The sequence below is a fragment of the Kribbella sp. NPDC043289 genome, assembly GCF_056436705.1.
Genome location: NZ_JBWKCB010000003.1, coordinates 398079 through 452779, shown reverse-complemented (window position 1 = coordinate 452779; position 54701 = coordinate 398079). Strand labels below are relative to the sequence as shown.

Genomic DNA, 54701 nt, shown 5'->3' with positions numbered 1-54701 from the left:
ACAAACCGTTCACCGGCAACGACGCGCTGAAGGCGCTGATGAACGCAGCCGTCGGAGCGACGCTGAAGTCGGTGGCCGGCGCGGCGCTCACCGAGACCAAGCTTGGCGGCTCGCTGCGGACGCTGAAACAGGACATGGGCAACCTGGACGGCGGCAAATTCATCACCAAGCGGCCGAACAACAACGACGCGACGTGGGGCGTGGAGTGGGCTGGCAACACCAGCCCGCTGCGCTGGCGTGGAGGCACCTTCGACTACAGCCTGAACATGTTGCTGCTGCCGCTCACCGGCTTCGTGAACGGCACCATGAACGCGGCGATCTTCGGCGTCCCGGACGCGAACGGGAAGACCGTCAAGCTGTCCGGCTGGGAGGCCGTCGGTGAGGGCGGGATCGCGGTGCTGAGCGGCTACGCGATCGCCAACAGCCTCGGCCTGGCGAAACTGGTCGGCGGGAACCTGGCTATCGGCCGGCTGTGGCAGAAGGGCGGCCTGGCCGAGATCGTGCTGACGATGCCGCTGCGGCTGTTCGAGAAGGGCATCGGCGGCGCGTTCCTGACCCCCGCGATCCGCGCGTCGATCAACCCGTCGTGGTATCAAGTTCCGCCGGTACTTCCTCCTGTCGAAGGAGCACAGTGACGAACCGCTACGTGGCGCCGAAGGGGCGCGGGACCTACCGCCGGATCACCGAGGCGCTGCGGGCCGCCGCGCCCGGTGACGTGATCGTCGTGAGCGCGGGCGAGTACGCCGAGCAGCTCCGGCTGGACCGCTCGGTGGCGATCGTCGCCGAGCCGGGCCAGGGCGGTGCCGTCGCGCTGGTCGGCGTACCGGGTGAGCCCGCGGTGGTGGCGGAAGGGCTGGAGTGCTCGCTGCGCGGGCTGGTGATCCGGGCCGCGGGTGACGACGGCAGTACGCCGGCCGTGGGCGTCGCGCCCGGGGCCGGGCTGATGCTGGACGACTGCACGGTCGTCGGCGGCCGGATCCATGCCCGCGGCAACGAAGGTGGCGGGCAGGGCACGGACCTGACCGGGTACGGCGTGACCACGCTGATACTGCGCGGGACGCGGATCGAGAAGGGCCGGCTGGCCGCGCTGCACCTGTCCGGGCGGGTCCGGGCGAAGGTCGAGGACTCCGTCATCGACACGATCGACGGGATCGGCGTGGTGCTCTCGGGCAACGCGTTCCTGGAGGCGTCGCGGCTGCGGCTGAACACCACGTCCGGGTACGGCTTCCGGTTGCGCGGCTCCAGCCGGCTCGAGGCGACGGACGGCGTGATCCGCCAGACGGGAATGGCCGGCGTACTCCTGGAGGACTCGTCGAGCGCGACGCTGACCGACGTACGGATCGACCGGCCCGGCGGGCCCGGGATCCACGCGGCCGGTACGGCGAAGGCGACGCTGACCGACTGCCGCGTGCGGAACTCGCGGGCCAGCGGGCTCGTGGTGCAGGACCAGGCCGACCTGACAGCGTCCGACTGCATCGTCGCCGACGCGGGCGCGAATGCCTTGCTGGCTTCGGATTCCGCCACGGCGACGTTGACCGACAGCCGCTTCGACCGCTCGGTCTACAGCGCCGTCCACCTCACCGGTACGTCGGTGGTGCGGTTGACGGACTGTCTGGTTCGCGAGGGCGCGGAGCACGGCGTCCACGCGACCGCGGCGTCACGGGTTGAGCTCACCAGATGCGGGATCGCCGACGTTGGGTTGACGGGAGTTTCGATCGTCGACGGCGCGGCGGCCGAAGCGGTGGACTGCCGGGTCAGCGGCGGCGGGACCGGCGTACACCTGGAGTCTTCGGTGGCGACCGGGTTCCGCGGTACGTCGGTCAGCGGGACGGTCGGGACCGGGATCGAGCTGGCGGGCGCCGGGCTGGCCACGCTGGACGCCGTACGCGTCAGTGCGTCCAAGGCCGCCGGGATCGTGGTCGGGACCGGCGCCGCGGCCGAGGTGACGAGCAGCACGATCGAGGAGTGCGGCGGGTCCGGGCTCGTCGTGTGGTCGGGGGCGAGGCCCGCCGTACGGGCGTTGCGGGTCGCGAGTGTGGCGAAGAACGGGATCTACCTCGCGGAGAAGGCGGCAGGGACGTACTTGGACTGCGATGTGACGGGGACGAAGTACCCGGCGCTGCATTTGAGCAAGACGTCCGCGCCGGTGTTCCAGCATCTCCGGATCCGCGACTGCGTCGAGGCGGTCGGGCAGGAGGACGGGGCGAACCCGAAATTCGAGGACTGCACCGTGGACGGCGTACCGATGAACGCGCCGACACCGGCGCTCGCGGCGGCCGCGAACGTGCCGGGGGTTGCGCCGACGCCGACGGCCGGGCTGGACGAGAGCATGCCGCCGGACGACGAGACGCTCGAGGACGTGCTCGCCGAGCTCGACGAGCAGGTTGGGTTGGACCGCGTCAAGCGTGACGTCCAGTCGATGGTGAAGCTCATGCAGACGGTGCGGATGCGGCAGGAGGCGGGTCTGCCCGCGCCGCCGCTCTCGCGGCACTTGGTGTTCGCGGGCAATCCCGGTACCGGTAAGACGACGGTGGCGCGGCTGTACGGGCGGGTGCTGAAGGCGCTCGGTCTGCTCCGCAAGGGGCACTTGGTCGAGGTTGATCGGACGGGGCTCGTCGGCGAGTACGTCGGGCACACCGGTCCGAAGACGACTGCGGCGGTGAATCAGGCGCTCGGTGGCGTGCTGTTCATCGACGAGGCGTACTCCCTGGCACCCGTTGGCATCGGCAACGACTTCGGCGCCGAAGCCATTGCCACGTTGGTGAAACTGATGGAGGACCACCGGGACGACCTCGTGGTGATCGTTGCCGGGTATGTGAACGACATGTCGCGCTTCATCGGGTCCAACCCCGGTCTGTCGTCACGCTTCACCCGGACGTTGATGTTCGAGGACTACACGGCCGCCGAGCTCGTGGCGATCGTCGAACACCAGGCCGGCGGTCACCAGTACGAGGTCACCACAGACGCCCGTACGGCGCTCTCCCACCTCTTCGAACGCATGCCCCGCGGCGAAGGCTTCGGCAACGGCCGCTCCGCCCGCCAGATCTTCCAGGCCATGACCGAACGCCAGGCCCACCGCCTCTCCGAACTCACCGCCCCCACCCCCGAACAACTCGTAGCCCTCGAATCAGCCGACCTCCCCGAAACCGCCTGAACCCACCCGCAACCCCCACATATCGCTCCGAAGCCACCGAGTCGTGCCGTTTGGTCGCTGACGCGTTTGCCCAGTCGTGGAGTGTGGTCCCGGATCACCAGCCAGTCCTCACGAGTCGGCGGATCGCGGGTGTGGTTGTCGGGTGGGTGCGCGGGCGAGCGGATCAGGCGGCGAGCACTTCGAGTGACGAGCACGCCGTACGGGCGTCCCTCGCGCGCGTGCCCGATGCGTCCCTCGGCCGGTCGAGTCGTGGCGGTTGGTCGGTGGTGCGTTTGCCGAGTCGTGGGTTGTGGTTCCGGATCGGCAGCCATTTCTCACGACTCGGCGGATCGTGAGCGGGTGCTGTCGAGCGGCACTCCAGGGCGGTTGTAACAGTAGAAGGTGGGATTTTCTCAAGGAGAGTTGTTTTGAGTAGTGACAGTTCGCGGTAAGTCGCTTACGGTTTGGCCGCATGACGATGACGCGACGTGGGTTGCTGGTGGGCGCTGGGGCGGTTTTGGCCGGCGGGATGGTGGGGGTGCCGGCGTGGGCGGCGCCGGGTGGGTTGCCGCCGACGCGGCGGTTCGCGCTCGATGGGTCGGGTGGTGAGCTGTTTCGGAGCAAGCCGTTGGCGGATGTGACCGTGATGCAGTCGATCGCCTTCGACAACGCGAACCAGCGGCTGTTCGCCGGCCAGTTGCGCGCGGGGTCGCCGGCCAACAGCGGTGATCTCACGCTGACGCAGCTCACCACGGCCGGCGACGTCGTCGGGCACATGTACCTGAGCGGTTTCGGCCATGCGGTCTCGATCGGTGCGGAGGCAGTCGGGCGTACGACGTACCTCTGGACCGAGACCGACGTGGATACGGTGAATGGGCGTGGTCGTCAGGTTGCTCGGTTCCGCTGGCGGGACGGTGCGACGTTGACGAAGGATTCGCCGGGGCTGCGGAGTTGGAAGCCGGTCGCGGACGGCGCACTGTTCACGCCGTCGGTCGATCAGCAGCACGGCCGGATCGCCATTCGGCATACCCAAGCGGACGGCTTTCACATCAACGTGTACTCGCTGTCCGCGGCGCGGGCCGGCAACTTCTCGAACGTGCTCGCGTCGTTCAAGCAGCCCGCGATGACTGCCGGCATCGACTTCCAGGGCTGGGCGCTGTACGGCTCGTACGTCTACCTCTGGGAGGGCGAGGCGTACTCCGGCACGCCTGACCCCGCACAGTTCACGTCGAAGCTGTGGACCTACGACATCACCACCGGCGAGATCGTCGAGTCGGTTCGCATCCTCGACGGCGGCGACCTCGTCTACCGCGAGGCCGAGGGCGTCGGCGTGCATCTCGACCGCTTCGGTTGTCCCCGGCTCTGCTTCGGCTTCGCGTCAGGTGTCGGCGGGGATCGCCGCGCCAACCTCTTCTACCGCGACTCGTTCGTCTAACACCCGTCGCCGAGAAGTTCTCAGAAGTTTTTGTTCGAACTAATGACACTTCTCGGTAAGAGACTTACCGTCGAACGGTATGGACAACCTCTCCCGCCGTGGGTTGCTGACCGGGGCCGGCGCGCTGATCGCCGCCGGCACGGTCGGTCTTCCCGCCGCCACCGCCCGGACCCTGTCCCTGCCCGCCTCCAAGCGCTTCAAGATGAGCGCGACCACCAACGAGTTCCTCCGCAGCCAGCCGCTGCACGACGCGACGGTGATGCAGTCGTTCGCGTTCGACACCCCGAACGACCGGCTGTTCGCCGCGCAGTTGCGGGGCGGCAGCGGGGCGAACAGCGGTGATCTCGCGCTGACCCAGCTCGACTTCGCCGGCAACGAACTCGGGTACATGTACCTCACCGGCTTCGGCCACGCGGTCTCGATCGGCGCCGAGGGTGCCGGGAGTACGACGTACCTCTGGACCGAGACCGACGTGGACACCGCGAACGGGCGCGGCCGGCAGATCTGCCGGTTCCCGTGGCAGAACGGGACGACGCTGACATCGGCATCGGTGACGAAGTGGAAGCCGGTGTCGAACGGGACCGTGTTCACACCAGCCGTCGATCAGCGCTTCAACCAGCTCGGTGTGCGGCACTCGTTGTCGGATGGCATGCACATCAACGTGTACTCACTTGCGGCCGCACGGACAGGCGATTTCTCGACGGTACTGGCGTCCTTCAAGCAGCCGGCGTTGACGTCCGGGATCGACTTCCAGGGGTGGACGTTGTACGGATCGTACGCGTACTTCTGGGAAGGCGAGGCGTATCCGGGTGCGCCCGACGAGACCAAGGCGACGTCGAAGCTGTGGTGCTACGACATCAACGCCGGTCAGCTCGTCGACTCGTTCCTGACGCTGGCCGGGAAGAGCCTGACCTACCGTGAGCCCGAAGGAATGGCGGTCTACGGCTCGACGGACGCGACGGCACGCCTGTACTTCGGCTTCGCGTCAGGCGTCACCGGCGACCGCCGAGCCAACCTCTTCTACCGCAACACCTTGGTCTAAAGGCGTTACTGGGCGACGCCGTACAGACGATCACCGGCGTCGCCCAGGCCCGGGACGATGTAGCCCTTCTCGTTCAGGTGCGAATCCATGCCGGCGATCACCAAGTTGCAGGGGACATCGAGGTCGGTGAGTTCGCGTTCGACGCGCTGCACGCCTTCAGGGGCCGCGAGCAAGCAGATCGCGGTGATGTGGTCGGCGCCGCGGTCCACCAGGAACTGGATCGCGGCCGCCAGCGTCCCGCCGGTGGCCAGCATCGGGTCGAGCACGTAGCACTGCCGCCCGGACAGGTCCTCCGGAAGCCGTTCGGCGTACGTCGACGCAGTCAGCGTCTCCTCGTTGCGCACCATGCCGAGGAACCCCACCTCGGCGGTCGGGAGCAGCCGGGACATGCCCTCGAGCATGCCGAGGCCGGCCCGCAGGATCGGGACGACCAGCGGCTTCGGCGAGGCGAGCTTCACGCCCTGCGCCTCCGCGACCGGTGTCTGCACCGTGACCGGACCGGTCCGCACGTCCCGCGTCGCCTCGTAGGCGAGCAACGTGACGAGCTCCTCGGTCAGCCGCCGGAACGTGGGTGAGTCCGTGCGCTCGTCCCGCAGCGCGGTGAGCTTGTGAGCGACGAGCGGGTGGTCCACGACGAGGATCTGCATAAGCCGGAACGGTACCGTCGGCGATTCGCGGCGCGAAAGCGTGCGCGCTGTCAGACTGGGAACCGCATTGGAATCTGCCCTGAATTCGCCCCCCAGGGAGTACGCCGATGACTGAGAAGACGCCCGAGCAGTTGGACCGCCTCCGTCGTCGCGCAGCCTTTCTGCGCGAGCGGGACGAGGCCCGCGCGCTGCGGGACCGGATCGCGCCGCGGCGGGCGCGGGTCCGGCAGTTGCGGGAACTGATGCGCAGAGCGACGTACCATCACTGACTGTTGACGGGTGTTGGTGGATCTGATACCGCTCCGAGATCGCGTGCGCCGCCGGAGTCTGGGACGATGACCCGGTGTCCGATGTCACAGCAGGGCAGATGACCACCGACCTCGATTTCGCGGTCGCCGCCTACACCGAGGACGGGAACTGGACGGTCACCCCGCTGGTACTGCGTGGTGAGCCGGACCTGTCCACGGTGGTGTCCGCGCTCCGCCGGTACCCCGGTGAGGCCGGCGTGCTCGGGATGGTCTCGGTGGACGAGGACTTCTTCGTGCTGGTCCGGGTGCTCGGTGGTCGCGCGCGGCTGCTGATCTCCGACGTCACCGCCGCCACCGAGTGGCCGCTGGCCCGGCAGGTCGTCGACGAACTCGACATCCCGCTGGCCGATGACGACGACGAGCAGGTCCCGGCCGGTGACCTGACGATCATCGCCGACCTGGGGATGACCGCGATGGACCTCGGTGCGCTGTGCGACGACGTCGACCTCTACCCGGAGGAGATGCTCGAGGAGATCGCCGAGGCGCTCGGGTTCGGCAACCAGTTCCACGACGCGATCGAAGCCCTTGGCTAGCCCGCTCCTGCGGCGGGAGTGGTCGAGGTTGATGGCGCTCGCCCTGGAGGAGGGCGAGCTCGCGCTGCCCGACGTACCGATCGGGGCCCTGGTCGTGGACGAGGGTGGCGAGATCATCGGGCGCGGTCACAACGAGCGGGAGACGACCGGTGATCCGACCGCGCATGCCGAGGTCGTGGCGATCCGGGAGGCGGCGCGGCATGTCGGCGAGTGGCGGCTGACCGGCTGCACGCTGGTGGTCACGCTGGAGCCGTGCACGATGTGCGCCGGGGCGATCGTGCTGTCCCGGCTGGACCGGCTGATCTTCGCGGCGTACGACGAGAAAGCCGGCGCCGTGGGCTCGCTGTGGGACGTCGTCCGGGACCGGCGGCTGAACCATCGGCCCGAGGTGGTGGGCGGTGTGATGGCCGATGTGGCCGGTGCTCGGCTGCGCGATTTCTTCATTCGTCACCGACCTTGATAGTGTCCTCGGCGGTGGCGTGTCCGAGCGGCCGAAGGAGCGCGCCTCGAAAGCGCGTGACGGGCAACCCCCGTCCGAGGGTTCAAATCCCTCCGCCACCGCCATGGAGTTGGATGGTTCCGCACGGAGTGTGGAACCATCCAACTGCATATCAAGTGCTGTGGGATTTGGGAGGAGCCTGCGACGGTTCCCTCCGCCACCGCCAAACCGCCCCTCGGGGTGGGACAGAGCCGGAGACCCTGATGCTGTGTGATGCGTCAGGGTTTTCGTCTCTCTGGACCTGACTCGGGACGCTCGACGAGAGGGCCCCTATGGATGTTGAGGAGCTCGACCGGATCCTGCTCGGCGGGGCCGCGGTCCTGCTCGTCGCGGTCGTGGCGGTCCGGTTGTCCGGCAAGATCGGGCTCCCGTCACTGCTCATCTATCTCGGGATGGGCCTGGCGCTCGGCGAGGCCGGACCGGGACACATCCACTTCGAGGACGCCAAGCTGGCGCACGCGCTCGGGTTCGCCGCGCTGGTGGTGATCCTCACCGAGGGCGGTCTGACGACCCGCTGGAACGAAGTACGACCGGTGATGCCGCTGGGGCTTGTGTTGGCGACCGTCGGGGTCGCGGTGAGTGTCGGCGTGGTCGCGGGTGTGGCGCACTTCGTGCTGGGGCTGAGTTGGCAGCTGTCCGTGCTCCTGGGGGCCGTGACGTCGCCGACGGACGCGGCGGCGGTGTTCTCAGTACTGAGACGGGTGCCGGTCCGTCCACGCCTGCGTGGAGCGCTGGAGGCGGAATCCGGTCTGAACGACGCCCCGACTGTGTTGCTCGTCACACTCGTGAGCACCGGCGAGGTCGGCGACAAGGGCCTGCTGGCATTCAGCGGGCTGGTGCTCTACGAGCTGATCGTCGGTGCCCTGTTCGGCCTGGTGATCGGGTGGGTGAGCGTCGGCCTGATCCGCCGGATGGCCCTCGGCTCGGCCGGTCTGTATCCGCTCGCGGTCCTCTCGGTCGCGTTCATCTCGTACGCCGGAGGCTCGGTCCTGCTCCACGTCTCGGGCTTCGCGTCGGTGTACGTGACGTCGCTGGTGCTCGGGCGGGCGGAGTTGCCGCACCGGATGGCGACCCGGTCGTTCGTGGACGGCATCGCCTGGTTGGCGCAGATCGGGTTGTTCGTGATGCTCGGGCTGCTGGCGTCGCCCGGCCGGTTCCGGTTGAACGACGTCGTGCTCGCGCTGGTGATCGGGTTCTCGGTCACGGTGGTCGGGCGGTTCGCGTCGGTGGCGATCTCGGCGGCGCCGTTCCGGTTGCCGTGGGCGGAGCGGACGTTCATCTCGTGGGCCGGGCTGCGCGGCGCCGTACCGATCGTGCTGGCGACCATCCCACTCTCCGAGGGAGTGCCGCACGCGGACCGGATCTTCGACGTGGTGTTCGTGCTCGTGCTGCTGTTCACGTTGCTGCAGGGGCCGTCACTGCCGTGGCTCGCGAAGCGGCTGAACGTGCTCGACGAGAACGCGGCGCACGAGGTGGACATCGACGTGGCGCCGCTGGAGTCGCTCGGCGCGGACATGATCCAGGTCCAGATCCCGAGCGAGTCCCGGCTGGCCGGTGTCGAGATCGGCGAGCTCCGGCTGCCGCCGGGCGTTTCGGTCTCCCTGGTCATCCGCGGCGAACGGGCGTTCGTCCCGGACCGCCGTACCGTGCTGCGGGCCGCCGACTCGATGCTCGTCGTCGCGCCCAGCCCGGTCCGCGAACAGACCGTCCGCCGCCTCCGGGCCGTGTCGCGGGCCGGCCGCTTGGCCGGCTGGTTCGGCGAACGCGGCCGCGAACAGCAGTAGCTGTCCGCGGCCGGTAGGGGTCAGTGCAGGGTCAGTTCGGGTTCTGGCCGGAGGGGATCGGCTGCGGGGTGCGGACGACCGGGAGGCAGACGGTGCTGCCGGCCGGGACCTGGACCGAGGGGATGCCCTTCAGCTTCACGGAGCCGAAGCCGGCGCCGATCACCAGGTCGACGGTGTGGTCGGTGCGGCCGTCGGCGATCAGCACGGCCTTCTGGTTCAACTGACCGGCGACCAGGAGCATCTCGGGGGCGGTCTCGGAGGCGCCGCGCAGCGACACGACGTCGGTCTTGTCGCCCTTGGGCTCGTTGGCGATCTTGCTGACGTTGAATCCGCGCTTCTTCAACACGTCCGCGACCCGGCCGGCCGAGCCCGCGCGGGCGCCACCGTTGTAGATGTTCAGGACGACCTGTTTCGGCACCAGGCGGTTGTTCGCGAGGTTCTGCTCGGTACAGGTCGGCTCGGCACTGCTGTTTACCAGCGACTTCCAGCCCCACCAGCCGCCGCCGGCGAGAATTCCGAGCAGGATCACCATCGTGATCGGTGTACGCCACCGGAGCCGCGAGTGCGGCCTCGGTTGCGGATGGATCGCTGTCATTTGCTCTACCCCCCGTGAGCGGCAGCCATGGTCAGTCCACGACCAGTACCCGTGCATGCAGAACTTGACGCTGCTGCAGCGCGGCCCGCAAGGCGCGATGCAGGCCGTCCTCGAGATACATGTCGCCCCGCCACTCGACGACATGCGCGAACAGGTCGCCGTAGAAGGTCGAATCCTCGTCGAGGAGAGCCGTCAGGTCCAGAGTGCCCTTCGTCGTGACGAGTTCGTCCAGCCGCACCTGCCGTGGCGGCAGTGAAGACCAGTCCTTGGGCCGCAGCCCGTGGTCCGGGTACGGCCGATCGTCCCCGACGCGCTTGAAGATCACCTCCCGGAGTCTAGCGGGATTCCAGGTCGTGCGAGGAGGTCATGAAGGTCACCGGAACAGTCCGCGACCGGATTTCAACCTTTTGGCGGAGTCCGGCGTCAGACCCGGACACAGAGCAGTGAGCGCGGTAGGGAGCTCACCCGCGAGGGGGTAAACACGATGCGAATTCTTCCGAAACTCGGCCTGGTGACCGTGGCACTCGCCGTCGTGGCACTCGGTACGACGCTGCCGGCGGACGCGGTCACGGTGTCTCAGGTGAAGGCCGCCCAGACCCGCCTGAACGGGCTCGGCTGTACGTCCGGCCCGGTCGACGGCCAGGCTGGCGCGATGACCCAGGCCGCCACCGTGCGGTTCCAGTCCGCCAACGCCCTGAGCCAGACCGGTTCGCTGAGCGGTACGACGTACACCCGGCTGATGGCTTCGACGGCGAAGCGGTGTGACGTCCGTGCGGTACCGCGGAGTTCGGGGAGCGGGCGCCGGATCGTCATCAGCCAGACGCAGAACTGGGTGTGGTTGATCGATGCCCGCGGCAAGGTCGTTCGGCAAGGCGGGATCGTTGACAACCCGACGTACCTGAAGGCTGGTACTTATACGAGTGGGGCGAAGTGCGGCCGGCCGGCGCGGGTACTGCGGAACACCGACGGCGCCCGGTTGTATCTGAACCATTTCGTCCGGTTCGCGCCGTGTGGAGTCGGGTTCCACCAGATCCCGACGTACAAGACGAACGGGCAACAGATTCACCCCGACTGGCTGCTCGGCACGAATGACAAGGTCTCGCACGGTTGTATCCGGGTCTCCGCCGCGATGTCGGCAACGATCTGGACCTTCGCCGCCACCCCGACGCGTGTAGTCGTCCTGCGCTGACCCGGGAGGACTAGCATTCCCGACGGGTAGTTCCGTCAACCGGGGAAAGGCACGCTGATGGCCGAGAAAGCCGACGTCGTCGAGACCGTCACGCAGGGGTACGCGTTCGAAGGGGCTGCCCTCGATCTGGGCGCGCTGCTGGTCGACGGCGAGCCGAAACCGGAGGCGGCGGTCCGGATCCCGCTCGGGATGATGAACCGGCACGGTCTGGTCGCGGGCGCCACGGGCACCGGTAAGACGAAGACCCTGCAGTTGATGGCCGAGCAGTTGTCCGCGGCCGGTGTCGCGGTGTTCGCCGCCGACATCAAGGGCGACCTGTCCGGCATCTCGCAGCCGGGCGCGAGCAGCGACAAGCTGCTGGCCCGGACCAAGGCGATCGGCCAGGACTGGACCGCGACCGGTTTCCCGACCGAGTTCTACGCGCTCGGCGGCCAGGGGACGGGCGTCCCGATCCGCGCCACGATCACCTCGTTCGGCCCGGTGCTGCTGTCCAAGGTGCTGGGGCTGAACGACGTCCAGGAGTCGTCGCTCGGGCTGATCTTCCACTACGCCGACAAGGCCGGGCTGACGCTGCTCGACCTGAAGGACCTGCGCTCGGTCATCCAGCACCTCACCTCGGACGAGGGCAAGGAAGACCTCAAGGAGCTCGGCGGCCTGTCCGCGGCGACGGCGGGCGTCATCCTGCGCGCGCTGATCGGGTTCGCCGACCAGGGCGCGGAGGAGTTCTTCGGTGAGCCCGAGTTCGAGACCGCCGACCTGCTGCAGCAGCGTGACGGGAAGGGTGTCATCTCGCTGCTCGAGCTGCCGAACCTGCAGGACCGGCCGGCGCTGTTCTCGACGTTCCTGATGTGGCTGCTGGCGGACCTGTTCCACGACCTGCCCGAGGTCGGCGACGTGGACAAGCCGAAGCTGGTGTTCTTCTTCGACGAGGCACACCTGCTCTTCAACGACGCATCGAAGGCGTTCCTGGACTCGATCGCGCAGACCGTGCGGCTGATTCGCTCGAAGGGCGTCGGCGTCTTCTTCGTGACCCAGACCCCGAAGGACGTCCCGGACGCCGTCCTCGCGCAGCTCGGTTCCCGCGTGCAGCACCAGCTGCGGGCGCACACGCCGAACGACGCGAAGGCGCTGAAGGCGACGGTGTCGACGTTCCCGAGCTCGTCGTACGACCTCGGTGAGGTGCTGACCCAGCTCGGGATCGGCGAGGCGATCGTGACCGTGATGAACGAGAAAGGCGCCCCGACCCCGGTCGCCTGGACCCGGTTGCGGGCGCCGCAGTCGCTGATGGCGCCGGCCACCGCGGAGCAGATGTCGGCCGCCGTGCAGGCCTCGGCGAACAACGCGAAGTACTCGCAGGCGGTCGACCGCGAGTCGGCGTACGAGATCCTGGCCGCGAAGGTGCAGGCCGGGGCGGCGCAGGCCGAGGCCGAGAAGCAGCAGCAGGAGCAGGCCAAGCAGGAACAGCACCAGGAGTCGCGGCCGCGGGCGCAGAAGCAGGAGAAGTCGATGGTCGAGCAGGTCATCGGGTCGACGGTGTTCAAGCAGTTCGCGCGCTCGGCCGGCAAGGAGATCGTCCGGGGGCTGTTCGGCGCGGCGCGGAAGCGCTGATTCCGGAACCGGCGAGGTCCGGTTTTCCTTCCCTGCCAGGGAAAATGCGCGTCGGATTGTTGATCAAACGACTGAAACAGAAGGCGTTGTCGATCGTTTCCAAGTCGTCATCCACAGCCGCGCCGTCGCGGATTGGGACCTGACGCGCACTCGTCGTACCGTGTGAGGTGATGGTTGCGCAGAGTAGGCGAGCGGTGCGTTCCTGGGCGCTCTGGACCCTGACGGTCCCGGCGTTCGCCCTCGTCGTGTTCGTCGACCTGGCCGCCATCGGGTACGCCGTGCACGCGGTCACCGACAGTCCGAGCTGGCGCGATCTGAACGTGGTGTTCGCCCTGACCGTGTCCGCGCTGATCTCGGTCGAAGGCGCCCGCCGGGTGGAGAGCCGGCGGCGGCGCGGCGGCGCGCTGCACAAGGACCTCGCCCCGGCCTGGATGATCGCCGCGGCCGTCATCCTGCACCCGGCGCTGGCGATCCTGGTCGCGGTCCTGCTGCGGATCTGGTGGCGGATCCGGGCCGGCAAATGCATTCCGTACCGCTGGGCCTTCTCGACCGCCGTGCACGTCCTCGCGGTCGGCGCGGCACACTCGGTCTTCGTCTCGGCCCGTCATCTGACCGGCGACGGCGGCCTCGGCCTGGTCGTCTCGATGGTCGGCGGCTCAGTGGCGTACGTCGTCACCGACACCCTGCTGTGCGGGCTCGCCATCTCGCTGATCATCCCGGGCAGCAGCCGGCGCGAGACCGTCGGCAGCCTTGACGACGTGTGCACGGACGTGACCGCCGCGACCCTGGGCTGTCTGCTGGCGGCCGCCTGCCTGGTCAGCCCGTGGTTCGCGTTCGTCGCGATCCCGATCACGCTCACCGCGCAGCGCGCCCTGCTGCTCGGCCAGCTCGAGACCGAGGCCCAGACCGATCCGAAGACCAGCCTGACCCGGGTCGACTGGTGGCGCCGGCGGACCGAGCAGATGCTGCGTACGTCGCGGAGCCAGCGCGAACCGATGGCGGTGCTGCTGATCGACATCGACCACTTCAAGCAGGTCAACGACCGGCACGGGCACCTGGTCGGCGACGAGGCGCTGCGCGCGGTCGCGACGATCCTGCGGAGCGCGATCCGGGCGAAGGACGTGATCGGCCGGTTCGGCGGCGAGGAGTTCGTGATCGCGCTCCCGGACACCGGGATCGACGACGCGACGGTGACCGCGGACCGGCTGCGCAACGCGGTCGCCAACAGTCCGCTGGCCGCGATGTGCGCCGGTGTCCTCGACGACCCGGATCTGGATCCGGACACCTTCCACCTGACCGTCAGCATCGGCGTCGCGGTCTACCCGAGCGACGGTGCGAGCGTGGACGACCTGCTGCTCCGCGCCGACCGCGCGATGTACGCCGCGAAGGCCGCCGGCCGCAACCGGGTCCGGCTGGCCGCCGACATGGTCACGCTGCCCCAAATCACCCAATTCTCGGAACCGACAGAACCTTTGGCGCAAGCTCAGCGTCCTGTGAGGTGAGGACGGCAGGACGGAGCACACATGGCGGCAACGGGGAGTCGTGACGACGACTTCACGGCGTTCGTGCTGGCCAGATCCGCGCGGTTGGTGCACTTCGCGCGGATGCTCTGCGGTGACAGCGGTCTGGCCGAGGACCTGGTGCAGACCGCGCTGGAGAAGGCGTACCTGCGCTGGGACCGGATCGAGATGGCCGACCCGTTCGCGTACGTCCGGCAGTCGGTGGTCAACCAGCACCTGTCGTGGGTACGGCGTCGTCCGTGGCGCGAACGCCCGAGCGGTGACGCGGCCGAGCTCGACCTGTTCCTCGAACCGGTGGAGTCGGACCACACCGGCGCGATCCATCGACGGGTCGCGATCGGAGCGGCGCTGGCCGCGCTGAGCCGACGGGAGCGCGCGGTCGTCGTACTGCGGTATGTCGAGGACCTGACCGAGCGGGAGACCGCGGCGGTCCTCGGAGTAGCGGTGGGCACGGTGAAGAGCGCGAACGCGCGGGCGCTGGACAAGTTGCGGACCGCGCCGGAGCTGAGCGGTGTGGGGGAGAGAGCATGAACGACGAGCGCGGAACCGTGGCGGAGGAGGAACTCCGCGCCGCCCTGGCGCCGGACGACTCGGTCGCGCCGCTGGACCCGGCCCGGGTGATCGCGGGGGCGCAGCGTCGTCGGGTGCGTGGCCGGCTCACAACCGCCGCGGCGGCTTCGATCGCGGTCGCGGCGGTGGTCGGGTTGGCGGCGGTGGTTGGGGGGAATCTGGTGAGTGACGGGCCTCAGCCTGCGGGGCCCGGGCCGACGGCGCCAGTGGTGACTTCGACCCAGCCATCTCGTATTCCGCCGAGCCCGACGAGCCGGCCGTCCGCGATACCGACTCCGCCGGCCGGCCCGGTGACGCCGACCGGTACCGCGCCGCAGCGGCCGCCGAGCTCCGCGCCCACGACACCGACAAACGAGACGCCGACGAATGTGCCGCCGACGAATGTGCCGCGGACGAATGTGACTCCTACGAACGTGCCGAGGACGATTCCGCCGCGGGCGACGCCGACGCCACAGGGCCGGCCGTCGCGGTTCGCTACTCCTTCGACGCCGCCGACGCGTTCGCCGAACTGACGCGCCGGCAGAACCTTTTCATTGCCTGCTTGCGTCCTTGAGCCCGACCGAACATCACAAAGGTGCGGAGGGCAACGAATGAATGAGGCAGGCCGGAAGCGACGCGTGACCCGCATGGTGCTGGGCGGACTCGCCGCCGCGGCAGTGGTCGGCGTCGCAGTCGCGGGCACGGCGATGGCACGCAGCAGCAACTCGTCGGCGGACACGGCAGCCCAAGGCGGCCCAGCCGTCGCGACCCCGACAGTCGACACCCCACGTCCCGTCGCGACCCCGACTCGGGCCCCACGTCCGGTCCCGGCGACCCAATCGCCGACTCGCGCGCAGACTCCGCGCCCGGTGCCGGCGACCGAAACGCCGACGCTGCCCGCTCGCCGGACGCCGACCGCGTCATCGTCGGTCCCGCCGACGCGCACGCCAGAACCGCGCGCGACCCCGACGCGCTGGACGAGCCCGACCGCTCCGCCGCGGGCGACCCCGTCGGCTTACCCGACCCGCTCGCCGCGAGCGACGCCGACCCGCTGGGCGACCCCCACCCCGCCGCCGCGGGCGACGCCGTCGGAGCCCCCGACGGTCGCGCCGCGCGGGAAGTAGCGGGCCGGCCCCGCACGCCTGCTGACCGAGTCATGCGGCCGTGTTCTTGCGGGAAGTAGCGGACGTCCAGCACTCACCAAACGCCGACCGCACGCCTGCTGACGAGGTCAGCAGGCGTGCGGCCGTGGTTGTGGGGGAGGTTGGTGAGTGCTGCAGGTTCAGCAGGCGCCGAAGGTGCCGGCCGAGATCCACGCCTTGGCGACGTACATCCCGGCGTTGACCCGCAGCCACACGTTGCTCGTCCCCTGCGAACCCGTGACGCTCTCACCGGTCGTCTGGCACTCGACGGTGACCTGCGCCGACTTCCCGGCCATCCCGACGACGGCGCCGGTGGAGTTCGGTGCGTTCCGCACGTTCAGGTACCCGGACGAGATCGACACCGTCCCGCGGCCGCCGTCGCCGGTCCACAGGTACGTGACGTCCACCCACGAGTTGTCGGCGAGTTTCAGCGCATCCCAGAACACGCCGTCCGCGAGGTCGATCCCGGCCGGGTTGGCGACGGTGCGGCCGAACTGGTCCTTCTTCCCGTTGTACCCGTCCTGGTACGCCGCCTGCGCCTCGGGCTTGCCCTGCGGCAGGTCCTTCCACATCTCGCGGGTCGCGCTCGGGTTCCAGTAGTCGTCCTTGGTGTTCCACGGACCGACGTCCCACACCGGCTCGAACGCGCATCGTGAGGCAGTGCAGACCTTCACCGAATACGTGCCCGAACCGTTGCCGGACAGTCCACGTCGGGAGGGCAAGGCAACGAAGTGGTCGCGGCTGACGATGACGTGCCCGTTGGCCGTCGTACCGCCGACCAGGCCCTCGCGGGTCGCGAACACGTGTGACTTGAGCGGCGCGGCCTGGATAGCCATCCGCGGCGCGGCCACCTTGTCGGTGGGTGCGACCGTGACATCACTGACCCACGGCTTCGCACCGGTCGGTGGCGCCAGCACGATGATCCGGAGCTGGACCTGGTCGCTGGCCGCCGGCAGCGCAGTCGGCGTACCGGATGAGGCGGCCGTCCACTCCGACCACCGGTTGCCGTTCCACGACCGTACGTCGACCTCGGTCGAGGAACCGTCCGGTGCAGCGGATTTGTAGCCGACGACAACGGCCGACGTGGATTCGGGGAACCGGACCGGCGCGAGCTCGGCCAGACCGGTTCGTTGCTTGATCTCGCTGGCGCCGAGCGCGGCCGCGGCGTCACCGAGGACGATCCGGCTGCCCTCGACGGTGACGTTGCTGGATCCGGCGACCGGCCGCGCGGCCACCGACGTCGGATCCGGTACGGCGGCATTGGTCGGCAAGGTTGCGGTAAAGATCGCCGCGGTCGCGGCCAGACAGGCGGCGAGCGCGACAGAACGAGTGATACGCATGGGCGGAACCTCCGGGGCGGTGAAGGTGTGTTCACCCAATGTGACTCATGAACATCTCCTCTGACTAGCCCGTCAATAAATTTCTTCGAAGGAGTTGGTGACGAAACAGAACCCGATCGGTCGCTCACCGGGTTTGGACCGGTGTGACAGAGGTTGAGGAGAATCGATGACCCGGACCGCGGACGCCGACTTCGAGCGCTTCGTCGTGGCGCAGTCGACCCCTTTGCTCCGCTTCGCGGAGATGTTGTGCGGCGATCGGCACACCGCCGAGGACCTGGTGCAGCAAGCGTTGATGCGGTCCTACCCGAAGTGGCACCGACTGGACGGCGACCCGTTGCGGTACGTCCGGCGGGTGCTGGTCAACCGATTCCTCTCCCAGGCCCGCCGGCGCTGGAACAACGAAGTACCCAGTGATCCGGTGCAGAACGATTGGGACCAGCGAGCGGTGGCGGACTTCGCCGGGGCGGTTCAGACCAGGGAGGCCGTGCTCTCGGCCCTCGGTGGTCTGACCGTCCGGGAGAGAGCCGTGGTCGCGCTGCGCTACTCGCAGGATCTCTCCGAGGCCGAGACCGCCGAGCTGCTCGGTATGGCGGCCGGGACCGTGAAGAGCACGGCTTCCCGGGCGCTGGCCAAGTTGCGTCTGGCACCCGACCTGATCGACAGCGGAGTTGGAGGAAACTGATGAGTGACGAGCAGCGGGTACGGAACGCGCTCACGTACGACATGGACCCGTGGCAGCCGAACGCCGGTGACCTGATGCGGCGCGGCAAGCGGCTGACCTGGCTGCGTCGCGGACTGGCGGCGGCAGGTGTCACGGCGCTGGCCGGAACCGTCGCGACGGTGTCCGCGGCGGTCGGCGGGCCGACCCTGCCGGTGAAGAACATGCTGGCCGGTGGCGGGAAGCCGCCGGTGCTGGCGGTCGTCCCGACCGACACCCCGAAGGTGCCGTCGGTGGACCCGACCTGCCTGCCGCAGAAGCCGCGGCTGCCGAAGGTCGTGGTCTCGGTCAACAAGACCATCGACCCGAACCAGCCGCCGGCGAAGCCGACCCTGCCGACGGTGCCGGCCGGCAAGCCGTCGCTGCCGGGCAAGCCGTCGTTGCCGACGACGAAGCCGACGCTCCCGGGGAAGCCGTCGATCCCGACGCCTTCGCTGCCGGGCAAGCCGACGGTCCCGACCACGAAGCCGACCTGGCCGTCCGGCAAGCCGTCGCTGCCGACCACCAAGCCGTCCCTTCCCGGTAAGCCGACCGTGCCGTCTGGCAAGCCCTCACTTCCGGGGAAGCCGTCGATCCCGACCACCAAGCCGAGCCTCCCGACGCTGCCGGCCAAGCCGACCATGCCGTCCAAGCCGACCCTGCCGACCGTGCCGACCAGCAAGCCGTCGCTCCCGACGCCTTCGGTGCCGGCCACGGTTCCGTCGGGCAAGCCGGTGCCGACCCTGTCGCTGCCGGACTGCGTGCACGGCGTACCGACGACGAAGCCGACGGCCCCGAAGCCGCCGACCCCGTCACTGCCGGGCAAGCCGTCGCTCCCGACCACGAAGCCGAACGTGCCGTCGCTGCCGACCGCATCGGTTTCCGCCGGCGCCGAGGTCACGGTGGACCCGGGCAAGAAGCCGACGCTGCCGAACAAGCCGCCGGTGCCGACCACCAAGCCCACCTTCCCGACCCCGTCCTCGAAGCCGAGCATCCCGACGCCGAGCCTCCCGACGACGTTCCCCACCGGCCACCCCTCCTCCGGCCGGTAGGGATTCCCGCCACCGGCGAGTAGGTCACGCAGCCCTACTCGCCGGTGGCACCATCCGCCAGCTCGCGGGCCACGTCCAGGTGGCCTGCGTGCCGGGCGTACTCCTGGAGAACGTGGAACAGGATCCAGTTCAGCGTCGGCCGGTCGTCGGTCCCGAAACGACCACCGGCCGCCGCGCTCGCCGCCGGATCGGCGCCGCTCACCACCTGCCGGGTGAACTCGCCACCCGCGTGCAGTTGCGTCAACAGCCCCGCCAAGGTGTCGCTGGGCTCGAGCGTCCAGGGACCGTCCGGGTTGTCCGCCGAATCACCCCACGGGTGCTCCACCTGTTCGGCGGTGAAGCCCCAGCGCAGCCATCGCCGTTCCATGAAGATCAGGTGCTTCAGCAGCTCCAGCGGCGTCCATCCGGACGGCAGCCGGCTGGTGCGCAGCTCTGCATCGGACAGCCCGGTGAGCTTCGCCTCGATGATGCCGCGATAGCGATCGAGGTACTGCAAGTGCAGCTCGATCGTGTCGGAGACGTCCCGCGTCGGCTTCACGACAGCCCCCGCAGGTACTCCGCGGTCTCGTCGTCTGCCGGGTAGAACGACTCGATCATCAGCTCCGACACCGTGACGTCGAGCGGCGTCCCGAAGGTCGCGATCATGGTGAGCAACGACAACTCCCGTCCGTCGTGGGTCAGCTTGAACGGTACGACGACGTCCGCCGGACCGGGTGGCGCCGGCTTGTCGTCGACGGCGTACCCGCGAAGTTCGTCGTACAGGTCCTGGAGTTCGGGATCGGCGGTGCTTGCGACGTGCCGTTGCAGGCTGGCGAGCGCGGCCGCGCGGACGTCGCCGATGTTGTCGATCCGCCGGGCCAGACCGTCCGGGTGCAGGGTCAGCCGGAGCGCGTTGATCGGTGCCTGGAGCAACTTCTCGTCGACGCCGGCGGTGAAGATCCCGATCCCGGAGTTCGCCTCGACGATGTTCCACCAGCGGTCGACGACCAGCGCCGGATACGGCTCGTGCGCCTTCAGCAGCCGGCGCAGCGTCGTCCGCACCGCGAGCATCGCCGGCGAGTGCAGCGACGCCTCACTGAAGATCGGCGCGAAACCACCGGCCAGCAGCAGCTGGTTCCGGTCCCGCAGCGGTACGTCGAGATGCTCGGCCAACCGCAGCACCATGTCCCGGCTGGGCTTCGACCGCCCGGTCTCGACGAAGCTGACGTGCCGCGTGGACACCTCGACCCGGTTCGCCAGCTCCAGCTGACTGAGCCGCCGGCGCTCCCGCCAGCCGCGCAGAAGCTCGCCCACCGGGCGCTGGAACGTCTCCTCGATCGTCGCTGCCATCCTCCGACCGTAGCGGCTGGCATAGACAGCGCCATTACCTGCGACGTCATCGACCGTCCGCCGGGCGTGGCGGCAGTGTTCTGCCCATCGCAACCGATCGAGGAGGAACACCATGAACGCCACCGCTCTCGCCGACCAGTACTTCGCCCTGTGGAACGCCGCCGACGCGGACCGCCGGGCCGAGCTGATCGCGGCCAACTGGACCGCGGACGCCACCTTCCAGGACCCGAGCTTCGAGACCACCGGCCACGACGAGCTGAACAAATTGGTCGGCGCGGCGCAGCAGATGTTCCCGGGGCTGTCGTTCGTCCGCGTCGGCACCATCGACGAGCACCACCGCTACCTGCGCTGGACCTGGCACCTGAAGGCCGACGGGCAGGAGCCGGTCGCCGGCGGTACCGACATCGTCGTCCTGGACGCCGACGGCAAGATCCAGCAGCTGATCGGCTTCCACGACTTCGCCCCGGAACACTGATCCGTACGACTTCCGGCTGATTCCGACATCGCCGATCGGCGGATGTGCTGGCCGCCGACCGCCGCCTAGGTTGGCGGCATGTGGAAATCGTTGACAGCGGCATCGATAGCGGGAGCCGTCCTGGCGGCCACCGTCCCCCTGGGTACGGCGGCCGCCGCGGACACGCTGGACTGGAAGGCCTGCAAGGAAGGCGCCGTGGAGCAGTGCGCGACGCTGACCGTGCCGCTGGACTGGTCGAAACCGTCCGGCCCGACCACGAAGGTGTTCGTCGCGAAGGTCCCGGCGAAGGACCAGGCACACAAGCTCGGCGCCCTGTTCTTCAACCCCGGCGGCCCGGGCGGCGCCGGCGGGTCGATCTTCGCGGCGGGTCTCGCGGACGCGATCCTCCCGCAGTTCCGGGACAAGTACGACCTGGTCAGCTTCGACCCCCGAGGGACGGGCAGCAGCAGCCAACTGGACTGCGGTCCGGTGCTGCGCCGCGGCGTACCGGTGTTCCCCAAGTCCAAGGCGCAGTACGACGCGATGGTGGCGTCGAGTCGCGCGACCGGGGAGCAATGCCTCAAGCAGCACGGGGATTTGATGCGGAACCTGGACACCCGCACGGTCGCGCACGACATGGACGCGATCCGCGGCGCGCTCGGGGAGCAGAAGTTCAACTACCTCGGGCTGTCCTACGGGTCGTATCTGGGGACCATCTACGCGCAGGAGTTCCCGCAGCGGGTCGGGCGGGTGGTGCTCGACGGGATCGTGGATCACAAGCAGGGCTCGTTGAAGTTCATGCTCGACGAGGCGCGGGCGATGGAGGACGGGTTCAACCGGTTCGCCACGTGGTGCTCGACGGACACGTCCTGCGCTCTGCACGGACAGGACGTCGGCAAGGTCTGGGACAGGACCGTGAGCAAGGCCGACAAGACCCCGCTCAAGGGACCGTACGGCCCGGTGACCGGCGACGTATTCCGGATGGCGCTGCCGTCTTTGTTGCCGTTGACATCGATGGTGTCGGACAACTGGACCGCCCTGGCGAGCGCACTGGCCAAGGCAGCGAAGGGTGACGGCACCGACTTCGCGAACATCAGCTACCTCGGCGATCCCGAGACCGCGTACGCCGCCGTGTCCTGCATGGACCTGCCCGGCGAACTCCACGGGTACGCCGATGCGCGCGCCCGACTCGCACTCGCCAAGGCGGTCGCGCCCCGTGTCGGCGCGGCGGTCGAGGGCTGGGCGATCACGGCCGCGTGCTCCGGCTGGCCGATCCCGCCGAGCAATGCGTGGGGCCCGACGCCGGTGCACGGTGCGGCGCCGATCCTGATCACGTCGACGCTGCACGACCCGTCGACCCCGGTCGCCAACGCGCGCAGCCTGACCCGCCAGATCGACCGCAGCCGGCTGTTGACCGCCGACGTCTACGGACACACGGCGTACTTCAACTCGGCCTGCGCGCGCGACCGGATCACCGACTACCTGCTGAAGGGGACGATGCCGGTGAGCGGCTGTTAATTCGGTGGAGGATCGCTGAGGGGCCTGCGCAGGATGGAGCATGCTCACCGCTGACGAGCTGGATGTCTTCGAGCGGGACGGGATCGTCAAGCTCCCGTCCGCGTTCGCCACTGACGATGCCGCGCGGATGCGGGACGCGCTCTGGCGCGAGCTGTCCGCGCGGCACGGAATGGATCCTGGCGACCGGTCGACCTGGACGACGCTGCGGCCGACCGGTCTGAAGACCACCAAGTCCGATCGCCGCGCCCACGCGATTCTCAGTCCGACGGTGCGCTCCGCGCTCGACGGGCTGCTCGGCGCCTGGGAGGAGCCGAAGAACCAGGGGCAGGTTCTCGTCACGATGCCGGAGGGTGTGCCGTGGGCGGTGCCGCATCGGCAGTGGCACACCGATGTCGGGTTCGAGACCGCTCCGGACTCGGTCAAGATCTGGGCGCTGCTCGGCGATCTCGAGCCAGGTGGCGGCGGAACTCCGCAGGTCGCGGGCTCCCACAAGGTGATCGAGCGGTTCCTGACCACGACCGACGAGCGCGAGTTCAAGGCCGTCCGCGACCAGGTACTGCGCTCGGACCCGTGGTTCCGCAACCTGACCGCGGAGCAGCGCTCGGTGGACCCGATGGCGCCCGCCGACCTCGACGGCCTGCCGGTCCGCGTCGTCGAGCTCACCGGTCAGGCAGGCGACGTGTACCTGACCCATCCGTGGATCCTGCACTCGATCGCGCCGAACGCCGCTGAGGCGCCGCGGATGATGCGCAGCCGGTTCATCCGGCGAGCGAGCTGACCAGCCGGGCGCACCGCACCGGATCCTCGGTAAGGCCGACCGACAGTCCCCAGAGCCAGTAGTCGACGGTTCGCCAGATCGCCCAGTCGCGGGCGTGGTCCCGGTTCAGGCCCGCTGCGGCCACCGCGAGGTCGAAGTACCGGACGATGTCGGTCATCTCGTCGAGGCGGGTCCACAGGACGCGGCCGAGGTCGTACTCGATGTCGCCCTGGAGCAGCACGGGGTCGACGGTGAGCCAGCGTTCGCGCGTTCCGGCGAGCACCTGGTCGGAGTGGAGGTCGCCGTTCACCGCGAGCGTGGAGCTGGTCTCGTACGGCGCGACGCGGAGTGCCTCCCGCAGGACACCGACGTCGAACGGCCGGCCGAATCGCTCCCATTCCGACTCCAACTGAGCGGATCGCCTGGTCACGATGTCCGCTGTCGACTTAGCCTCCGCGGGAGCGGGTACGGCGAGTCTGCGCATCAACTGCCCGAGTACGGCGACTGCCTCGTCCACAGGCCGTGATGTCAACGGTGTGGACAACCGCTCCAGCAACATCGCGCCGGCGTCGACGTCCGCGTCGTACAGCTGGGCCATGCCACGGCCGTCCCACCAGCGCAGCGCCCAGGCCTGGTGCGCCACCTCGTCTCCCGGTGGCGACATCCGCAGTACGAACTCCTCGCCGGCGCGAGAGACCGGTACGACGACCGCGTTCGAGCCGTGCGCGACCGTTCCGAGGATCTCCAGATCCCACCGGGCGCACTGCCGGTCGACCGCCATCGGCAGGTCGCGCAGCCAGTCGGCGCCCTCGGTCCACCACCGCGGCATCCGCAGGAACTCTTCAGGCAGCTCGATCACCCGCGCCACGGTAACCGGCCTCGTCCGGCGCGGCTTCCGGTTTTTCTCAGCGACGCCGCCGCCGTACTGGACGAGTCCGGATCCGTGCGGATTCCGTACCTCGGCGGGTGCATCCTGGGAGAGACGCACCCGCCGGGCCGGTCGTTCTCCCGCCCCTCAGTGGGAGAACTCGCGGCTCGGTGAACACCACCCATGCCCGAATGGCACTGACCGAACCGCGGGACCACCTAGAGGTACCCCATGACACGCCTCTGTACACACCCCGGCACGCATCGGGAACGGAAAACTTGACGTTCCTCGAACACTTTTCGGTGTAACGCTCGCCGAACGTGACCTGACACCCGCTTACCGTGGTTCCGGTTTCGCGCGCCGGGCGCGGGACCTCAGGGGGAGGAACGCGATGCCGGAAGTGTTCGACGACGAGTTGTCCGAGGACGAGCTGGACCAGCTGGAGGCGCTCGGCGCCGCCGAGGACGCGGAGCGGATCCTCGGTGCCGGCGCGGGGGAGAAAGATGCCTGAGGCAAGGATTGCCTGGCGCGGCTTCACGATGAACCGGCGCACCGTGGCGATGGTCGAGGCCGCCGAGCAGCTGTACCACTCAAAGTTCGCGATCCTGCAGGGCTCGTACAACGCCGGTGGCGTCGACGCCTCGGCCGGCACCCACGACGGCGGTGGCGCGGTCGACGTGGACGTCCGGACGAAGAGCGCCGCGCAGCGGGTCGCGGTGGTGAAGGCGCTCCGGCAGGTCGGGTTCGCCGCCTGGCTGCGGACGCCCGCGCAGGGCAACTGGCCGTACCACGTGCACGCGATCGCGGTCGGCGACAAGGACCTGTCCCGCGGCGCCGCGCACCAGGTCGCGGAGTACCACCGCAAACGCAACGGCCTGGCCAACCGCGGCAAGGACGACGGCCCGCCCGGGTACTACGGGATGACCTGGGAGCTGTACCTGAAGGCACACCCGCCGAAGGAGCCGGTGCCGGACTCGACGATCTCGCTGGCCGCGATGGCGTACGCGCGCACGCACGACGCGATGACCGGTGTCTGGGGCGCGGACCGGGCCCGGGTGATCGCCTGGGCGGCGCACCCGCGGGTGGGGGCGATCACGAAGGCCGAGACGGTCCCGGCGGCCGGCGTGCCGTGGCACCTGCACTTCCAGCGGGTGATCCGGAAGGTGCAGCTGCACTTCAAGTTGGAGGTCACCGGGATCTTCAACTCGGCGGTGGCGACCGAGATGAAGCGGTACGGCTACACGATCGTCGCCTGACATCCCTCAACAACGACAAGGCCCCACCGGTAGCAGCCGGTGGGGTCTTGTTTGGTCCACTACCGCCCGGGCATCCCCGGTGCAGCTGTGGAGGTGGAGAGCGGAACCGACGCCGATGCAGGGGTCAAGACGTCGGCTCCGCTTGTCTATGGAGTTGTGCGTGAGCTCACTGCCCAGACCTGCGCCTGGTGGAACTCGAGGTGCTGCCGCAGGGCCGTCGGGGTGTCACCCGGCCGCCCCATCCCGAGGTGGTTCATCGTCGGTACGACGACCGCTCGGACATCGGACCGCTTCACTTCGTCGAGCAGTGCGTGGAACGCTGCCGACTCGGCCGCGTCGCGTTCGGTGTAGACGGTGCCGAGGGTGAACCCCTCGGCGCTGGCGAAAGCGACCAGTGAATCGGTCGCCGCGGCCAGCTCCTCCGCGCAGCTCAGCGCGTCGGCCCGTACGTACCCGAGCAACGTCGGCCGGGTGGTCATCGTCCTGCCGCGCTGTCCTGCACCGGCTCGCTGGTCACCCGGAGGGACGCGAACCGGCGCCGCATGGCTTCCTCGTACTGCCCCGCCAGCTCCGCGGCGGCGGTGTGGTCCGCGATCGGATGAGCGCCGAACCAGACCCGCACCCGACGGTGCGTTACGGGGGTTTCGAGCGTCTCGGTCATCGCGGTTCCTTCGGCAGTCTCGGTCGAGGGCCGGACGGCTTTGTCCGGCCTTGAGATAAAGAACACCGCACCTGCAGCCGCCTTCGGAACAGTTTGATAGGGACCTTTACAGAGGCCTAACGCAGAGTAGGTGCGGCCCACGAACCCGCAGGTCAACGCCGTCTCCGGCGAGTCACCGGCGGGCCTGGAAACCCTGTCAAGAATGTTTGCAGTTATTTGCAGATAACGATTCGGAGACGCGAAGGTTATTCGATCCGCGGAGAAATCTATGACGTCCTGCTAACCCTTTGCGCGCAGCCGCTCACGCATTGGTGTACGCACACCGCCGACCGCTACCAGCAACCCGAGCACCGCGGCGGCGAGTGGCACCAACAGGCCAGTGCGGAACGCGTCGAGGGTCAATTCGTCCGCCGCGCTCAGTACGGCGGCCACGATCGCGAGACCGAGCGCCGACCCGAACTGGAACGATGTCGTGAGGATGCCGCCGGCCAGCCCTTGCTCGTCCTCGGCCACGCGTTCGGTCGCCGCGATCGTCAACGGGCCGTAGGTCAGCGCGAACGCCAGTCCGAGCAGCAGGAACGCCGGCAGCATGGCGGCGTACGTCCAATCGGTGTCCAGCGGCAGGAATGCTGCGTAGGCGAGCGCGGCCAGGACGAATCCTCCGAACACCACTCGCCCGTTGCCGAAACGCTTGACCAGCCACGGCGTCAGCGTCGGCGCCAGCACCGCGTCGATGCCGATCACCATCAGGGCGAGACCCGTCTCGAGTTCGGTCCAGTGGCGTAGTTCCTGCAGGTAGAGGACGGCGACGAATTGGAATCCGACGAACGACCCGACCAAGAGGATCGCGCCGAGGTTCGCGCGGATGAGGGCGGTGTTGCGGAGCAGACCGAGCCGGATCAGTGGGGCTGAAGCGCGGAGTTCGATCACGACGAAGATCGCCAGCAGGAGCAGGCCGGCCGCTGCGGTCAATGCCGTCAGCGCGGGCGAGACGTCGGGCGCGCGGACGGCGGTTGCTACGAGCAGCAGCATTGCGCCGGTGAGCGTCAGTGCGCCGGCCAAGTCGAAGCTGGGTCGCTGAGTGGTCGTTGGGTCGTCCCGCGGAATCAGGGTCAGCGCGCAGGCGAGGATCAGGGCCGCCACGATCACTGGCGCGAAGAAGACCCAGCGCCAGTCGATGGACGTCAGCAGTCCGCCAGTGACCATGCCCAGCGAGAATCCGCCGGCCGCGGTCCCGGCGTACACGAGAAGTGCCTTGTTGCGTTGCGGTCCTTCCGGGTACGTCGTGGTGATGATCGACAAGCCGGCCGGGGTCATGAAGGCGGCCGCCACGCCGGTGGCGAACCGGGCCAGGATCAGTACCCAGCCCTCGGTCGCGAATCCGCCCAGGCCACTGAACAGCAGGAACACGGTCAGCCAGCCGACGAACATCCGGCGCCGGCCGAGCAGGTCCGCGGCCCGGCCGCCGAGCAGTACGAATCCGCCGTAGCTGAGGGCGTAGGCGCTGACGATCCACTGCAGTTCGCCGGTGGCGAGGCCCAGCTCGGCCCGGATGGACGGCAGCGCGACGCCCATCATCGAGACGTCGATGCCCTCCAGGAAGATCGCGCCGCAGAGCACGAACAGCACGGCCCAGGCCCGGCCGGTCAGCCGATCCGGGGTGACGGTTGATGACACGGAACAACTCCTTCGTCCATGGTTACCTCTTGTAACTGACCCCATCATCAGGAACTATCGGGAGCTGTGGAAGAAGGCACTTCAAAGGAACCGAGTCACTCCTGCTGCACCGAGGACGCGTTCCAGTGGGACACCCGGGAGGACTGCGACGTCCGGCAGATCCTCGACCGGATCGGCGACAAGTGGTCCCTGCTGGTGGTCGCGCTGCTCGACAACCGGTCGATGCGCTTCACCGAGCTGAAGAAGACGATCGACGGGATCAGCCAACGGATGCTCACCGTGACCTTGCGTCAGCTCGAGCGCGATGGTCTGGTCAGCCGGACCGTGCACCCGGTCGTGCCGCCGCGGGTCGACTACGAACTCACCCCGCTCGGAGTGACGTTGCACGCCACCATCCAGTCCCTCGTCACGTGGACCGAGAGCCACCAGACCGAGATCGCCGCGGCGCGTGCGCGGTACGACGCGGCTACCTTGGGCTCGGTGTCTTCGTGAACTCGGCCGGATGAGACGGTACGGCGACGAACGTCAGGACTGCCGCGAGAACGGCGGAAGCAGCCACGAGGTTGAGTGTCAGCGGTAGGTCGAGGACCTGCGTGATGGCGGGTGCCGTGAGCGCTCCGAGCAACAGCGCCAGGGAGTCGCCGGCGAAGAAGAGCGCGCCGACGCGACCGAGCACGGCTTGCGGCGTGGTCCGCTGGATCGTGGTCTGCGCGGTGATCAGCAGGATGCTGCCGGGCAAGCCGATCAGGACCGCGGCGCCGATCGCGACCGGGACGTTCGGGGCGTTGAAGAGGGCGAAGAAGGCGGCGGCGGTGGCGAGTTGGGTGACGGCCAGGAGATCGCGGATTCCCAACCAGGTCAGGGCTTTCGTGCTCAGTGTCGCGCCGATGAGGTAACCGGCGCCGAGGCCTGAGATCAGGTAACCGACGACGTACCCGGGTGCGTGCAGACGCTGGACGGTGAACGGGACGAGGAGTGCGGTCAGGCCGGCGTTCGCAGTCAGGAAGATCGTCTGACCGAGGAGGACGCCGCGCAGTACGCGATGCCTTGCGATGTAGCGCAGTCCGTCGAGCGGGTGGTCCGTCGTACTGTCGTGGGTGATCGGCCGACGGGTGCGGATCGTCGCGATGGTTGCTGCGGACAACAAATAGCTGATGATGTCGACCGCGAGGACGAACTCGATCCCGGGGCCGGCGAGCAGCACGGCGCCGAGAGGTGGAGCGGCGAGGCGGATGGCGCTGCCTGTGGTGGCGTTGATCGCGTTGGCCTTGGCGAGTTCGGGGCCGGTGCCGACCACTGCGGGCAGCAAGGCCCGGGAGGCCGGCCGGAAGACGATGGTCGCGCTGCTCTCGAGCAGGATCGCTAGGTAGATCAGCCAGATGCGGTCGCGGTCGGCGAACAGGATCAGGCTGACGGCAGCCGCGGAGGCAAGGTCGGCGATCCACATCGCGCGGGCCAGGTTCCAGCGATCGAGCAGTACGCCGGCCCACGGGCCGAGAAGCAACGCCGGGAGTGCCTCGAGGGCGAGCGTCAGGCCGGTGGTGACGGTGGAGCCGGTCAGCGCGTAGACGTGGAACGGGATCGCGACCACGAGCAGCCAGGATCCGATGCCGGATACCGCACCGCTGAGCCAGAGTCGCTGGAAGTCTCGGTTCCTCACGGCGACGGAATCTATCCTGTCGGGATAGACATGAGCAAGAGTGTTCTGTGAAGATAGGTCACATGGAGTTGGGCGACGTACTGCGGGAACGCCGCAAGGCGACTGGACGAACAATCGCGTCGGTGGCGGTCGATGCGGGACTCTCCGTCCCGTACATCGCGAACCTGGAGAACGGACGCGGCAACCCCACCGTCGCCGCCCTCGACCGACTGGCGACGGCGCTAGGCGCCCGACTGGAGGTCCGAATCGGCGACGAAGAACCCACGCCACCCCCGTCGGCCGGAGCCGAGCTCGTGGCGGCCTCCGACCGCGCAGACAAGGTCCTCGCCACCATCGCCGCCGGCAGATCCCGCGCCGCCACCCGCCGCGACCTCATCGCAACCCTCGACGCCCTAACCACCCTCCTAGGCCACCCCCCAACCCCCACAGACCTAAACCGCCTCCTAGACCTCCTACAACTCGCCTAGTCCCCACACCCGCAGCTGGACCCACCGCACCCACTACGCGCACTCACCACGCGCCTCAGCACCCACCGCCCACCACACGTGCCTGTCGCCCGCCCGCCGCGTGCGCCCGGCCCGCCGCATGTGCCCACCACGTTCGCCCACCGCCCGCTACGCGCGCGTCCGCCCCCACCGCGCGCCCAGCACGCCTCACTCACCATGTCCACCACGCGTTCAACGCGCACCCACCACCCTCACCCACCACCCTCACCCACCACGCGCGCTCGCCGCGCGCCCAGCGGACGCACCCAGCGCACGCACCGCCACACGCACGCACCGCCACACGTACGCGCCACGTGCGCCCGCCACTCGCACCCGCCGCGCGTCCACCGGGTGCGTCCACCACCGCGCGCTCACCGCCCATCACTCCCGCCCACCGCCCGCTACGCCGACCACCGCGGGCCCCAGCACACGCACCCGAGCAACACGCGCACCCGCCGCGCGCACTCCGCACGCGTTCGCCGCGTGCCCGCCGCTCTCACCTGAACGGCGCGGCGGGCACCGAACCGCACGCCGCGCAGGCGGGGATAACCGTTGGTGTTGGGGGTTCTCTGCTGGTGTGAGAGGGAAGAACCCCCACTTCGAGGGGTTATCCGTTCCTCTGCCGATGTGGGCGCGTGAGTGAACGTGAGCGGACAACCGACCGACGCGCCCGGGCCGGCTGCTCGGAGGGCTGCCCCGCGCTAACCCGCCGCGCTGTGCCCGCCACGTGCGCCCACCACCCGCTACACACCCCACCGGGTGCCCACCACGCGCTCGCCGCGCGCCCACCACGCGCCCACCACGCGCCCACCACGCGCCCACCACGCGCTGACCGGGCGCTGACCGGGCGCTGACCGGGCGCCCGCCGGGCGCGCTTGACGGCCCGCCTTGGCGGGCGCGAGATGGGCTCGGGGGTGTTTATGTGCTCGCGGGGTGGGGGTGGGCGTCGTAGGGTCCGCGGCATGGAGATCGGGGCGCGGATCGCGCGGGCGCAGGTGGTGGGGATGGCGAGGTCGCGGCGGCAGATCGTCGCGGGACCGTTGACGGGGATGCTGCACGACCAGGACGAGTGGTACCTCTCGACGATGGTCGCGTCGGAGCCTGGGCAACCGTTCGACCCGGAGGAGGTTCAGCCGAACCTCGCGATCATCCGTCAGGCGTTCGCCGCCGAGGACCGCTGGTTGAGCGCCGAACTCGTCGAAGAAGCCAGCCCCGGCCTCGCCAAAGCCCTCGAGGCCAATGGGATGACGATCGTCTCCCATCTCCCGCTGCTCGTCGTCGAGCCCGCTGACCTCGTCGTACCCGAGCTCCCCGACGGCGTGACGGTGAAGGTCGTCGCGTCGGACGCCGACCAGCAGGTGGCGAACGCCGTCTCGGCCGAGGCCTACGAGATGGACGGCGCGGACTTCGCCTACAAACCGGACCCGGTCGACGGCGGTGCGGTCCTGGTGTACGCCGACGACGTACCGGTGGCGACCGCCGCGTGGACCGCGGTCGCCGACGAGGTGTCGGAGATCGCCGGAGTCGGCACCGTCCACAGTCACCGTCGCCGCGGCCTCGGTGGCATCGCAACGGCGTACGCGACCCTCAAGTCCTTCGAACTCGGCGGCGCCACGCTCGCCTGGCTGACCCCAGGCGACGACGGCGCAGACCGCGTCTACCGCCGCCTCGCCTACACCCCCAAAGCCACCGCAGTACACGTCGGCGAACCCGGCGGCCACCTCGCCGACCTCCGCTAACCCCAACACCAGGCCGAGGTCGCGACCTGCCCAACCCAATCGCGGGCCGGGCGCCGACCTGCGCCGATCCAACGGCAGGCTGGGTTGGCGGCCGACGCTGATCCAGGCGGGTCGGATGGCCGACCTGAGCTCTCCCGCGCCGAGCTGGCGCGCCGACCTGTGCTGATCCAACCCAGAGAGTGTCGCGGCCTGTGCTGACTCAAACGGCGGGCTGGCGTGCCTGCCTGCACTGATTGGACGCCGGGTGGGGGGAGCCGGGGGTTAGGTGGGTTGGAGGAGGCGGGTGAGGGTTTTTTGGAGGGTTTTGGTGGCTGTTCGGGGGGTGAGGGTGTTGTTGGCGACTGATTCGCCGGCGGCGTGGCCTAGGGCTATGAGGGTGGTGACGAGCCAGGGGGCGGGGAGGTCGCGGGTGATGTCGCCGGCGCGTTGGCCGCGGCGGATCAGGCGGTCGAAGCGGGCTGTTACGGGGTCGTGGCGTGCGTCCTGTGTGCCGGTCTGCGGCAGGTGCAGCAGGAGCGGGTGCACCTCGAACATGCGCCACGCCACCTGGACCAGACTCAGTACGCCCTCCAGGGCCGGCCCGTGATCCAGGTCGAGCTTGTCGATCTCCTCGAGGGTTCCTGCGGTGAGCTCGTCGACGACCGCGTTCAGCAGTACGTCGCGGGACTTGAAGTGCGCGTACACGGTCTGCCGGGTGACCTGCGCTGCCTCGGCGACCTGTTCCAGGCTCGCGTCGGGGCGCTCGTCCAGCACCGTGATCGCTGCGGCAAGGATCGCTGTCCGGCTGCGGTCCGCGTCCGCGCGGCGCCGACGCCGTACCGGCTTGTTCTCTGACACCTTGTCAAGGTTAGCGGATGTGCTTATCTTTGACGGTATGTCAGATTTAAGTGCACGGAAGTTCGTCGCGGACTTCTACGAGTCGTTCACCCGGGAGGTCGTCGAGAGCGACGACCCCGCCACGGTCGTGGACCGGTACTACACGCCCGACATCGAGCAAATCGCCGACGGCATCACCATCGACCGGCAGCGACTGCTCGACCACATCCGCCCGGTGCGGAAGAACGTGATCTCCTACAGGTACGACGTCCACGACGCGATCCGCACCGACGATCGGGTGGCGGCGCGGTTCACGATTCACGCGGAGACGCGGCGTGGGCGGACGATCTCCACCGAGGTGTACCTGTTCGGCGAGCTGGCGCCGGACGGCCGCATGCGTCGTACGACGCAGGCCACGCGCGACGTGAGCGCGTCATGACCACGTTCCGGGTGCTGGGTATGACCTGTGGACACTGCGTCGGGTTCGTGACCGAGGAGCTCGAGACGCTGCCTGGTGTCGCATCGGTCTCGGTGGATCTGCCGACCGGGACGGTTTCACTGGTCAGCGATCGGCCCCTCGACCCAGCGGCGATCCGCACGGCCGTCGAGGCCGCCGGGTACCAGGTCGAGGGATGAAACCGGCCGCTGGCGAGTGACCAGCGGCCGGTGAAGCGTGCGCTCCGGAAGACTCGGGGTCAGCGGACGGTGAAGCCGGCCTTGCGGAAGGCGTCGGCGAGTGAGGTCTCGTCCATCGGCGTCTCCTGCTGGTTGCCGCGGCCGCCGCCCGGGCCACGGTTGCCGCCGCGACCGCCCTGGCCGCCGGAGCCACCGCGTCCACCGGATCCACCCGGCCCGCGGCCCTGACCGCCACCGGGGCCACGTCCCTGACCGCCGCCGGATCCGCCCGGTCCGCGGCCCTGACCACCGCGGCCGCCGCCCTGGCCGCCCTGGCCGCCGCCTTGACCACGGCCCTGCCCGCGACCGCCCTGACCGCCCTGTCCGCCGGAGCCGACCTCGTCGTCCAGCCGCAGCGTGAGCGAGATCCGCTGCCGCGGGATGTCGACCTCGAGGACCTTGACCGTGACGATGTCGCCGACCTTGACGACCTCGCTCGGGTCCTTCACGAAGTTCTTCGACAGCGCCGACACGTGCGCGAGCCCGTCCTGGTGGACGCCGATGTCGATGAACGCCCCGAACGCGGCCACGTTGGTGACCTGACCCTCCAGCCGCATCCCCGGCTTCAGGTCCGCGATCTTGTCCACACCCTCGGCGAACACCGCGGTCTTGAACGCCGGCCGCGGGTCCCGGCCCGGCTTCTCCAGCTCGGCCAGGATGTCGGTGACGGTCGGTAGACCGAACATGTCGTCGACGAAGTCCGCCGCCTTCAGCCGCTTCAGCTCCGCCGAGCCGATCAGCGCCTTCACGTCCGACCCGGTCGCGTCCAGGATCCGCCGTACGACGGGGTAGGCCTCGGGGTGCACGCTGGACGCGTCGAGCGGGTCGTCGCCGTCGGGGATCCGGAGGAACCCGGCCGCCTGCTCGAACGCCTTCGGGCCGAGCCGCGCGACGTCCTTGAGCGCCGTCCGGGAGGTGAACGGGCCGTTCACGTCGCGGTGCTGGACGATGTTGTCGGCCAGGCCCGGCGTGATCCCGGAGACCCGGGTCAGCAGCGGCGCGGACGCGGTGTTCAGGTCGACGCCGACCGCGTTCACACAGTCCTCGACGACCGCGTCGAGCGAGCGGGACAGCGAGTTCTCCGCGAGGTCGTGCTGGTACTGGCCGACGCCGATCGACTTCGGGTCGATCTTCACCAGCTCGGCCAGCGGGTCCTGCAGGCGGCGCGCGATCGAGACCGCGCCGCGCAGCGACACGTCCATCCCGGGCAGCTCCTGGGAGGCGAACGCGGACGCGGAGTACACCGACGCGCCGGCCTCGGACACGACCGCCTTGGTGAGCTTGAGCTCGGGGTGCTGGGCGATCAGTTCCGCGGCGAGCTTGTCGGTCTCGCGGGACGCCGTACCGTTGCCGATGGCAATCAGGTCGACGTTGTGCGCGGCGGCCAGCGCGGCCAGGGTGGCGATCGACTTGTCCCACTGGTTCTGCGGGACGTGCGGGTAGATGACGCCGGTGTTGACGACCTTGCCGGTCGCGTCCACGACGGCGACCTTCACGCCGGTGCGGAAGCCCGGGTCCAGGCCCATCGTCGCGCGGGTGCCGGCCGGGGCGGCCAGCAGCAGATCGCGCAGGTTGGCCGCGAACACCCGGATCGCCTCGTCCTCGGCGACCTGCCGCAGGCGCATCCGCAGGTCGATGCCGAGGTGCACCAGGATCTTCGTCCGCCACGCCCAGCGGACCGTCTCGACCAGCCACTTGTCGGCCGCGCGGCCCTGGTTCTCGATGCCGACCTTGCGCGCGATGGTCGTCTCGTACTCCGTCGGTCCGTCGACCTCGACGCCGGCCGGCAGCGGCTCGACGGAGATCGTCAGCACGTCCTCCTTCTCGCCGCGGAACAGCGCGAGGATCCGGTGCGACGGCATCTTCGTGAACGGCTCGTCGAACTCGAAGTAGTCCGAGAACTTCGCGCCCTCGGTCTCCTTGCCCTCGCGCACCGCGGACGCCAGCCGGCCCTGCTCCCAGAGCCGCTCGCGCAGCCCACCGATCAGGTCGGCGTCCTCGGCGAACCGCTCGACCAGGATCGCCCGGGCGCCGTCCAGCGCGGCCTGCGGGTCCGGTACTTCGGCGTTCACGAACACCGCCGCAGCGGCGACCGGCTCGACGTCCGGGTCGGCCATCAGGCCGTCGGCGAGCGGCTCCAGGCCGTTCTCCCGGGCGATCATCGCCTTGGTCCGGCGCTTCGGCTTGTACGGGAGGTAGATGTCCTCCAGCCGGGACTTCGTGTCCGCCGCCAGGATCGACGCCTTCAGCGCGTCGTCCAGCTTGCCCTGGCTCTCGATCGACTCGAGCACCGTCTGCCGGCGTTCCTCCAGCTCCCGGAGGTACCGCAGCCGCTCCTCGAGCGTCCGTAGCTGGGCATCGTCCAGCATCCCGGTGACCTCTTTGCGGTACCGCGCGATGAACGGGACCGTCGAGCCCTCGTCCAGCAGCGCCACCGCTGCTCGCACCTGGTTCTCGCCGACCTCGAGTTCCTCGGCGATCCGCTGCTCGACCGACTGCACTGCCACTGTCCGTTCCCCTCTACGACCAACACACCGCGAAGCATTCTGCCTTGGGCAGGTCCCATATCCTTCCGCATCCCACCCCCCACCCCGAAACCCGTCCCATCGCCAGCTGTGGACAACCCATGCGATCATCCCCTCCTGGGGAGGAACCACATGGGGCAGTTCGACAGATTCATCGACCGCGATTTCGGTCCGCCGCCCGCGGCGGCGCGTGTGTTCGCCGCCGTCATGGTGGTGAGTTTTACGGGCCGGGCCGTGCACAATCCCACGTTCGAGACCGTGGCCGCGGCTGTTCTCATGACTGCGGTGATGCTGCCGGGGCTCATCGGCCCTGCGGCGCTTCAGCGCGTCAGCTCCTGGGAGCGGGCCCACCCGGTCGCGGACACATTCGTCATGCTCATCGTGTTCGGTGGCGGTCTGTTCCTGTTGCTGAGGCCGTTCCTCTCCCGTACACCCAGCGCCGAGATCGCCGTCCCAACCGCGGTAGTGCTGGTCGTTGTGTCCGTCCTCCTCCGCCGAAAGCGCGCCGCCGGGTGAGCGGAAACGTCGACTGGCCCGGGCGCGGGCCGACGTGGCTCGGGGTTCCTGCGCTTGTCGCTGTGTTGGCGGGTTTGTTGATGCTGTTCGAGTTGGCCGGTCGAGTCGATCTCAGTCGTGAGCTGCTGGCCGGCGGGGTCGACACCGTCGCGAGCGACGTGAAGGTCGACGTCTATCCCGGGAAGGGCAGCCCCCTGATCGGTGAGGTGCGGATCGTCTTCACCGCTGATGGCCGGCAGGTTCACACCGCACTCGACAACTTCGAGGACGATCGCCAGGGGATGCCGGAAGGACTGCAGACCCCGGCCGCCGGCACCCGCTACGCGCCGCCCCTGCGGATCCTCTACCAACCCTCAGAACCGTCGACCGCCCTGGCCTATGTCGACGCGCGTCAATGGGTCGATGACAAGCGGACACCGCGGATCGGTTGGGGTCTCGTCGCCGGTGGATCGGTCTTTGTGCTGGTCGCGATGGTGCTGCTTACCATTGGTGCCAGGCGGCGGGGGTTGTCGTGGTGGGAGTGGTACTCGGCGGGTACGTCGAACTCCCCGTGACCGGCGTGGTCGCGGGGAGTTCGGCGTACTTGGATCAGGCGGCTTCGCAGAGGAGTTCTTCGGGCTCCGGGGTGGTTTCGGCCGGCAGCTTCGCGGGGCGCATCACGGTGATGGCGATGGCGACCGAGGCGGCGACGATGACGGCGGCGATGGCGAAGGAGAAGCGGTAGCCGTCGGTCAGGGCCTCCAGGGCCGGCTTGGTGCTGGCGGCGGTGCGAGTGGCGGAGAGGGTGGCCAGGATCGCGAGGCCCAGGGCGGCGCCGACCTCACCCATGGTGCCGATCAGGCCGGACGCGAGGCCCGCATCCTCGGGCTTGACGTCTGACATCGACAGGCCCATCAGTGCGGGGAAGCAGATGCCGCCGCCCAGGCCCAGCAGGGCTAGTACGGGCAGGACGTGGACGAAGTAGTTGCCACCGACCGGAGCCTGCGTGAAGAGGACCAGTCCGACGACGATGAGCGACAGTCCGGCGATCAGCGGGCGCCGCGGGCCGAACCGCATCACCAGCTTCTCGGAGTACTTCACCGACAGCAGCCCCATCACCAGAGTGGTCGGCAGGAAGGCCAGTCCGATCTCCAGAGCGTCGTACCCGAGCACTCGCTGCAGGTAGAGCGAGCCGAGGAAGAAGATGCCGAACATCCCGGAGCTGGACAGTGCCTGGATCAGGTTGGCGCCGGTCAGTGTGCGGGAGCGGAAGATCCGCAGCGGCACCAGTGGGTTGGCGGCGGTCGCCTCACGAGCGATGAACCCGGCCAGCAGCACCAGCGTCACCGCACCCAGCACCAGTGTCCGCGGAGCGGTCCAGCCGAGCTCGGCCGCCGGCTTCACGATGGTGAACACACCGACCATCAGCGCCGCGGTGATCAGCACAGCACCCGGTACGTCGGTTCCGCGGCCCAGACCGAGGCCTTTGTCCTTCTCGATGAGCTTGACGGCCAGTGCGGTCGTCAGCACGCCGATCGGCAGGTTCACGAAGAAGATCCAGTGCCAGCTGATCGCCTGCGTCAGTACACCGCCGGCCAGCAGACCGATCGACCCACCGGCCGACGCGACGAACGCGTACATGCCGATCGCCTTGGCCTGCTCCCGCGGCTCGGGGAACAGCGTCACGATCATGCCGAGGATGACAGCGGAGGTCAGCGCGCCGCCGACGCCCTGGATGAACCGGGCGATCACCAGTACCTCCTGCGACCTGGCCAGACCACACAGCACGGACGCGGCGGTGAAAACGACCAGCCCGGCGGTGAAGACGTTCCGGCGGCCGAGGAGGTCGCCGAGCCGGCCGGCCAGCAGGAGCAGACCGCCGAAGGCGATCAGGTAGGCGTTCACCACCCACGCGAGGGATGAGCTGGTGAAGCCGAGGTCGTCCTGGATGGCCGGTAGGGCCACGTTCACCACGGTGACGTCGAGCACGATCATCAACATGCCCGCGCACAGCGTGTAGAGGGCCAGCCAGCGCGAGCGGCCGCCCTGCGCGGCCGGCGCAGTCGCCAGGGTGTCGGTCGTCGCGTACATTCCGGTCTCCTTCGTCCGTCGTTTTGGCCTTTCACCTCTACGTCGGACGGGGAGGACTCAGATTGACACGTCTTCAGAAGTTTTTTCGCGACGGGTGCGTGACATCGCGTACGCGGTGAGTGCCGGAACCAGTCCGGACCCCACGACCAACAGCGTGGGTACCTGCGTGGCCAGAGCGAACCAGGTGAGCAGTACGACGACCCCACCGGCCACCGGGAGCGGTCGACGGAGCAGGAACAGGTTGGCGGACCGGAACAGCGACTTCATGGTCGCCGTGACCGGAGCCTCGGGCAGAATCGCCAGTCCGCTCAGGTAGAGCCCGAGGATCATCCCGGTGAGCGGGATCAGGATCGCCAGCGCGAAGATCCGGGCCGGCCCGTTGGCGTACGCCCAGAACGAGATGCCGAACGCCAGCATCAGCCCACCGACGTACAGCGCGAGCCCCGACATCCAGAAGTTCTTCATCGCCCAGCGGAACTCGCGGAAGAACTGGCGCAGCAGCTTCGGCTTGTCCTGACTGATCGCCTCCGGCAGCACCCGCTGGAGCGCGAACGCCGCCGGGAAGAACGTCAGGATGGGCAGGCTGATCACCAGGAACACCAGCTGCAGCATCAACAGGTCGCCGACGACCGACAGCTTCGCCAACACGGTGTTCGTCCGGCCCGCCTTCTCCACCGATCGCCTCCTCGTTCCGTCCGAGCGTGTCTTGATCGTATGATCACGAACAATCACGCAGCCACCTCACCGGGACCGCCAGGGGACAGCATGCTTGCACAGGAGCGCCACGAGCTGATCCTGCGCAGCCTGCGCAGACACGGCCGGCTCCGGGTGGCGGACCTGGTGGCCGAGCTGGGCGTGTCCGCGATCACAGTACGCCGGGACCTGGCCGAACTGGACAAGGCCGGCCTGCTCCGCCGCGTACACGGTGGCGCGATCGGCACCGGCACCGCCGAACTGCCGGCCCGCGGGAGCCAGCTCACCATCGGCATCGTTGTCCCGGCCGCGGCGCCGTACTACTCGGACGTGATCCGCGGCGCCGAGGCGATGGCCGACCGGTACGGCGCCCGTCTCGTGCTCGGCGTCTCCGGGTACGACGCGGCGACGGAGCGCGAGCGGATCGACAAGGTGCTCGGGATCGGGATCGCCGGACTGCTGATCAGCACCGCGCTCGGTGACGGCGCGGCCGACCGGCTCGACGCCCGCCTGGACGAGCTCGACGTACCCGTGGTGCTGATGGAGCGGGCGTTCGGGTTCCCGCACGTGGCCCGCGAGTACGACCACGTTCGCACCGACCACGCGTACGGCGCGATGCTCGCGCTCCGGCATTTCGTGGCGCTCGGCCACCGCCGGATCGCGGTGAACCTGCAGGCGACGGTGACGGCGTACTGGCTGCGTCTCGGGCTCGAGACCGCCGCGAAGGCGCTCGGGGTCGAGGTCTTCCTGTCGCCCGTCGACCTCCCGATGCGCGGCGACGACCCCAACGCGGTCGCGCAGCTGGACGCGTTCCTGGCCGAGTGCGAGTCCTTCGGGAGCCGCGCCGTACTCGTGCACTCCGACGAGCACGGCGCCCGCCTGGTCGAGCGCGCCATGGAGCTCGGCCTGCGCGTCCCCGAGGACCTGTCGGTGATCGCGTACAACGACGTGACCGCCGCGCTGGCCGTCGTACCCCTGACCGCCGTCTGCCCACCCCGCCAGGCCCTCGGCGAAACCGCGTGCGACCTCCTGCTCCGCAAGATCCAGACCCCCACCACCCCCGTCCAGCACCTCAGCCTCCTCCCCACCCTCAACATCCGAACCTCCTGCGGCGCGAGCGCGGACACGCACCGCCAGGCCATCACCATCGGCTGACCCCGCTCGGCAGATCTCGATCGTGATCGAATGTGATCGTTCGAGCGATTGGGTATTGACGAGGAAAGCCCTTTCCCATACTTTCGCTGCACTTGGGTGGGGTCTTGGGCCCCGGCTGAACAAGTCAGCGAAGGAGTTCCCCTGTGAGACGTGGAGTGGGACTGACCCTGCTGGCCGCTGCGCTCAGCGTGGTGGTCAGTAGTTGTGGCAACGGGGTGATCGACAAGAGCACCGACGGCGTGCCGCCGGCCGAGGCGACCGGGACGTTGCGGGTACTGCTGCCGTCCTTCCCGCCGAGTGCCAAGGGCAAGGCCGAGTTCCAGAAGGTCGTCGACGACTTCCACAAGACCTATCCGAAGATGAAGGTCGAGCCGGACTTCGCGACGTACAAGAACCTGAACGAGAAGATGTCGACCTCGATCGCGGCCGGCATCCCGTACGACGTGATGGTGACCGGCGTCGGATGGGTCCAGCCGTTCGCGTCGAAGCGGATCTTCGAGGATCTCGGCAACTACGGCGTGACGCCGGACGTGATCAAGGAGAAGAGCACGCCGGCGCTGATCCCGGCGGTGACGTACGACAAGAAGTTGTACGCGTACCCGCTGATCGCCGACGCGCGCGCGGTGGCGCTGCGCAAGAGCGCGTTCGTGGAGGCCGGCCTGGACCCGTCCAAGCCGCCGAAGTCGCTCGCCGAGCTCAAGGTCGCGGCCGAGAAGCTGACCAAGCGGGACAAGGACGGCAACATCACCCGCAGCGGTTTCGACCTCGCCTCGGCGAGTGGTTTCCGGCAGTCGTTCGTGACCTTCCTGGCCTCGACCGGTACGCCGCTCTACATCGGGGGTGAGCCGAACTTCGACAACAAGGAGGGGCTCGACACCCTGCTGTGGATCAAGTCGATGATCAACAACGTCCAGCCGTACGGCCAGACCAACGCCGCCCAGCAACCACTCGTGCTCACTGGTGAGGCCGCGATGGGCATCGTCAACGGCGGCGTGGACTGCTCCGCGGACGGGATCGGGCAGAAGAACTGCGACGACCTGGAGTTCTTCCGCTTCGACAGCGGCAAGGAGATCGAGTACGTCGGCGGCGACCTGGCCTCGATCGGATCGCGCAGCCGGCACAAGGACGCGGCCTGGTCGTTCATCCAGACGCTGACAAAGCCGACCACTCTGGACGCGCTCGCCAAGCTGAACAAGAAGATCCCGGCCTACAAGGACTCCAGCAACTCCCCGGCCGCGAAGTCGAACCCGTTGAGCCAGTTCGTCGCCGACGGCCTGCCGTACGCCGTCAACGAGAACGAAGTACCGGCCAACTGGCTCGAGATGCGCGGCAACTTCGACATCCAGCTCACCCAGGCGGTCCTCGGACAGAAGGATCCCGCCAAGGTGCTGCACAACCTGGCAGGACAGTCGCGATGAGTACAACTCTTGAACGTCCGGCGGTCTCCACGCCTCGCAAGGTGACGCCGCCGAAGGCCGATCGAACGCTGATCCGCAGCCAGGTCCGGGCCGGCTGGACACTGCTCACTCCCGCGCTGCTGCACTCCGGCATCTTCATCGTGCTTCCGGTGATCGCCGTCCTCGTGCTCAGCCTGACCGACTACAGCTTCGGTGACTCCTTCTCCTGGGTCGGGTTCGGCAACTACGCGGACCTGTTCCGGGACGCCAACTTCCTGGCGTCGCTGTGGCACACCGTGCTGTACGCGATCATCGTGATCCCGATCTCGATGGCGGTCTCGCTCGCGGTCGCGATGGGGCTGAACCAGAAGATCCGCGGCCTCGGCTTCTTCCGGACGGCGTTCTACATCCCGACCGTCACCGCGACCGTTGCCGTGGCCACCATCTGGCTGTGGATCTACAACCCGGGCTCCGGCCTGGCGAACGGGTTCCTCAGCCTGTTCGGGTTCGCGCCGAACCGCTGGCTGGCCGACCCGGGCACCGCGCTGGGATCGCTGATGGTGGTCGGGATCTGGCAGGGGCTCGGCACCAAGATCATCATCTACCTCGCCGCGTTGCAGGGCGTCTCCCGCGACCTGATCGAGTCGTCGGAGTTGGACGGTGCCGGCCGCTGGCAGCGGTTCGTCAACGTCACCTGGCCGGCGATCGGGCCGGTCCAGTTCTTCGTACTGATCACGTCGATCGTCGGCACCTTCCAGGTGTTCGACCTGGTGTACGTGATGACGCAGGGCGGCCCCGGCTCGTCGACGCGGGTGCTGGTGATGGACATCTACCAGAACGCGTTCCAGAACCTGAAACTCGGCTACGCGTCCGCCGAGACCGTGATCATGATGATCGTGATCGCGCTCTTCATCGGCGCCGGGCGTGTGCTCCAGAAGGCGGATGCCAATGACTAGCGCAACGCTGCCGGCCGTCGCCGGTACCAAGCGGCCGGCCGTCCGGCCGGGCCGGATCCTGCTGTACGTCGTCCTCACGGTCGGCGGGCTCCTGATGATCGTGCCGTTCGTCTGGATGCTGCTGACCGCGTTCAAGTCCAACCTGGAGATCGCGAAGTTCGGCTGGCTGCCGCAGGAGTTGCGCTGGCACAACTTCGTCGAGGCGATGCAGACCGCGCCGTTCCTGCGGTACTTCCGGAACAGCCTGTTCATCGCGGTCGGCGAGACGGCGTTCACGCTGGCGGTCTGTACGACGGCCGGCTACGCGCTCGCGAAACTGCCGATCCGCGGCGGCAAGGCACTACTCAGCTACTTCATCGTGCTGCTGATGGTGCCGTTCCAGATCATCCTGGTGCCGCTGTTCCTGATCGTGAAGTCGATCCCGCTGTTCGGCGGCAACAACATCCTCGGCCAGGGCGGGATCGGCTGGCTGAACTCGTGGTGGGGCCTGATCATCCCGCTCGGCGCAGCGCCTTTGTTCACCTTCTTGGCCCGGCAGTTCTACGTCTCGCTGCCGGATCAGCTGGCGCAGGCGGCTCGGGTCGACGGGCTCGGTGAGTTCGGCATCTTCTGGCGGATCATGACGCCGCTGATCAAGCCGGCCCTGATCACGATCGCGGTGTTCCAGATCGAGGCCGCCTGGAACGGGTTCCTCTGGCCGCTGATGATCACCACGTCGGACGAGATGCGGCCGCTGCAGCTGGGGCTGGCGATCTTCTCCCAGAACCCGGCCGAGATCCAGTGGCCGTACCTGATGGCCGGTACGGCGCTCGCGACGCTGCCGATGATCGTGCTGTTCGTGTTCGCCCAGAAGCGGTTCGTCGAAGGAATGGCGAACGTCGGCATCAAGGGTTAGATCCTCGAGCAGGTGCTCACCCCGCCCCGGGTGAGCACCTGCGAGGCCCCCTCCACACGCGCGGTGGTCCCGAAGAAACACCGGAGCTCCCCACTCGGCCCCCCGCTGGGTCACTCACCCGTTTATCGGTCCAGTGTGCAGGTCGTTACAGCGTTCGTGAGGTTTTTTCGCTAGTTCCACCCCGTTTTCCACAACACCCCACAAACCACGACGTACCGCAGACGCGTGACAACAGCGGGTACCCGAATTCCGCAGGGCTTAGTCGTGTACGACGCTTTGCGGGCTACGTGAGGTGGGCGTGGACGAGGTACCTGATGGTGGGGTCGAGGTCTGTGGTGCCGAGGAGGGTTAGGGCGTTGGTGGCTCGGAGGGTGGCCAGGCCGTGGATGTTTGTCCACAGGGCGGTGGCGCGGAGGTCGGCGTCGGTGGGGTGTTGGCGGGCGACCAGGTCCACGAACGTCTGGAACAGCGGGAGCGAGGTCGCGCGAAGGTTGCCGCCGGCGCCGGACAGTAGGTCGTGGCGGAAGATCAGGTCGAACATTCCGGGGCGTTCGGCGGCGAATTCCAGGTAGCGGCGGGCTGCCTGCACCAGTTGGTCCTCGGGCGAGCCGTCGGGGTACGGCGTCAGTCGGGCGGCTAGGTCGGTGAGGCCGGTGGCGGCGATCGCGGCGAGGAGCGCGTTGTGGGTCGGGAAGTACCGCCGGGGCGCGCCGTGTGAGACGCCGGTACCGCGGGCGATCGCGCGCAGGGTCAGATTGCCGAGGCCCTCCTGCTCGAGAAGCTCGACCCCGGCATGCACGAGCCGCTCGGGCAGCGCCGCATCGGGCAGCGCCGCATCGGACTGCGGCACCTGCGACACCTCCGGCACATCGGGCACGGTGACATTGTTGCCGTTCTTGGGTTGGACCGGTGGTTTGGGTACGATCTTCGACGTGACTGCCGGGTCGGCTTCCAGCCATTCACGAGTCGGGTTCCCGGCTGCGCTCTGAGCGCCCCGCGGGCCCCGCCCGCCGCTTCTCTCCCCGTCTGTACGTTCTTCCACGACCCAGAGAGAAGCGAATCCTGAACGATTTCACCGCACAACTCATCGACGAGTTCCGGGCCAACGCCGGCCAGGTCGGCGGGCCCTTCGAGAACTCACGGTTGTTGCTCCTAACAACCACCGGCGCGCGGACCGGCCAATCGCGGACCGCGATCCTCGCGTATTACCCCGACGGCGCCCGGGTCCTGGTCGTCGGCTCGGCCGGCGGCAGCCCGAAACACCCCGCCTGGTACCACAACCTGCTCGCCCAGCCCGAGGTCACAGTGGACCTAGGTCTCTTCAGCTACCCGGCAACAGCCGTCGTACTCCGCGGCTCGGAACGCGACGAGGTCTTCGCGCGACTCGTCGAGGCCGACTCGGGGTGGGGCGAGTACCAGAAGAAGACCACCCGGACGATTCCGGTCGTCGCGCTCGAGCAGCGCCCCGGCCCGCCGCCGGGAGCCGAGCGTGGGTTCGGCGAGGCGCTGAAGATCATCCACGCTGCGTTCCGGCGCGAGCTTTCCCTGATCCGCAAGGAGGTTGCGAACTCGGGGACGCTCGGCGCGCAGCTGCGCATCAACTGCCTGACGGTCTGTCAGGGTTTGCACTTCCACCACACCGGCGAGTCGACCGGGCTGTTTCCGGCGCTCGTCCAGCAACACCCGGAGCTGACCGACGTGGTCGACGAGCTCCAGGTGGAGCACGACAAGATCGCCGTACTGCTCGGTGAACTGGAGCGCCTCGTCGGCGCCCCCGAAGTCCTCGACCAGATCGACGAACTGATCGCCCAACTCAACGCCCACCTGGACCGCGAGGAGGCCGCGCTCCTGCCCTATCTCTAAGGGCCTTATCTATATGGGTCTGCGGGCCAGGAGCGCGTAGGAGTTGGGGAGTCGGCCGGACCAGGCGGCGGCACTGGTGTCGTCCTGCGGTCGCCAGAACGGCTCGGCGTACTCCTCGAGGACCTGGACCTGCAGACCGGCCCGGGAGACGGCAGTGACGATCTGGCCGAGCGTCCACTGCCACTCCTGGGCGCCGTTGCCCGGGAAGGTGTCGTTGATGTGTGACTCCGCGAAGTAGCTGCGGTCCGGGCGGACACGTGGTTCGTCTTCGTCCCAGCTCCACAGCGGAACGGCCGGGTGGGCCTCGTACACGAACAGATGCCCACCCGGCCGGACCAGGCGCGCCACGTCCCGCGCCCACGCGTCGATGTCCCGCATCCAGATCAGCGCGCCTTTGCCCGTGTAGACGAGATCCGCACACCCATCGTCAAGCGGTACGCCGGGAACCTCGGCCACCGTGTAGCGACAGGGCATCCCGAGCTCGTCGGCCCGCCGCTGCGCCGCGCCCGCAGCTACAGAGCTGTAGTCCACGCCCACGACCTCCCGGGCGCCTGCCTTGACCAGTCCGATGTCGTCGAGCCCGTGTCCGCTCTGCAGATGCACTACTACTGGCCGCTCCGCGAGCACAGGCGCCAGCAACTCCAGTTCCCGCTCGAACAGCAACCCGTCACCACGGGCCTGCTCCAGCAACTCGTCGTACTCCCGGATGTGCTTGCTGGAGGCCTGCTCCCAGACCACCCGATTACCCGCGACCACCTCGTCCATGAGTCCAGTCAGCCCGACTCGAGCCCGCCAAGCAACCGGAATTACTCGTTGTGGAGGACCTCGGCGATGGTGGTACGGGCGGCTGCGCGGGCGGGGAAGTAGGCGCCGGCGGCCGCGATCAGCATGCCGGCCAGGACCAGGAGGGCCAGCAGACCGACGGGGAAGACGTGCAGCATGAACGACGGGAGCTCTATCTGGGCACCGTTCGCCATAGCGGGAACGACCAGGCGGTGGGCGATGATGCCGAGCGGAATGCCCAACAGGCCACCAATGGCGCCCAGCGCGGTCATGGACGTCACGACCATCACAGTGACCTGTGCGGGCGTCATCCCGATCGACTTGAGCATGCCCAGGTCGCGGCGCCGTTCGCGGGTGTTGAGTACGACGGTGTTGAAGACACCCAGTGCCGCGACGGTTCCCAGCATCAGCGTGAGCAGTACTACGGTCGCGAGGACCACGGTGACGAAGGTGCCGGCGTCCTGGCCATCTGCCTGCTGCAGTCCGGAGTCCTTTGCCTGCACAGCCTGCACGACCGCGTTCAGATCGGTTCCGGGCTTCACATTGACCTCATAGAGGTTCGCACGCAGTTTCGGAGCGATCAGCGCGAGTGTCGACCAGTTGGACAGCACCTCGTCGGCAGAGTTGTACATCGCCTTCCCGACGATCTGTGCGCGCACAGTCTTGCCCTGTCCTTGCAGTGTGATCGTGTCGCCGACCGCAAGCCCCCGCTGCCGCAGGAAGCGTTCCGACACGACCACCTCTCCCGGTCCGTCGAACCAGCGCCCAGCCAGGATGCGGTACCCGAGCTGATCGAAGTCCCCGCGGTAGAACGACGTCCGCAGGTCGGTCTGCGTACCAGCGATCCGCAGGTCCAGCTCAGCCATCGCTGCGACCGACGTGACGCCTGGCGTGGACCGGAGTACCGCCTCGTCCTCCGCGTCACTCAACTTCGCACCAGGCGGGCCATTGGGGTCGCTTGGACTAGCTCCATTCGGACCGGCGAAGAAGGTCAGGTCAACGGCGTTCACCCGACTGGCAGCCTGCTGGTACGTCGTCAGCGACTTCCCGAGCCCCACCGCCAAGGTCACGCTGGTGACGCCGAGCACCACAGCTGCCAGCGTCAACGCCGTGCGTCCAGGACGGGCAAATGGCAGTCCCAAGCCCAGACTGACCGACCGTGGCAGGCGAGTCCCGCTCAACCACCTCTGTACCGTCAGACCGCGCCCAGCTCGCGGTGCGCTTCCAGCACTGATCGCCTGTGCTGCCGACAGACTCCGCGCCCTCAGCGCAGGCGCCAACGCAGACAGTGCCACGAGAGCAGGTACGCCGATCAGGGTGGCGACGTCGACCCAGACGGGTACGCCGAGGCCACCGGCTCCGTAGCTCTCGAAAGCCCTCGTCAGCAGGGAAGTGGCGAGTATGTTGCCCAGAACAACTCCACCGGCACAGCCGACGACAGCAGGGATCGACACCATCCCGAGGTACACAGCCAGCACCTGTGTCGGGGTGAACCCCAGTGCCTTCAATACGCCAATGTGCTTGAAGCCGGCGACCACGGCACCGCTGACGACGTTCGCAACGATCAGTACGGCGACCGCTAGCCCCAGCCAGCCGAACATCATCAAGAACGGTACGAACGTGTTTGGCTCACCTGCCGCGGCTGCCCGCAACGCCAGGTAGGACTGTGCGCCGAGCAGAGCGCCAGACGGAAGCCCTGCGGTCACCGCGTTCTGGCCGGCCGTCACCTCCGCGTTCGTCGCCGCGTGGGCGAACCGATAGAGCATCTGCGTTGACGTCGGCTTCAACTCGCTCATCTGCGCTGGGCTGACCCATGCGTCCGCCGACTGGCTGACGCTGTACGCGAAGCCGACGATGGTCAGCGTCCGACCGTCCGGCATCGTCAGCGTCCCGTTCAGCTGCGGCGTGCCATGTCCGGCGGAGTCGGTGGGGTTCCGGTTGAGCACGATCTCCCCCGGCTTGTCCGCCCAGTGCCCCTTCCAGACATTGAGCCGGTCGACGACGCCACCTGGATCCGCGCGGCCCACAATCACCAGCGACCCGAGCATCGGCGGCTGAGAGACGTCCAGCGTCGCCTGAGCGAACGGTCCGGCCGTAGCCGGCGCATTCCGCCCAGCCTCGGTCAACTGGGAGTCGGTGACCTTGGTCCGGTCGTACGACGCGGCCAGCTGCGCACCGCTCTGTTTGGCGTACGCCTGGTCGAACGGACCGCTCGAGGCGGCCAGCAGTCCCAGCGCGACCACAATCATCGTTGTGGAGAGCAGTACGACCACGCCGATCACCACGGTCTGCACGCGACGCCGTCGTACCGCTGCTCGCGACACCGGCCAGACCGCGGTCACGACGTACGCTCCAGGCTGCGTTCGCCGGCGATCTGCCCGTCGACGAAGTCGATGACTCGGCTGGCGCAGCGTGTCGCGAGCTGCTGGTCGTGTGTCACCAGTAGAAGCGTCTGGCCGATTTGGTTGAGGTCCAGCAGCAGATCCATGACCTGCTCGCCGGACCGGGTGTCCAGGGCACCTGTCGGTTCGTCGGCGAGCAGGACGGCTGGTCGGTTCATCAGTGCGCGCGCGACCGCGACTCGTTGCCGTTCACCGCCGCTCAGCTGCGCCGGATAGGTGTTGCGTCGGCCGGCGATGCCCAGCTCCTCGAAGAGCTCGAGTGCACGCTTGCGCGCGTGCGGGGCCGAAGTACCGGTGAGCTGTGCGGCCAGTGCCACGTTGTCGAGGGCGGACAGGTCGTCCAGCAGGTTGAAGAACTGGAAGATCATCCCGATCCGCCGGCGGCGGAACAGGGCCAGCCCCTTCTCGTCCATCGTGCCCAGGTCGTCGCCGTGCACCACGACGGAGCCCGACGTCGGCCGGTCCAGCCCCGCGACCATGCTGAGCAGTGTGGACTTGCCGCTGCCGGACGGTCCCATCACCGCGACCGCCTCACCGGCGTGGATCTCCAGCGACACTCCGTCGAGCGCGAGGGATTCGCCGTACTCCTTGCGCACTGCGGTGAGCTGTACGACCGCCTCTGCGTTGCCTACGTCGTCCGTCATGCTGCTCACGCTAGGTCCGCTCGAAGCCCGCTGACGTCACCCTGCCGACGTAAAGTCCGGAAGCCGTCATCCTGGAGATGTACGGCGGTGCGCCTCGCGGATGATGCGTAGCGTCCTATGCCTTTGGGACAGTGGACCTCGTGACCATCCTGTGGTTAGTTGTCGCGGCACTGGCCGTGTTGGCCGGGCTGCTGGCGCTCGCACTGGTCCGTGCACGGCGTGCGCACGCGCGGGCGCTGGAGGAGCGCGGGTGGCTGCTGGAGCGCGAACGCGAGACAGCCGCCCGGAGCGCAGTCGACGCCGAGCGTGCGCGGATAGCTCACGATCTGCACGACATCGTGAGTCACAACGTCAGCGTGATGGTCATTCAGGCCGGTGCGGCGCGGCATGTCCTTGTCAATGAGCCGGAGCAGGCTGAGTCGGCCCTGCTGGCTGTTGAGGCCGCCGGTCGCGACACCATGGCTGAGCTGCGGCATCTGCTCGGTGTGCTCGTGCCCAAGGACGACTCGGACGAGGCACTGTCTCCACAGCCGAGTCTGGCTCAGCTGAGCACTCTGATCGACCGGACCGCGTTCGCTGGCTTACCTGTCGAAGTACGCATCTCTGGTGACCCCTGTGACTTGCCGACCGGCGTGGACGTCACGGCGTACCGCATCATTCAGGAGGCCCTCACCAACGCGCTCAAGCACGGTGACGGCGTCAGAGCTGAGGTGACGGTCCGCTATGCCCCGCACGCCCTTCGCCTGGAGATCCTCAACACCGGGCCAAGCATCCTCACCGGTGGACGCCCACCGGCTCCCGAGGGCGACGGCCGCGGTCTCCGTGGCCTGAAGCAACGGGTGGCCGTGTACGGCGGGGACCTGGACGCGCGCCGCCGACTCGGTGGTGGCTTCCGCGTTCGGGCCAAGCTGCCGCTGGAACGCCCATGACGACGCGAGTGGTGATCGCGGACGACCAGGCCCTGGTACGGACCGGCTTCCGGATGATCCTCGCCGCTCGCGGCATCGAGGTCGTCGGAGAGGCCGCGGACGGCGAGGAAGCAGTGGACGCCGTACGGCGCCTGCGTCCCGACGTCGTCCTGATGGACATCCGCATGCCCACGATGGACGGTCTGGAAGCCACCCGGCGCATCCTCGCCACGCCGACCGACTGCCGCGTCCTGATCCTCACGACCTTCGATCTCGACCGCTACGTGTACGCCGCCCTCGCGGCCGGCGCCAGCGGGTTCTTGCTCAAGGACGTCACGCCCGAGCACCTGGCCGCCGCCGTCCGCCTGGTCACCACTGGCGACGCCCTCCTGGCCCCGTCCATCACCCGCCGTCTGGTCGAACGGTTCGCCACATCGACTGCCACTCAGCCCGCCGTACACCGCGGCCTCTCCAGCCTCACCCCCCGTGAGCTAGAGGTCCTCACACTCATGGGCCAGGGGCTGTCCAACGCCGAGATCGCCGCCGCGCTGACGCTCAGCGAAGCCACCGCGAAGACCCACGCGGCCCGGATCTTCGCCAAGCTCGCCCTGCGAGACCGAGCCCAGGCTGTCGTCCTTGCCTACGAAACGGGCCTCATTACCCCTGGAGACCATTGACGGGGACGTAAACTCGGCCATGAGGGAAACCACAGTTGCCTGGGCCGCCACCTGTTGTGGCGCGCCGATCCGCGAAGTCCGACCACTGCACGGTGCCCAAGGCCCGTGGCTGCTGGTCGCCGGCTCGACCCGGTGCATCCTGCGCGCACCTACTCCACGCATCGGCGCCGGCATGATCGCCACCGCTGCCGCGGCACTACAGGTGGCTGATCGCCATCAGTTGCCGGCGCCACGTCTGCTGGCCGCGGACCTGACCGGCGAGCATGCCGGCGTACCGGCGTCTCTTGAAACAGTGGTTCCTGGGACCACGGACTGGGCGTTGGGAACACCTGCGAGCCTGCGCGCCGCCGGTGCTGCACTGACTGCTCTGCACGCTCTCCAGATGTCTCCGCGGGAGCACCTGCCGTTCCGTCCCCGTCCGATCGCCGTGGACGACTTCGCCGCCGACCGTCGCGCCGGACGCATGCCGACCACGCCCCTCCTCCAGCAGGCCGACACCCTGGTCACCGCCCATGGGCTACCGCCTGAGGAGACCGTGTTCCTCCATGGCGACGTTTGGCCCGGCAACATCGTGTGGACCGGCGACCGTCTGACCGCCTTCATCGACTGGAAGACCGCAGGCGTAGGCGCTCCCGGTGTGGACCTGTCCGAGCTCCGCAAACAGGTCGCCATCAGCTTCGGCTCGGACGCCCCCGCCCACGTCCTGACCGGCTGGGAACAAGCCACCGGCCGCAAAGCCGACCACGTCGCCTACTGGGACGCAGTAGCCGCCCTCAACACCCCAACCACGCTGTACGCCGCTACAGCCACCGCCAGCCGCGACGCCTTCCTCCACCAGGCCCTGTCCAACCTGCCCTGACCCGCGCCTCAGACGATCGTTGCTGGGGTGTCTCGGAGAGTGACGCTGGCGTGGCTCTCCTGGAAGCTCTGCTCGGAGACCAGAGTGAGCCGGGCGGTGGACTGGAACTCCGGCAGTGTGGTGGACCCGCAGGAGACCATCGTGGTCTTGAGCTTGGCGATGGTCACGGCGAGGCCCTCGTCGAGGTCGCCGGCGTACGGGACGTAGCCGTCGACGCCTTCCTCGAAGATCAGACCCTGACCGCCCTGGCCGTAGCGCTGCCAGTTGCGGGCACGGTTCGAGCCTTCGCCCCAGTACTCCTTGACGAAGCCGTCCCGGGTCGGGAGCTTCGCGCCGGCGGCTTGGTCGAACCGGGCGAAGTACCGGCCCATCATCACGAAGTCGGCGCCCATCGCCAGCGCCAAGGCCACGTGGTAGTCGTGGACCAGGCCGCCGTCGGAGCAGATCGGCACGTACTCGCCGGTGCGTTCGTGGAACGCGTCCCGCGCCGCGGCGACATCCAGGACCGCGCTGGCCTGGCCGCGGCCGATGCCCTTCTGGTCACGGGTGATGCAGATGGATCCGCCGCCCACACCGACCTTGACGAAGTCGGCACCGGCCTCGGCGAGGAAGGTGAACGCCTCGCCGTCGACCACGTTGCCACCGCCGACCGGGATCTCGGGATACTGCTTCTTCACCCAGGTCAGGGCCTCTGCCTGCCAGTCGCTGTAGCCGTCGGAGGAGTCGAAGCACAGGGCGTCCGCGCCCGCTTCCAGCAAGGCGGGGACTCGCTCCTGGTAGTCGTGGGTGTTGATGCCAGCGCCGACACGCAGACGCTTGGCGGCGTCGACGATCTGGTGCGGGAAGCGCTTGTTGTCGGCGTAGTCCGATCGGAAGACCAGATGTTGCAGGTGGCCCTCGTCGCCCACCACCGGGAGACAGTCGAGCCGTTCGTCCCACAACCGGGCGTTGGCCTCGGAGAGCGTGGTGTCGGGCCCGGCGTGGGGCAGGTCCGGCATGGGGGTCATCCGGCCGCTCACCGGTCCGCCGAGGTCGTGTCGCTGGGGGTGGAAGTCCCGGGAGGTCACCAGGCCGAGCAGGCGCCCGGTGGCGGTCCCGTCGTGGGTGACCGCGGCGGTGCTGTGGCCAGTGCGGCGCATGACGTCGACCAGCACGCTCAGAGTGTCGTCGGGACGGACGTTGGTGTCGCTGGTGACGAATCCGGCCTTGAAGTTCTTCACCCGGCGGACCGCAGCGGCCTGGTCCTGGATCGGCTGGTTGTGGTGCACAAAGCTCAGGCCGCCGTTGCGCGCGAGCGCGATGGCGAGTTCCGGCGTACTGACCGCCTGCATGATCGCGGAGGTGAACGGGGAGCTCAGCTCGATCGCTGATGGTTCCCCCACACGGTGCCGCACCAGGGGCGTGCGCAGGTCGACCGTCCCCGGTGAGCAGTCGGTCCGGGTCCGGTTCGGCAGCAGCAGGAACTCGTTGAACGTCCGCGAGACCTCGGCGATGATCTGTGCCACTCGTTCCTCCTGCTCCGTCGACCGGGGCCCGGCTGCCCCGCCGTGGGTGCCTCCGAAACGCGAGAACCCCGCTCTGACCTGCAGAACGGGGTTTCCGGTTGTCTCTGGGAGACTGGCGGAGGATACGAGATTCGAACTCGTGAGGGGTTGCCCCCAACACGCTTTCCAAGCGTGCGCCCTAGGCCTCTAGGCGAATCCTCCAAGCCGAGAGGATACCGGGCGGTGGTGGCGAATCCGAAATCGGGGCGGCGGCTAGGGTCGCGCGTATGGCGGAGTTGGTGCTGCGGCCGATCGGGCCGGGGAACGTCGAGGCGCTGCAGGAGCTGATCGAGTCCGGCCCGGGATACCGGCTGTACGAGAAGCAGCTACCTGAGCAGCACGGGAGCTAGCGCCTGCCACTGCTCGACCGGCTGTGGGCCGGTCACGCCGGTGAGGACGTTGACTGCGACGTGGTCGGCGCCGGCGTCGAGGTGTTCGGTCAGTTTGGCCTTGATGTCGGCCGGACTGCCCCACGCGGCGAGTGAATCGACCATGTCGTCCGGCAGCTCGGACAGGTCGCTGTCAGTGAACCCCTGCCGCTTCAGCGAGGCGACGTACCCCGGGATGTGGGTGAAGAAGCTGATGGTGTCCCGCGCGATGCTGCGCGCCCGGTCCGCGTCGTTCTCGACGACAACGAGGTGACTGACGGCCAGGAGCTTGTCCGGGCCCAGGACCTTCCGCGCCTCGGCAGAGTACGACGCAGTGGTCAGGAACGGGTACGCGCCGGCAGTCCGCTCGCCGGCAAGCTTCAGCATCTGCGGACCGAGCGCAGCGAGCACCAGACGCTCCACAGGTACGTCGACCTCGTCCAGGTAGGCGTTGAGCGTGGCGAGCGGCTTAGCGCCGTGAGCCCCACCCAGACCGACGGTGAACCGCCCCGGCGCGATCGTCTCCAGTACGGCGTACCTCGCGCTCACGTCGGCCGCGCTGTATTTCACCACCGCCAGAATCCCGCTGACGAACCGGATCGACGTCGTGGCCCCGACCAGGTCGGTGATCGTCTGCAGTCCGGGCAGTGGCCCGCCGGACAGCCAGATCACCGGGTACCCGAGCTCTTCGGCCGCTCGCGCCGCCGCGATGGACTCCGCACTGCTGTCGAGCCCGGTGGTGATCCCGAACGGGCCGAATTGATGATCCGTCACCCACCCAGCTTGAACCCGATCGGCGGACCCCGCACCCCTGTTCGCTCAGGGCGCACCAGAGGCCGATCGGGGCTTCCGTTGTGCGCGACGGGTAGTAAATGCCGTGCCGGATTTCGGGCGCGGTGACTCGATCCCGTACACTCATGGCTGGTTCCCCGCGTGGCGGTATCTCGCCCAAACCCCCCAGGGCCGGAAGGCAGCAAGGGTAAGTGAGCTCTTCCGGGTGCGCGGGGAATCCTCATGTCTAGGCTTGGTCTCCCCAAGACTGAGGAGATCGATGAACCCCGAGAGCGGTTACCTGCAGGAACTGATCATCGCCGAGCTCGGCGTGCCGGCGACGTTCGACGTGGACGGCGAGATCGAGCAGCGGGTCGAGTTCCTGGCTGACCGGCTCCGGCGGACCGGCGCGACGGCGTACGTGCTCGGGATCAGTGGCGGGGTCGACTCCGCCGCCGCGGGGCGCCTGTGCCAGCTCGCGGTCGAGCGGGTGCGGGCGGAGGGCGGTCAGGCGACGTTCGTCGCGATGCGGCTGCCGTACGGCGTCCAGGCCGACGAGGCGGACGCGCAGCGCTCACTGGAGTTCATCAAGCCGGACGAGACGCTGGTCGTCGACGTGAAGCCGGCCACCGACGCCATGGTCGAGTCGGTCCGGCACGCCGGGCTCGGCGACCGTGAGGACTTCCACGTCGGCAACATCAAGGCTC

Annotated in this window: 58 protein-coding genes, 2 tRNA genes and 1 other RNA gene (2 of these 61 cut by a window edge); 39 read left to right on the top strand and 22 right to left on the bottom strand. The window is 68.6% G+C overall.

Going from position 1 to position 54701, the window contains the following annotated elements; translation table 11 throughout:
- The 4 genes from AC0662_RS20480 to AC0662_RS20465 form a co-directional block, all read left to right on the top strand.
- Positions 1-635, top strand: partial view of an actin cross-linking domain-containing toxin gene (locus AC0662_RS20480; protein ID WP_478302433.1) — the end only. Its footprint begins 10255 nt before the window's first position; the window shows 635 of its 10890 coding nt (coding positions 10256-10890); its start codon lies off the left edge, out of view; it ends in the stop codon at positions 633-635.
- A complete protein-coding gene (locus AC0662_RS20475) occupies positions 632-3154 on the top strand; it encodes a right-handed parallel beta-helix repeat-containing protein (RefSeq protein WP_478302431.1) in 2523 nt (840 codons plus the stop codon). The genes AC0662_RS20480 and AC0662_RS20475 overlap by 4 nt, the downstream gene beginning before the upstream one ends.
- A gap of 451 nt (positions 3155-3605) precedes the next feature.
- Positions 3606-4568, top strand: a complete 963-nt coding sequence (locus AC0662_RS20470) for a phage baseplate protein (protein ID WP_452197705.1) — start codon at positions 3606-3608, stop codon at positions 4566-4568.
- A 79-nt stretch (positions 4569-4647) separates the two neighbouring features.
- Positions 4648-5610: a phage baseplate protein gene (locus AC0662_RS20465; RefSeq protein WP_478302428.1), complete on the top strand. Its 963-nt coding sequence runs from the start codon at positions 4648-4650 to the stop codon at positions 5608-5610.
- 5 nt (positions 5611-5615) lie between these two features.
- Here AC0662_RS20465 and upp read toward each other — a convergent pair whose 3' ends face one another.
- Entirely contained in the window at positions 5616-6257 is a 642-nt protein-coding gene (gene upp, locus AC0662_RS20460) for a uracil phosphoribosyltransferase (RefSeq protein ID WP_452197709.1), read from the bottom strand.
- 107 nt (positions 6258-6364) lie between these two features.
- Here upp and AC0662_RS20455 point away from each other — a divergent pair, with 107 nt between their 5' ends.
- The 5 genes from AC0662_RS20455 (at position 6365) to AC0662_RS20435 (ending at position 9381) form a co-directional block, all read left to right on the top strand.
- On the top strand, positions 6365-6526 hold the full coding sequence (locus AC0662_RS20455) for a hypothetical protein (RefSeq protein WP_452197711.1): 162 nt from the start codon (positions 6365-6367) through the stop codon (positions 6524-6526).
- A gap of 98 nt (positions 6527-6624) precedes the next feature.
- Positions 6625-7098 (top strand): tRNA adenosine deaminase-associated protein, encoded by a 474-nt coding sequence (locus tag AC0662_RS20450; RefSeq protein WP_478302426.1) that lies wholly within the window; start codon positions 6625-6627, stop codon positions 7096-7098.
- A gap of 31 nt (positions 7099-7129) precedes the next feature.
- Entirely contained in the window at positions 7130-7558 is a 429-nt protein-coding gene (locus AC0662_RS20445; RefSeq protein ID WP_452197715.1) for a nucleoside deaminase, read from the top strand.
- 13 nt (positions 7559-7571) lie between these two features.
- A tRNA-Ser gene (locus AC0662_RS20440) sits at positions 7572-7662 on the top strand.
- Between the two features lie 207 nt (positions 7663-7869).
- A complete protein-coding gene (locus AC0662_RS20435; protein ID WP_452197717.1) occupies positions 7870-9381 on the top strand; it encodes a potassium/proton antiporter in 1512 nt (503 codons plus the stop codon).
- Positions 9382-9412: 31 nt separating this feature from the next.
- Here AC0662_RS20435 and AC0662_RS20430 read toward each other — a convergent pair whose 3' ends face one another.
- Positions 9413-9976 carry a LytR C-terminal domain-containing protein gene (locus AC0662_RS20430; protein WP_478302424.1) on the bottom strand — a complete coding sequence of 188 codons (564 nt, stop codon included), beginning with the start codon at positions 9974-9976 and terminating at the stop codon, positions 9413-9415.
- Between the two features lie 31 nt (positions 9977-10007).
- Positions 10008-10301 (bottom strand): type II toxin-antitoxin system VapB family antitoxin, encoded by a 294-nt coding sequence (locus AC0662_RS20425; protein ID WP_452197721.1) that lies wholly within the window; start codon positions 10299-10301, stop codon positions 10008-10010.
- Positions 10302-10460: 159 nt separating this feature from the next.
- Between AC0662_RS20425 and AC0662_RS20420 the strand changes: the two genes are divergently transcribed.
- The 6 genes from AC0662_RS20420 (at position 10461) to AC0662_RS20395 (ending at position 15966) form a co-directional block, all read left to right on the top strand.
- Positions 10461-11165, top strand: a complete 705-nt coding sequence (locus tag AC0662_RS20420; RefSeq protein WP_452197723.1) for a L,D-transpeptidase family protein — start codon at positions 10461-10463, stop codon at positions 11163-11165.
- 57 nt (positions 11166-11222) lie between these two features.
- A complete protein-coding gene (locus AC0662_RS20415) occupies positions 11223-12773 on the top strand; it encodes a helicase HerA-like domain-containing protein (protein ID WP_478302422.1) in 1551 nt (516 codons plus the stop codon).
- A 170-nt stretch (positions 12774-12943) separates the two neighbouring features.
- On the top strand, positions 12944-14275 hold the full coding sequence (locus AC0662_RS20410; protein WP_478302420.1) for a GGDEF domain-containing protein: 1332 nt from the start codon (positions 12944-12946) through the stop codon (positions 14273-14275).
- A 21-nt stretch (positions 14276-14296) separates the two neighbouring features.
- Positions 14297-14824 (top strand): SigE family RNA polymerase sigma factor, encoded by a 528-nt coding sequence (locus AC0662_RS20405; RefSeq protein WP_452197729.1) that lies wholly within the window; start codon positions 14297-14299, stop codon positions 14822-14824.
- A complete protein-coding gene (locus AC0662_RS20400; protein WP_452197731.1) occupies positions 14821-15375 on the top strand; it encodes a hypothetical protein in 555 nt (184 codons plus the stop codon). Before AC0662_RS20405 ends, AC0662_RS20400 begins: the two co-directional genes overlap by 4 nt.
- Positions 15376-15480: 105 nt before the next feature.
- The gene (locus tag AC0662_RS20395) at positions 15481-15966 is read left to right on the top strand and encodes a hypothetical protein (RefSeq protein WP_478302417.1); all 486 of its coding nucleotides are present in this window, start codon (positions 15481-15483) and stop codon (positions 15964-15966) included.
- 158 nt (positions 15967-16124) lie between these two features.
- On the opposite strand, the gene AC0662_RS20390 is transcribed toward AC0662_RS20395, so the two are convergent.
- Positions 16125-17324 (bottom strand): hypothetical protein, encoded by a 1200-nt coding sequence (locus AC0662_RS20390; protein ID WP_478302415.1) that lies wholly within the window; start codon positions 17322-17324, stop codon positions 16125-16127.
- A gap of 166 nt (positions 17325-17490) precedes the next feature.
- Between AC0662_RS20390 and AC0662_RS20385 the strand changes: the two genes are divergently transcribed.
- Together AC0662_RS20385 and AC0662_RS20380 are read left to right on the top strand one after the other, a co-directional pair.
- Positions 17491-18006: a SigE family RNA polymerase sigma factor gene (locus tag AC0662_RS20385; RefSeq protein WP_387767347.1), complete on the top strand. Its 516-nt coding sequence runs from the start codon at positions 17491-17493 to the stop codon at positions 18004-18006.
- Positions 18006-19073 (top strand): hypothetical protein, encoded by a 1068-nt coding sequence (locus AC0662_RS20380; protein ID WP_478302413.1) that lies wholly within the window; start codon positions 18006-18008, stop codon positions 19071-19073. Before AC0662_RS20385 ends, AC0662_RS20380 begins: the two co-directional genes overlap by 1 nt.
- 34 nt (positions 19074-19107) lie before the next feature.
- Here the strand turns inward: AC0662_RS20380 and AC0662_RS20375 are convergent, their stop codons facing one another.
- Both AC0662_RS20375 and AC0662_RS20370 read right to left on the bottom strand, forming a co-directional pair.
- Positions 19108-19611: a DinB family protein gene (locus AC0662_RS20375; protein ID WP_452197739.1), complete on the bottom strand. Its 504-nt coding sequence runs from the start codon at positions 19609-19611 to the stop codon at positions 19108-19110.
- Entirely contained in the window at positions 19608-20402 is a 795-nt protein-coding gene (locus AC0662_RS20370) for a helix-turn-helix domain-containing protein (protein WP_452197741.1), read from the bottom strand. Before AC0662_RS20370 ends, AC0662_RS20375 begins: the two co-directional genes overlap by 4 nt.
- Positions 20403-20514: 112 nt before the next feature.
- Here AC0662_RS20370 and AC0662_RS20365 point away from each other — a divergent pair, with 112 nt between their 5' ends.
- From AC0662_RS20365 to AC0662_RS20355, 3 genes are all read left to right on the top strand, one after another.
- The gene (locus AC0662_RS20365; protein WP_452197743.1) at positions 20515-20877 is read left to right on the top strand and encodes a nuclear transport factor 2 family protein; all 363 of its coding nucleotides are present in this window, start codon (positions 20515-20517) and stop codon (positions 20875-20877) included.
- A 78-nt stretch (positions 20878-20955) separates the two neighbouring features.
- Complete coding sequence (locus AC0662_RS20360) at positions 20956-22374, top strand: alpha/beta hydrolase (RefSeq protein WP_478302409.1); 1419 nt, start codon at positions 20956-20958, stop codon at positions 22372-22374.
- Between the two features lie 40 nt (positions 22375-22414).
- Complete coding sequence (locus AC0662_RS20355) at positions 22415-23152, top strand: phytanoyl-CoA dioxygenase family protein (protein ID WP_452197747.1); 738 nt, start codon at positions 22415-22417, stop codon at positions 23150-23152.
- Here the strand turns inward: AC0662_RS20355 and AC0662_RS20350 are convergent.
- On the bottom strand, positions 23133-23990 hold the full coding sequence (locus AC0662_RS20350) for an aminoglycoside phosphotransferase family protein (RefSeq protein WP_478302407.1): 858 nt from the start codon (positions 23988-23990) through the stop codon (positions 23133-23135). The genes AC0662_RS20355 and AC0662_RS20350 overlap by 20 nt on opposite strands.
- A 512-nt stretch (positions 23991-24502) precedes the next feature.
- Between AC0662_RS20350 and AC0662_RS20345 the strand changes: the two genes are divergently transcribed.
- Positions 24503-25255 (top strand): hypothetical protein, encoded by a 753-nt coding sequence (locus AC0662_RS20345; RefSeq protein ID WP_452197751.1) that lies wholly within the window; start codon positions 24503-24505, stop codon positions 25253-25255.
- Positions 25256-25401: 146 nt separating this feature from the next.
- Here the strand turns inward: AC0662_RS20345 and AC0662_RS20340 are convergent, their stop codons facing one another.
- From AC0662_RS20340 to AC0662_RS20330, 3 genes are all read right to left on the bottom strand, one after another.
- Positions 25402-25734 carry a hypothetical protein gene (locus tag AC0662_RS20340; RefSeq protein WP_452197753.1) on the bottom strand — a complete coding sequence of 111 codons (333 nt, stop codon included), beginning with the start codon at positions 25732-25734 and terminating at the stop codon, positions 25402-25404.
- On the bottom strand, positions 25731-25916 hold the full coding sequence (locus AC0662_RS20335; RefSeq protein WP_452197755.1) for a hypothetical protein: 186 nt from the start codon (positions 25914-25916) through the stop codon (positions 25731-25733). Before AC0662_RS20335 ends, AC0662_RS20340 begins: the two co-directional genes overlap by 4 nt.
- Before the next feature lie 279 nt (positions 25917-26195).
- Complete coding sequence (locus AC0662_RS20330; RefSeq protein WP_478302404.1) at positions 26196-27593, bottom strand: MFS transporter; 1398 nt, start codon at positions 27591-27593, stop codon at positions 26196-26198.
- Positions 27594-27659: 66 nt separating this feature from the next.
- Here AC0662_RS20330 and AC0662_RS20325 point away from each other — a divergent pair, with 66 nt between their 5' ends.
- Positions 27660-28085 carry a winged helix-turn-helix transcriptional regulator gene (locus tag AC0662_RS20325; RefSeq protein WP_478302402.1) on the top strand — a complete coding sequence of 142 codons (426 nt, stop codon included), beginning with the start codon at positions 27660-27662 and terminating at the stop codon, positions 28083-28085.
- On the opposite strand, the gene AC0662_RS20320 is transcribed toward AC0662_RS20325, so the two are convergent.
- Positions 28060-29253 carry an MFS transporter gene (locus AC0662_RS20320; RefSeq protein ID WP_478302400.1) on the bottom strand — a complete coding sequence of 398 codons (1194 nt, stop codon included), beginning with the start codon at positions 29251-29253 and terminating at the stop codon, positions 28060-28062. The genes AC0662_RS20325 and AC0662_RS20320 overlap by 26 nt on opposite strands.
- A gap of 47 nt (positions 29254-29300) precedes the next feature.
- Between AC0662_RS20320 and AC0662_RS20315 the strand changes: the two genes are divergently transcribed.
- On the top strand, positions 29301-29720 hold the full coding sequence (locus AC0662_RS20315) for a helix-turn-helix domain-containing protein (RefSeq protein ID WP_478302398.1): 420 nt from the start codon (positions 29301-29303) through the stop codon (positions 29718-29720).
- Positions 29721-30700: 980 nt separating this feature from the next.
- The gene (locus AC0662_RS20310; RefSeq protein ID WP_478302396.1) at positions 30701-31477 is read left to right on the top strand and encodes a GNAT family N-acetyltransferase; all 777 of its coding nucleotides are present in this window, start codon (positions 30701-30703) and stop codon (positions 31475-31477) included.
- A 261-nt stretch (positions 31478-31738) separates the two neighbouring features.
- Here AC0662_RS20310 and AC0662_RS20305 read toward each other — a convergent pair whose 3' ends face one another.
- On the bottom strand, positions 31739-32314 hold the full coding sequence (locus AC0662_RS20305) for a TetR/AcrR family transcriptional regulator (RefSeq protein ID WP_478302394.1): 576 nt from the start codon (positions 32312-32314) through the stop codon (positions 31739-31741).
- A 37-nt stretch (positions 32315-32351) separates the two neighbouring features.
- Between AC0662_RS20305 and AC0662_RS20300 the strand changes: the two genes are divergently transcribed.
- Positions 32352-32732 carry a nuclear transport factor 2 family protein gene (locus AC0662_RS20300; RefSeq protein WP_478302392.1) on the top strand — a complete coding sequence of 127 codons (381 nt, stop codon included), beginning with the start codon at positions 32352-32354 and terminating at the stop codon, positions 32730-32732.
- Positions 32729-32929: a heavy-metal-associated domain-containing protein gene (locus AC0662_RS20295; protein ID WP_452197770.1), complete on the top strand. Its 201-nt coding sequence runs from the start codon at positions 32729-32731 to the stop codon at positions 32927-32929. Before AC0662_RS20300 ends, AC0662_RS20295 begins: the two co-directional genes overlap by 4 nt.
- Positions 32930-32988: 59 nt before the next feature.
- Here AC0662_RS20295 and AC0662_RS20290 read toward each other — a convergent pair whose 3' ends face one another.
- Positions 32989-35475, bottom strand: a complete 2487-nt coding sequence (locus tag AC0662_RS20290) for a Tex family protein (RefSeq protein ID WP_478302390.1) — start codon at positions 35473-35475, stop codon at positions 32989-32991.
- 150 nt (positions 35476-35625) lie between these two features.
- Here AC0662_RS20290 and AC0662_RS20285 point away from each other — a divergent pair, with 150 nt between their 5' ends.
- Entirely contained in the window at positions 35626-36009 is a 384-nt protein-coding gene (locus tag AC0662_RS20285; protein ID WP_452197774.1) for a hypothetical protein, read from the top strand.
- Between the two features lie 80 nt (positions 36010-36089).
- Positions 36090-36563, top strand: coding sequence for a hypothetical protein (locus AC0662_RS20280; protein WP_478302387.1), 474 nt, complete (start codon positions 36090-36092; stop codon positions 36561-36563).
- A gap of 34 nt (positions 36564-36597) precedes the next feature.
- Here AC0662_RS20280 and AC0662_RS20275 read toward each other — a convergent pair whose 3' ends face one another.
- Both AC0662_RS20275 and AC0662_RS20270 read right to left on the bottom strand, forming a co-directional pair.
- Positions 36598-38079, bottom strand: coding sequence for a DHA2 family efflux MFS transporter permease subunit (locus AC0662_RS20275; protein WP_478302385.1), 1482 nt, complete (start codon positions 38077-38079; stop codon positions 36598-36600).
- Between the two features lie 57 nt (positions 38080-38136).
- Positions 38137-38754, bottom strand: a complete 618-nt coding sequence (locus tag AC0662_RS20270; protein ID WP_452197780.1) for a DUF624 domain-containing protein — start codon at positions 38752-38754, stop codon at positions 38137-38139.
- 90 nt (positions 38755-38844) lie between these two features.
- Between AC0662_RS20270 and AC0662_RS20265 the strand changes: the two genes are divergently transcribed.
- The 4 genes from AC0662_RS20265 to AC0662_RS20250 all read left to right on the top strand — a co-directional run bounded on the left by AC0662_RS20265 (position 38845) and on the right by AC0662_RS20250 (position 43175).
- Positions 38845-39927, top strand: coding sequence for a LacI family DNA-binding transcriptional regulator (locus AC0662_RS20265; RefSeq protein ID WP_478302383.1), 1083 nt, complete (start codon positions 38845-38847; stop codon positions 39925-39927).
- A gap of 143 nt (positions 39928-40070) precedes the next feature.
- Entirely contained in the window at positions 40071-41345 is a 1275-nt protein-coding gene (locus tag AC0662_RS20260) for an extracellular solute-binding protein (RefSeq protein WP_452197784.1), read from the top strand.
- Positions 41342-42280, top strand: coding sequence for a carbohydrate ABC transporter permease (locus AC0662_RS20255; protein ID WP_452197786.1), 939 nt, complete (start codon positions 41342-41344; stop codon positions 42278-42280). The genes AC0662_RS20260 and AC0662_RS20255 overlap by 4 nt, the downstream gene beginning before the upstream one ends.
- The gene (locus AC0662_RS20250; protein ID WP_452197788.1) at positions 42273-43175 is read left to right on the top strand and encodes a carbohydrate ABC transporter permease; all 903 of its coding nucleotides are present in this window, start codon (positions 42273-42275) and stop codon (positions 43173-43175) included. Before AC0662_RS20255 ends, AC0662_RS20250 begins: the two co-directional genes overlap by 8 nt.
- 283 nt (positions 43176-43458) lie before the next feature.
- Here AC0662_RS20250 and AC0662_RS20245 read toward each other — a convergent pair whose 3' ends face one another.
- Positions 43459-44052 (bottom strand): TetR/AcrR family transcriptional regulator, encoded by a 594-nt coding sequence (locus tag AC0662_RS20245; RefSeq protein WP_478302380.1) that lies wholly within the window; start codon positions 44050-44052, stop codon positions 43459-43461.
- 149 nt (positions 44053-44201) lie between these two features.
- Between AC0662_RS20245 and AC0662_RS20240 the strand changes: the two genes are divergently transcribed.
- Positions 44202-45038, top strand: coding sequence for a nitroreductase/quinone reductase family protein (locus AC0662_RS20240; RefSeq protein ID WP_478303422.1), 837 nt, complete (start codon positions 44202-44204; stop codon positions 45036-45038).
- A gap of 9 nt (positions 45039-45047) precedes the next feature.
- Here the strand turns inward: AC0662_RS20240 and AC0662_RS20235 are convergent, their stop codons facing one another.
- From AC0662_RS20235 to AC0662_RS20225, 3 genes are read right to left on the bottom strand one after another with little or no spacing between them, the layout of a single operon-like run.
- Complete coding sequence (locus AC0662_RS20235) at positions 45048-45803, bottom strand: class I SAM-dependent methyltransferase (protein ID WP_452197791.1); 756 nt, start codon at positions 45801-45803, stop codon at positions 45048-45050.
- A 41-nt stretch (positions 45804-45844) separates the two neighbouring features.
- The gene (locus AC0662_RS20230) at positions 45845-48163 is read right to left on the bottom strand and encodes an ABC transporter permease (protein ID WP_478302378.1); all 2319 of its coding nucleotides are present in this window, start codon (positions 48161-48163) and stop codon (positions 45845-45847) included.
- On the bottom strand, positions 48160-48867 hold the full coding sequence (locus tag AC0662_RS20225; RefSeq protein ID WP_478302376.1) for an ABC transporter ATP-binding protein: 708 nt from the start codon (positions 48865-48867) through the stop codon (positions 48160-48162). The genes AC0662_RS20230 and AC0662_RS20225 overlap by 4 nt, the downstream gene beginning before the upstream one ends.
- Positions 48868-49007: 140 nt before the next feature.
- On the opposite strand from AC0662_RS20225, the gene AC0662_RS20220 reads away from it, so the two are divergent.
- The 3 genes from AC0662_RS20220 to AC0662_RS20210 are packed head-to-tail and all read left to right on the top strand — an operon-like array spanning position 49008 to position 51311.
- Positions 49008-49796, top strand: a complete 789-nt coding sequence (locus AC0662_RS20220; RefSeq protein WP_478302374.1) for a sensor histidine kinase — start codon at positions 49008-49010, stop codon at positions 49794-49796.
- A complete protein-coding gene (locus tag AC0662_RS20215) occupies positions 49793-50452 on the top strand; it encodes a response regulator (protein ID WP_452197798.1) in 660 nt (219 codons plus the stop codon). The genes AC0662_RS20220 and AC0662_RS20215 overlap by 4 nt, the downstream gene beginning before the upstream one ends.
- A gap of 19 nt (positions 50453-50471) precedes the next feature.
- Complete coding sequence (locus AC0662_RS20210) at positions 50472-51311, top strand: aminoglycoside phosphotransferase family protein (RefSeq protein ID WP_478302372.1); 840 nt, start codon at positions 50472-50474, stop codon at positions 51309-51311.
- Between the two features lie 8 nt (positions 51312-51319).
- On the opposite strand, the gene AC0662_RS20205 is transcribed toward AC0662_RS20210, so the two are convergent.
- Both AC0662_RS20205 and AC0662_RS20200 read right to left on the bottom strand, forming a co-directional pair.
- Entirely contained in the window at positions 51320-52816 is a 1497-nt protein-coding gene (locus tag AC0662_RS20205; protein WP_478302370.1) for an IMP dehydrogenase, read from the bottom strand.
- Positions 52817-52929: 113 nt separating this feature from the next.
- Positions 52930-53017: transfer RNA gene (locus AC0662_RS20200), tRNA-Ser, on the bottom strand.
- A 65-nt stretch (positions 53018-53082) separates the two neighbouring features.
- On the opposite strand from AC0662_RS20200, the gene AC0662_RS20195 reads away from it, so the two are divergent.
- A complete protein-coding gene (locus AC0662_RS20195; protein WP_478302368.1) occupies positions 53083-53205 on the top strand; it encodes a hypothetical protein in 123 nt (40 codons plus the stop codon).
- On the opposite strand, the gene AC0662_RS20190 is transcribed toward AC0662_RS20195, so the two are convergent.
- Positions 53182-53997 carry a TIGR03620 family F420-dependent LLM class oxidoreductase gene (locus tag AC0662_RS20190; RefSeq protein WP_452197805.1) on the bottom strand — a complete coding sequence of 272 codons (816 nt, stop codon included), beginning with the start codon at positions 53995-53997 and terminating at the stop codon, positions 53182-53184. The genes AC0662_RS20195 and AC0662_RS20190 overlap by 24 nt on opposite strands.
- Before the next feature lie 146 nt (positions 53998-54143).
- On the opposite strand from AC0662_RS20190, the gene ffs reads away from it, so the two are divergent.
- Both ffs and nadE read left to right on the top strand, forming a co-directional pair.
- Positions 54144-54240: signal recognition particle sRNA small type (ffs, locus tag AC0662_RS20185), an RNA gene on the top strand.
- 34 nt (positions 54241-54274) lie between these two features.
- A protein-coding gene (gene nadE / locus AC0662_RS20180) for an ammonia-dependent NAD(+) synthetase (protein ID WP_452197807.1) crosses the window boundary here: on the top strand, positions 54275-54701 show its 5' portion. Its footprint extends 392 nt past the window's final position; 427 of the gene's 819 nt are visible here — the first part of the coding sequence; it begins with the start codon at positions 54275-54277; its stop codon lies beyond the right edge, outside the window.

Excerpts from the sequence above, each read along its gene's own strand:
- AC0662_RS20225 (WP_478302376.1), bottom strand. The coding sequence starts at position 48,867 with ATGACGGACGACGTAGGCAACGCAGAGGCGGTCGTACAGCTCACCGCA.
- AC0662_RS20310 (WP_478302396.1), top strand. The coding sequence starts at position 30,701 with ATGGAGATCGGGGCGCGGATCGCGCGGGCGCAGGTGGTGGGGATGGCG.
- AC0662_RS20410 (WP_478302420.1), top strand. The coding sequence starts at position 12,944 with ATGGTTGCGCAGAGTAGGCGAGCGGTGCGTTCCTGGGCGCTCTGGACC.
- AC0662_RS20445 (WP_452197715.1), top strand. The coding sequence starts at position 7,130 with ATGGCGCTCGCCCTGGAGGAGGGCGAGCTCGCGCTGCCCGACGTACCG.
- AC0662_RS20430 (WP_478302424.1), bottom strand. The coding sequence starts at position 9,976 with ATGACAGCGATCCATCCGCAACCGAGGCCGCACTCGCGGCTCCGGTGG.
- AC0662_RS20355 (WP_452197747.1), top strand. The coding sequence starts at position 22,415 with ATGCTCACCGCTGACGAGCTGGATGTCTTCGAGCGGGACGGGATCGTC.
- AC0662_RS20365 (WP_452197743.1), top strand. The coding sequence starts at position 20,515 with ATGAACGCCACCGCTCTCGCCGACCAGTACTTCGCCCTGTGGAACGCC.
- AC0662_RS20420 (WP_452197723.1), top strand. The coding sequence starts at position 10,461 with ATGCGAATTCTTCCGAAACTCGGCCTGGTGACCGTGGCACTCGCCGTC.
- AC0662_RS20345 (WP_452197751.1), top strand. The coding sequence starts at position 24,503 with ATGCCTGAGGCAAGGATTGCCTGGCGCGGCTTCACGATGAACCGGCGC.
- AC0662_RS20195 (WP_478302368.1), top strand. The coding sequence starts at position 53,083 with ATGGCGGAGTTGGTGCTGCGGCCGATCGGGCCGGGGAACGTCGAGGCG.
- AC0662_RS20280 (WP_478302387.1), top strand. The coding sequence starts at position 36,090 with ATGCTGTTCGAGTTGGCCGGTCGAGTCGATCTCAGTCGTGAGCTGCTG.
- AC0662_RS20405 (WP_452197729.1), top strand. The coding sequence starts at position 14,297 with ATGGCGGCAACGGGGAGTCGTGACGACGACTTCACGGCGTTCGTGCTG.
- AC0662_RS20265 (WP_478302383.1), top strand. The coding sequence starts at position 38,845 with ATGCTTGCACAGGAGCGCCACGAGCTGATCCTGCGCAGCCTGCGCAGA.
- AC0662_RS20255 (WP_452197786.1), top strand. The coding sequence starts at position 41,342 with ATGAGTACAACTCTTGAACGTCCGGCGGTCTCCACGCCTCGCAAGGTG.
- AC0662_RS20415 (WP_478302422.1), top strand. The coding sequence starts at position 11,223 with ATGGCCGAGAAAGCCGACGTCGTCGAGACCGTCACGCAGGGGTACGCG.
- AC0662_RS20380 (WP_478302413.1), top strand. The coding sequence starts at position 18,006 with ATGAGTGACGAGCAGCGGGTACGGAACGCGCTCACGTACGACATGGAC.
- AC0662_RS20470 (WP_452197705.1), top strand. The coding sequence starts at position 3,606 with ATGACGATGACGCGACGTGGGTTGCTGGTGGGCGCTGGGGCGGTTTTG.
- AC0662_RS20385 (WP_387767347.1), top strand. The coding sequence starts at position 17,491 with ATGACCCGGACCGCGGACGCCGACTTCGAGCGCTTCGTCGTGGCGCAG.
- AC0662_RS20285 (WP_452197774.1), top strand. The coding sequence starts at position 35,626 with ATGGGGCAGTTCGACAGATTCATCGACCGCGATTTCGGTCCGCCGCCC.
- AC0662_RS20340 (WP_452197753.1), bottom strand. The coding sequence starts at position 25,734 with ATGACCACCCGGCCGACGTTGCTCGGGTACGTACGGGCCGACGCGCTG.
- AC0662_RS20215 (WP_452197798.1), top strand. The coding sequence starts at position 49,793 with ATGACGACGCGAGTGGTGATCGCGGACGACCAGGCCCTGGTACGGACC.
- AC0662_RS20465 (WP_478302428.1), top strand. The coding sequence starts at position 4,648 with ATGGACAACCTCTCCCGCCGTGGGTTGCTGACCGGGGCCGGCGCGCTG.
- AC0662_RS20335 (WP_452197755.1), bottom strand. The coding sequence starts at position 25,916 with ATGACCGAGACGCTCGAAACCCCCGTAACGCACCGTCGGGTGCGGGTC.
- AC0662_RS20450 (WP_478302426.1), top strand. The coding sequence starts at position 6,625 with ATGACCACCGACCTCGATTTCGCGGTCGCCGCCTACACCGAGGACGGG.
- AC0662_RS20370 (WP_452197741.1), bottom strand. The coding sequence starts at position 20,402 with ATGGCAGCGACGATCGAGGAGACGTTCCAGCGCCCGGTGGGCGAGCTT.
- AC0662_RS20390 (WP_478302415.1), bottom strand. The coding sequence starts at position 17,324 with ATGCGTATCACTCGTTCTGTCGCGCTCGCCGCCTGTCTGGCCGCGACC.
- AC0662_RS20235 (WP_452197791.1), bottom strand. The coding sequence starts at position 45,803 with ATGGACGAGGTGGTCGCGGGTAATCGGGTGGTCTGGGAGCAGGCCTCC.
- AC0662_RS20250 (WP_452197788.1), top strand. The coding sequence starts at position 42,273 with ATGACTAGCGCAACGCTGCCGGCCGTCGCCGGTACCAAGCGGCCGGCC.
- AC0662_RS20275 (WP_478302385.1), bottom strand. The coding sequence starts at position 38,079 with ATGTACGCGACGACCGACACCCTGGCGACTGCGCCGGCCGCGCAGGGC.
- AC0662_RS20360 (WP_478302409.1), top strand. The coding sequence starts at position 20,956 with ATGTGGAAATCGTTGACAGCGGCATCGATAGCGGGAGCCGTCCTGGCG.
- AC0662_RS20295 (WP_452197770.1), top strand. The coding sequence starts at position 32,729 with ATGACCACGTTCCGGGTGCTGGGTATGACCTGTGGACACTGCGTCGGG.
- upp (WP_452197709.1), bottom strand. The coding sequence starts at position 6,257 with ATGCAGATCCTCGTCGTGGACCACCCGCTCGTCGCTCACAAGCTCACC.
- AC0662_RS20210 (WP_478302372.1), top strand. The coding sequence starts at position 50,472 with ATGAGGGAAACCACAGTTGCCTGGGCCGCCACCTGTTGTGGCGCGCCG.
- AC0662_RS20300 (WP_478302392.1), top strand. The coding sequence starts at position 32,352 with ATGTCAGATTTAAGTGCACGGAAGTTCGTCGCGGACTTCTACGAGTCG.
- AC0662_RS20400 (WP_452197731.1), top strand. The coding sequence starts at position 14,821 with ATGAACGACGAGCGCGGAACCGTGGCGGAGGAGGAACTCCGCGCCGCC.
- AC0662_RS20435 (WP_452197717.1), top strand. The coding sequence starts at position 7,870 with ATGGATGTTGAGGAGCTCGACCGGATCCTGCTCGGCGGGGCCGCGGTC.
- AC0662_RS20455 (WP_452197711.1), top strand. The coding sequence starts at position 6,365 with ATGACTGAGAAGACGCCCGAGCAGTTGGACCGCCTCCGTCGTCGCGCA.